47 protein-coding genes and 1 pseudogene (2 of these 48 cut by a window edge) are annotated in these 57,671 nt (G+C 64.9%); 20 read left to right on the forward strand and 28 right to left on the reverse strand.

From position 1 onward, the window contains the following. Both PCA20602_RS05500 and PCA20602_RS05505 read left to right on the forward strand, forming a co-directional pair. Positions 1-385, forward strand: the end of a protein-coding gene (locus tag PCA20602_RS05500; protein WP_150720329.1) for a LysR family transcriptional regulator. The gene continues 545 nt to the left of window position 1, outside the view; the window shows 385 of its 930 coding nt (coding positions 546-930); the start codon falls outside the window, past its left edge; it ends in the stop codon at positions 383-385. Between the two features lie 197 nt (positions 386-582). Continuing rightward, on the forward strand, positions 583-1,782 hold the full coding sequence (locus PCA20602_RS05505) for a YbfB/YjiJ family MFS transporter (RefSeq protein ID WP_150720330.1): 1,200 nt from the start codon (positions 583-585) through the stop codon (positions 1,780-1,782). A 25-nt stretch (positions 1,783-1,807) separates the two neighbouring features. Here the strand turns inward: PCA20602_RS05505 and PCA20602_RS05510 are convergent, their stop codons facing one another. Further along, on the reverse strand, positions 1,808-2,644 hold the full coding sequence (locus PCA20602_RS05510; protein ID WP_150720567.1) for an MBL fold metallo-hydrolase: 837 nt from the start codon (positions 2,642-2,644) through the stop codon (positions 1,808-1,810). 16 nt (positions 2,645-2,660) lie between these two features. Then, on the reverse strand, positions 2,661-3,215 hold the full coding sequence (locus tag PCA20602_RS05515) for a sugar ABC transporter (RefSeq protein ID WP_150720331.1): 555 nt from the start codon (positions 3,213-3,215) through the stop codon (positions 2,661-2,663). A 168-nt stretch (positions 3,216-3,383) separates the two neighbouring features. Here PCA20602_RS05515 and PCA20602_RS05520 point away from each other — a divergent pair, with 168 nt between their 5' ends. Next, positions 3,384-4,280, forward strand: a complete 897-nt coding sequence (locus PCA20602_RS05520) for a LysR substrate-binding domain-containing protein (protein ID WP_150720332.1) — start codon at positions 3,384-3,386, stop codon at positions 4,278-4,280. Between the two features lie 41 nt (positions 4,281-4,321). Here the strand turns inward: PCA20602_RS05520 and PCA20602_RS05525 are convergent, their stop codons facing one another. Beyond that, positions 4,322-5,074 (reverse strand): sulfite exporter TauE/SafE family protein, encoded by a 753-nt coding sequence (locus tag PCA20602_RS05525; RefSeq protein WP_246182044.1) that lies wholly within the window; start codon positions 5,072-5,074, stop codon positions 4,322-4,324. Between the two features lie 240 nt (positions 5,075-5,314). On the opposite strand from PCA20602_RS05525, the gene PCA20602_RS05530 reads away from it, so the two are divergent. Further along, positions 5,315-6,304: a LysR substrate-binding domain-containing protein gene (locus PCA20602_RS05530; RefSeq protein ID WP_150720333.1), complete on the forward strand. Its 990-nt coding sequence runs from the start codon at positions 5,315-5,317 to the stop codon at positions 6,302-6,304. On the opposite strand, the gene PCA20602_RS05535 is transcribed toward PCA20602_RS05530, so the two are convergent. The 6 genes from PCA20602_RS05535 to PCA20602_RS05560 form a co-directional block, all read right to left on the reverse strand. Beyond that, positions 6,237-7,157 carry a helix-turn-helix transcriptional regulator gene (locus PCA20602_RS05535; protein ID WP_150720334.1) on the reverse strand — a complete coding sequence of 307 codons (921 nt, stop codon included), beginning with the start codon at positions 7,155-7,157 and terminating at the stop codon, positions 6,237-6,239. The two genes, PCA20602_RS05530 and PCA20602_RS05535, sit on opposite strands and share 68 nt — an antisense overlap. 68 nt (positions 7,158-7,225) lie before the next feature. Beyond that, positions 7,226-7,906 carry a Fe2+-dependent dioxygenase gene (locus PCA20602_RS05540; protein WP_150720335.1) on the reverse strand — a complete coding sequence of 227 codons (681 nt, stop codon included), beginning with the start codon at positions 7,904-7,906 and terminating at the stop codon, positions 7,226-7,228. Positions 7,907-7,935: 29 nt separating this feature from the next. After that, positions 7,936-10,470: a TonB-dependent receptor gene (locus PCA20602_RS05545; protein WP_150720336.1), complete on the reverse strand. Its 2,535-nt coding sequence runs from the start codon at positions 10,468-10,470 to the stop codon at positions 7,936-7,938. Between the two features lie 193 nt (positions 10,471-10,663). After that, positions 10,664-11,500 (reverse strand): ABC transporter ATP-binding protein, encoded by an 837-nt coding sequence (locus tag PCA20602_RS05550; RefSeq protein WP_246182045.1) that lies wholly within the window; start codon positions 11,498-11,500, stop codon positions 10,664-10,666. Continuing rightward, on the reverse strand, positions 11,497-12,579 hold the full coding sequence (locus PCA20602_RS05555) for a FecCD family ABC transporter permease (RefSeq protein ID WP_425495638.1): 1,083 nt from the start codon (positions 12,577-12,579) through the stop codon (positions 11,497-11,499). Before PCA20602_RS05555 ends, PCA20602_RS05550 begins: the two co-directional genes overlap by 4 nt. Before the next feature lie 56 nt (positions 12,580-12,635). Beyond that, complete coding sequence (locus PCA20602_RS05560) at positions 12,636-13,799, reverse strand: ABC transporter substrate-binding protein (protein WP_150720337.1); 1,164 nt, start codon at positions 13,797-13,799, stop codon at positions 12,636-12,638. A 237-nt stretch (positions 13,800-14,036) separates the two neighbouring features. Between PCA20602_RS05560 and PCA20602_RS25940 the strand changes: the two genes are divergently transcribed. The 3 genes from PCA20602_RS25940 to PCA20602_RS05580 all read left to right on the forward strand — a co-directional run bounded on the left by PCA20602_RS25940 (position 14,037) and on the right by PCA20602_RS05580 (position 18,012). Then, positions 14,037-14,927, forward strand: coding sequence for a response regulator (locus PCA20602_RS25940; RefSeq protein ID WP_246182046.1), 891 nt, complete (start codon positions 14,037-14,039; stop codon positions 14,925-14,927). Beyond that, positions 14,920-16,467, forward strand: a complete 1,548-nt coding sequence (locus tag PCA20602_RS05575) for an ATP-binding protein (RefSeq protein ID WP_150720338.1) — start codon at positions 14,920-14,922, stop codon at positions 16,465-16,467. The genes PCA20602_RS25940 and PCA20602_RS05575 overlap by 8 nt, the downstream gene beginning before the upstream one ends. Positions 16,468-16,578: 111 nt before the next feature. Further along, complete coding sequence (locus PCA20602_RS05580) at positions 16,579-18,012, forward strand: chloride channel protein (protein WP_150720339.1); 1,434 nt, start codon at positions 16,579-16,581, stop codon at positions 18,010-18,012. Here PCA20602_RS05580 and tam read toward each other — a convergent pair. From tam to PCA20602_RS05615, 7 genes and pseudogenes are all read right to left on the reverse strand, one after another. Then, entirely contained in the window at positions 17,943-18,755 is an 813-nt protein-coding gene (gene tam / locus PCA20602_RS05585; RefSeq protein WP_246182047.1) for a trans-aconitate 2-methyltransferase, read from the reverse strand. The two genes, PCA20602_RS05580 and tam, sit on opposite strands and share 70 nt — an antisense overlap. A gap of 43 nt (positions 18,756-18,798) precedes the next feature. Then, entirely contained in the window at positions 18,799-19,683 is an 885-nt protein-coding gene (locus PCA20602_RS25945; protein WP_246182048.1) for an anti-sigma factor family protein, read from the reverse strand. Continuing rightward, positions 19,676-20,380: an RNA polymerase sigma factor gene (locus PCA20602_RS05595; RefSeq protein WP_174980824.1), complete on the reverse strand. Its 705-nt coding sequence runs from the start codon at positions 20,378-20,380 to the stop codon at positions 19,676-19,678. The genes PCA20602_RS25945 and PCA20602_RS05595 overlap by 8 nt, the downstream gene beginning before the upstream one ends. Before the next feature lie 121 nt (positions 20,381-20,501). Further along, positions 20,502-20,774, reverse strand: a complete 273-nt coding sequence (locus PCA20602_RS05600; RefSeq protein ID WP_343032010.1) for a cupredoxin domain-containing protein — start codon at positions 20,772-20,774, stop codon at positions 20,502-20,504. 210 nt (positions 20,775-20,984) lie between these two features. After that, positions 20,985-21,860 (reverse strand): M23 family metallopeptidase, encoded by an 876-nt coding sequence (locus tag PCA20602_RS05605; RefSeq protein WP_174980826.1) that lies wholly within the window; start codon positions 21,858-21,860, stop codon positions 20,985-20,987. A 282-nt stretch (positions 21,861-22,142) separates the two neighbouring features. Next, positions 22,143-23,011, reverse strand: a pseudogene (locus PCA20602_RS05610) (GAF domain-containing protein). Positions 23,012-23,135: 124 nt separating this feature from the next. Further along, positions 23,136-24,296: an acyltransferase family protein gene (locus PCA20602_RS05615; protein WP_150720343.1), complete on the reverse strand. Its 1,161-nt coding sequence runs from the start codon at positions 24,294-24,296 to the stop codon at positions 23,136-23,138. A gap of 257 nt (positions 24,297-24,553) precedes the next feature. Between PCA20602_RS05615 and PCA20602_RS05620 the strand changes: the two genes are divergently transcribed. Continuing rightward, positions 24,554-25,234, forward strand: a complete 681-nt coding sequence (locus PCA20602_RS05620) for a phosphatase PAP2 family protein (RefSeq protein WP_150720344.1) — start codon at positions 24,554-24,556, stop codon at positions 25,232-25,234. A gap of 427 nt (positions 25,235-25,661) precedes the next feature. Then, positions 25,662-27,353 carry a PHA/PHB synthase family protein gene (locus tag PCA20602_RS05625; RefSeq protein WP_150720345.1) on the forward strand — a complete coding sequence of 564 codons (1,692 nt, stop codon included), beginning with the start codon at positions 25,662-25,664 and terminating at the stop codon, positions 27,351-27,353. Here PCA20602_RS05625 and PCA20602_RS05630 read toward each other — a convergent pair. Continuing rightward, positions 27,335-27,934 carry a hypothetical protein gene (locus PCA20602_RS05630; RefSeq protein ID WP_150720346.1) on the reverse strand — a complete coding sequence of 200 codons (600 nt, stop codon included), beginning with the start codon at positions 27,932-27,934 and terminating at the stop codon, positions 27,335-27,337. The genes PCA20602_RS05625 and PCA20602_RS05630 overlap by 19 nt on opposite strands. A gap of 41 nt (positions 27,935-27,975) precedes the next feature. After that, positions 27,976-28,719: an acetoacetyl-CoA reductase gene (phbB, locus tag PCA20602_RS05635; protein WP_150720347.1), complete on the reverse strand. Its 744-nt coding sequence runs from the start codon at positions 28,717-28,719 to the stop codon at positions 27,976-27,978. Positions 28,720-29,441: 722 nt separating this feature from the next. On the opposite strand from phbB, the gene PCA20602_RS05640 reads away from it, so the two are divergent. Genes PCA20602_RS05640 through PCA20602_RS05655 form a run of 4 tightly spaced genes read left to right on the forward strand, consistent with a single transcriptional unit; the run spans position 29,442 to position 36,077 of the window. Next, positions 29,442-30,656, forward strand: coding sequence for an efflux RND transporter periplasmic adaptor subunit (locus PCA20602_RS05640; RefSeq protein ID WP_150720348.1), 1,215 nt, complete (start codon positions 29,442-29,444; stop codon positions 30,654-30,656). After that, positions 30,653-33,853 (forward strand): efflux RND transporter permease subunit, encoded by a 3,201-nt coding sequence (locus tag PCA20602_RS05645; RefSeq protein ID WP_281354626.1) that lies wholly within the window; start codon positions 30,653-30,655, stop codon positions 33,851-33,853. Before PCA20602_RS05640 ends, PCA20602_RS05645 begins: the two co-directional genes overlap by 4 nt. Continuing rightward, positions 33,850-35,430 (forward strand): efflux transporter outer membrane subunit, encoded by a 1,581-nt coding sequence (locus PCA20602_RS05650; protein WP_150720349.1) that lies wholly within the window; start codon positions 33,850-33,852, stop codon positions 35,428-35,430. Before PCA20602_RS05645 ends, PCA20602_RS05650 begins: the two co-directional genes overlap by 4 nt. Next, the gene (locus PCA20602_RS05655; RefSeq protein ID WP_150720350.1) at positions 35,427-36,077 is read left to right on the forward strand and encodes a TetR/AcrR family transcriptional regulator; all 651 of its coding nucleotides are present in this window, start codon (positions 35,427-35,429) and stop codon (positions 36,075-36,077) included. The genes PCA20602_RS05650 and PCA20602_RS05655 overlap by 4 nt, the downstream gene beginning before the upstream one ends. A gap of 51 nt (positions 36,078-36,128) precedes the next feature. Here PCA20602_RS05655 and PCA20602_RS05660 read toward each other — a convergent pair whose 3' ends face one another. The 3 genes from PCA20602_RS05660 to PCA20602_RS05670 are packed head-to-tail and all read right to left on the reverse strand — an operon-like array spanning position 36,129 to position 38,580. After that, positions 36,129-36,803 carry a DUF1028 domain-containing protein gene (locus PCA20602_RS05660; RefSeq protein WP_150720351.1) on the reverse strand — a complete coding sequence of 225 codons (675 nt, stop codon included), beginning with the start codon at positions 36,801-36,803 and terminating at the stop codon, positions 36,129-36,131. A gap of 27 nt (positions 36,804-36,830) precedes the next feature. Further along, positions 36,831-37,277: a RidA family protein gene (locus tag PCA20602_RS05665; protein WP_150720352.1), complete on the reverse strand. Its 447-nt coding sequence runs from the start codon at positions 37,275-37,277 to the stop codon at positions 36,831-36,833. A gap of 28 nt (positions 37,278-37,305) precedes the next feature. Then, positions 37,306-38,580: a flavin-containing monooxygenase gene (locus PCA20602_RS05670; RefSeq protein ID WP_150720353.1), complete on the reverse strand. Its 1,275-nt coding sequence runs from the start codon at positions 38,578-38,580 to the stop codon at positions 37,306-37,308. Between the two features lie 227 nt (positions 38,581-38,807). Between PCA20602_RS05670 and PCA20602_RS05675 the strand changes: the two genes are divergently transcribed. The 6 genes from PCA20602_RS05675 to PCA20602_RS05700 all read left to right on the forward strand — a co-directional run bounded on the left by PCA20602_RS05675 (position 38,808) and on the right by PCA20602_RS05700 (position 45,618). Beyond that, positions 38,808-39,737 (forward strand): LysR family transcriptional regulator, encoded by a 930-nt coding sequence (locus PCA20602_RS05675; RefSeq protein ID WP_150720354.1) that lies wholly within the window; start codon positions 38,808-38,810, stop codon positions 39,735-39,737. A gap of 206 nt (positions 39,738-39,943) precedes the next feature. Next, positions 39,944-41,092: an aromatic ring-hydroxylating oxygenase subunit alpha gene (locus tag PCA20602_RS05680; protein WP_150720355.1), complete on the forward strand. Its 1,149-nt coding sequence runs from the start codon at positions 39,944-39,946 to the stop codon at positions 41,090-41,092. A 56-nt stretch (positions 41,093-41,148) separates the two neighbouring features. Then, positions 41,149-42,360 carry an ABC transporter ATP-binding protein gene (locus PCA20602_RS05685; RefSeq protein ID WP_150720356.1) on the forward strand — a complete coding sequence of 404 codons (1,212 nt, stop codon included), beginning with the start codon at positions 41,149-41,151 and terminating at the stop codon, positions 42,358-42,360. 1 nt (position 42,361) lies between these two features. Beyond that, positions 42,362-43,417 carry an ABC transporter substrate-binding protein gene (locus PCA20602_RS05690; protein WP_069343172.1) on the forward strand — a complete coding sequence of 352 codons (1,056 nt, stop codon included), beginning with the start codon at positions 42,362-42,364 and terminating at the stop codon, positions 43,415-43,417. A 64-nt stretch (positions 43,418-43,481) separates the two neighbouring features. Continuing rightward, a complete protein-coding gene (locus PCA20602_RS05695; RefSeq protein WP_150720357.1) occupies positions 43,482-44,753 on the forward strand; it encodes an ABC transporter permease in 1,272 nt (423 codons plus the stop codon). Positions 44,754-44,790: 37 nt separating this feature from the next. Further along, entirely contained in the window at positions 44,791-45,618 is an 828-nt protein-coding gene (locus tag PCA20602_RS05700) for an ABC transporter permease (RefSeq protein WP_069343170.1), read from the forward strand. Positions 45,619-45,664: 46 nt separating this feature from the next. Here PCA20602_RS05700 and PCA20602_RS05705 read toward each other — a convergent pair whose 3' ends face one another. Next, entirely contained in the window at positions 45,665-46,921 is a 1,257-nt protein-coding gene (locus PCA20602_RS05705) for an MFS transporter (protein WP_150720358.1), read from the reverse strand. 336 nt (positions 46,922-47,257) lie between these two features. Here PCA20602_RS05705 and PCA20602_RS05710 point away from each other — a divergent pair, with 336 nt between their 5' ends. Then, on the forward strand, positions 47,258-48,508 hold the full coding sequence (locus PCA20602_RS05710) for an NAD(P)/FAD-dependent oxidoreductase (protein WP_150720359.1): 1,251 nt from the start codon (positions 47,258-47,260) through the stop codon (positions 48,506-48,508). A gap of 80 nt (positions 48,509-48,588) precedes the next feature. On the opposite strand, the gene PCA20602_RS05715 is transcribed toward PCA20602_RS05710, so the two are convergent. The 6 genes from PCA20602_RS05715 to PCA20602_RS05740 all read right to left on the reverse strand — a co-directional run. Further along, positions 48,589-49,524: a universal stress protein gene (locus PCA20602_RS05715; protein WP_174980827.1), complete on the reverse strand. Its 936-nt coding sequence runs from the start codon at positions 49,522-49,524 to the stop codon at positions 48,589-48,591. A gap of 256 nt (positions 49,525-49,780) precedes the next feature. Further along, positions 49,781-50,779, reverse strand: a complete 999-nt coding sequence (locus PCA20602_RS05720; protein WP_150720361.1) for an aldo/keto reductase — start codon at positions 50,777-50,779, stop codon at positions 49,781-49,783. Positions 50,780-50,994: 215 nt separating this feature from the next. Continuing rightward, complete coding sequence (gene bcsG / locus PCA20602_RS05725) at positions 50,995-52,638, reverse strand: cellulose biosynthesis protein BcsG (protein WP_150720362.1); 1,644 nt, start codon at positions 52,636-52,638, stop codon at positions 50,995-50,997. 134 nt (positions 52,639-52,772) lie between these two features. Further along, positions 52,773-55,430, reverse strand: coding sequence for a UDP-forming cellulose synthase catalytic subunit (bcsA, locus tag PCA20602_RS05730; RefSeq protein ID WP_150720363.1), 2,658 nt, complete (start codon positions 55,428-55,430; stop codon positions 52,773-52,775). After that, positions 55,427-56,221, reverse strand: coding sequence for a cellulose synthase operon protein YhjQ/BcsQ (locus PCA20602_RS05735; RefSeq protein ID WP_150720364.1), 795 nt, complete (start codon positions 56,219-56,221; stop codon positions 55,427-55,429). The genes bcsA and PCA20602_RS05735 overlap by 4 nt, the downstream gene beginning before the upstream one ends. 3 nt (positions 56,222-56,224) lie before the next feature. Further along, positions 56,225-57,671: the 3' portion of a cellulose synthase subunit BcsC-related outer membrane protein gene (locus PCA20602_RS05740; protein WP_150720365.1), read on the reverse strand. It continues 2,426 nt past the right edge of the window; the window shows 1,447 of its 3,873 coding nt (coding positions 2,427-3,873); its start codon lies off the right edge, out of view — the gene reads right to left on this strand; it ends in the stop codon at positions 56,225-56,227.

Below are 57,671 nucleotides of genomic sequence, written 5' to 3' on the forward strand. Positions count from 1 at the left end.
CGACCTGTCGAAGCATCGCATCGTCTCCATGACGTATTTCGGCATCGACTCCTGGCGTTTTCCGCCCACGGGTCGCAGCGCCGTGCCGCAGATCGTTCAGTTCACGCCACGGCTGATCGTCAACTCGATTCGTGCCGCGATCGCCTCCGTGGTCGCGGGACACGGCGTGGCACGCATGCTGACGTACCACATCGTCAAAGAACTGGAAGACGGTACGTTGACGATTCTCTTGCAGAACTACGAACATCCACCCATGCCGGTGCACATCATCACCCCGCAGGGACGACTGTCCGTACCCAAGGTACGCGCGTTCGTGGACTTTGCCGTGCCGCGTCTGCGCAAGCATTTCTCGCACGTACACAAGCTCGCAGCGGGCAAGGCCTGACGGCGACGCGCGAGGTTACGCGGCACGCAGGGCATGTCTGCGCGAGCGCAAGCCGCCGTCATTCGTACGCGACGCGGAAGAATGACTTCCGGCACACGCCCTTTTTCCGGCCCGTTGCCGCGACCTACACTGGCTCCATCGCTTTTGCGCGCCGTACCGGCCAAAGCCGAGGACGGCGCAGCGTCCCCGGAGTCAACATGTCCAATGCAGTACTCGGCGGCACCACGACCGCCCCCTTCAACGCCTGGCGCGCCACGCTGTCAGCCGCGTGCGCCAGCCTCATCGGCATCGGTTTTGCCCGCTTCGCCTACACCGCCCTGCTGCCTGCCATCATCGGCGCGCACTGGTTCGCGCCTGCAACCGCGGCCTATCTCGGTGCCGCCAACCTCGGGGGTTATCTCGCCGGGGCGTTGGGCGCACGGGTGCTGGCGCGCCATGCGCCGAACGTCATCGTGCTGCGCGCCATGATGCTGCTCGCCGCGCTGGCGTTCTTCGCCTGTGCGTGGCCTATCTCGTTTCTCTGGTTCTTCGCGTGGCGCTTTGCGTCGGGATTCGCGGGCGGGGTGCTGATGGTCATGGCGGCGCCCTCAGTGCTGGCCCACGTCGCGCCGTCGCGACGCGGCATCGTGAGCGGCGCGATCTTCGCGGGGTTGGGGCTCGGGATCGCCGCCTCCGGCACGCTCGTGCCGCTGCTGTTGCGTCAGGGACTGGCGCAGACATGGATCGGGTTGGGGGTGCTCTCGCTGCTGCTCACGGCAGTGGCGTGGCGCGGCTGGCCCGACGGCGCACCGGCCACGACCGCCACGGCGCATCCGAAGCACCGTGCAGTCGCACCGCTCACGCTGCGCTCGCTTTACGTCGAATACGCGCTGAACGCCGTCGCGTTGGTGCCGCACATGATCTTCCTCGTCGACTACGTCGCACGGGGTCTTGGCAAAGGCCTCGATGCAGGCGCGAATTACTGGGTGCTGTACGGCCTCGGGGCCATCGTCGGCCCGATATTCGTCGGCCACCTCGCTGACCGCATCGGCTTCGCGCGCGCCTTGCGAGTCGCTTACGTCGCGCAGATGTGTGCCGTCATGTTGCCCGTGCTGGGGCTCGGACTACCCGCCCTGATCGTCTCTAGTTTCGTGATGGGGGCGTTCACACCCGGTATCGTGCCGCTCGTGCTCGGTCGTGTGAACGAACTGCTCGCGCACCATCCTGCGTCGCAAAAGGCCGCGTGGAGCACCGCGACGACCAGCTTCGCCACCTTGCAGGCCGGTGCGGCCTACGGATTGTCGTTCCTGTTCGCGGCGACTTCCGGCAACTACTCGCTGCTGTTTCTCGTCGGTGGCGTGGCCATGGCTACCAGTCTGGTCGTGAACATCGTTGCCGGGCGCATGGCGCGCGCCTGACGCGCAGAGGTCGTCGCCGCAGGGGTCAGGCTTCGTATTCGATGCCGTAAGCGCCCTTCTGTTGCCGGATGCTTGCGAAGCCGAGTTCGCCCAGGTGCATCCCGGCGATCAGGAGCCGGTCTGCACTGACCCGGTCGAGCAGCCTCGTTCGCGTGGCCGCGGCCAGCGATGTGTCCTGATCGAAGGCAATCGATACGTCCGGGCGCTGAATCTGGATGTGCGGGAAGTGCACGATATCGCCCCAGACGAGCAAGCCAGCGTCGCGAGACTCGACGAGATACCCCGTATGCCCCTCGGTGTGTCCCGGCAACGACATCGCGCGGATGCCGGGAAGCACCTCACCGGCGTCAAACATGCGAAGCCGCTCGCGATAGCCATCGAAGACCTGTCGCGCGATCCGGAAGTTGCCCTGTGCCCGCTCGCTGGCGCGGGCCAGATTGGCGTCGTCCTCCCAGAATGCCACCTCGCGCCGGTCGACAACCAGTTCCGCATTCGGAAAGGCGACCTCACCCTCCGTCATCAGTCCGCCGACATGATCGGGATGTGCATGCGTGAGGAGCACCGTATCGATGTCGGCAGGCTCGATCCCGGCGAGCAACAGATTGCCCTTGAGATGACCGCCCCACTGCTTGATGCCACCGGCGCCGCCGTCGATGAGCACCGTGCGGCCGCCCCCTTGCACGACATAGCAGTTGATGTGGATGGCGGCCGGCGCCTGCTGTCCGGCCTCGCCCTGGATACGCGCGGCCTCGGAAGCGTCGATGTTCGAAAGAAAGTCGAGACTCGCGGTGAGATAACCGTCGCTGATCGCCGTGACGGTGAAGTCGCCGACTTGCTGGCTGGGGAAGGTGTGAGTGGGCACCATTGGGCTCCTGAGATCAGTTTCGTTCACGCTTGTCTTCCGGCGCGCGCCGGCGAGCGCTCGTCAGTTGGTCGCCCATCGGTGCATAGAGATCCACGCCCTCCGGGCGATGCGCGAACTGCCGCGCGTCATGCGTCGGCAATACCGCGAGCCAGCGAGACGTCGGACACTTGTCCAGCGCCACCGCATGCATGGCGAGCGGCTTGAGCCCCATGTCGATCAACGGCGCCGGGCCGAGCGAACACAGCGCCAGCCGCTCGCCCGTCTGCACCGCCGGGGCCGGACCGATATCGCTGTACAGGTTTCGGTGCCAGTCGGTGATGTGCTGCTGCCATCGCGCAAAATTGCCACCGCCTTTACGGCGATACTCGTCGCCGGTCAGCACATCCAGTCCGTAGACGGTATGGATGGCAAGGTAAGCCGGACACCCGCCAGTCATCGCCCTGAAGCGTTGCGACGTGTGAAAACCCGTCACGGAAATGAGGGCGGGCAGCTTTTCAAGGCTGTAGAAGGCGTTCCATTCCGCCTCGCTCGCCGCATCGGCGAAGTTGCATTCCACGGTGTAGATCATGAGGTGTCGTCGTTCCCTGAAGGCGCGCATCCGTTGGTGAATCGCGCGTTCTCATTGCATTAACGTAATGCTAATCTTGCATTTTACTTAGTCATAGCGACCAAACGTCAGGCTTCATTGATGTTTAATCAAGCTAAAGTCATACACTCACCCAGCGGGACGATTTCCATGCGACGCAAGATTCCGAGCCATTCCGCCCTTCTCGCGTTCGAGGCGGCGGCCAGACACGGCAGTTTCGCGCGAGCCGCCGACGAACTGGCTCGTACGGAAGGTGCCATCAGCCGACAGATCGGCCGACTGGAGGAATTTCTGGGGGTGACGCTGTTCGAGCGGATCGGCAATCGGGTCCGTCTGTTACCCAACGGGACGCGATATGCGGCGCAGGTCGGCGAGATTCTGGATCGACTGGAGCGAGACAGTCTGTATCTGATGGGCCAGCCGGCCCAGGGGGCGAGCATCGATATCGCTGCCACGCCGACGTTCGCCACGCGCTGGCTGATCCCGCGACTCGGGCGCTTCACGCAGTTGCATCCGAACATTACGGTGCACATCGCAGAATGCATGGCGCCCTTTCTGCTGGCGGGCAGCGGGTTCGATGCCGCCGTCCATTTCGATCATCCGGCATGGTCGGGCATGCATGTGCATCACCTGCTCGAAGAGGTGCTGATTCCGGTATGCAGTCCGGCACTGCTGGCGCGGGCCGGTGAACCTGTGTCGCTGGACAGCTTGCCTCGCCTTCACCGACGGCAGCATCCGGACGCCTGGCAAACCTACGCACAGGCTGTCGACATTCCGCTGTCCAATTCCGCCATCGGCGCGCGCTACGATCTTCATTCCATGTTGATCGAAGCCGCCATCGCCGGGTTGGGCGTCGCCCTGGTGCCGCACCTTTACGTTGGCGCAGAGTTGGAGCAAGGTCGACTGGTCGCACCCTGGCCGAAGGACAAGGCCGTATCGAAGCATTTTTGCCTCGTGCTGCCCGAGCCGATTGCACTGAGTCAGGGGCCGGTGCAGGCGTTTGCCCACTGGCTGCTCGACGAGGCGCGTGAGACGCGCTCGTGCTGACGCGCCCACGGCAAACCGCACGTCATGCCACTCGCCACGCCCTACCGCCAGGCCGCGCTCAGCATCACACCACCGGAGACGATCAGCATCGTATCGAGCAACCGCTGAAACACCGACGGCGAGATGCCGAGGACAAAACGCTTGCCGAGCATCGTCCCGAGCATCAAGGTCATGCCGACGATCAGGCCGTTGATCCACGCGGCGGCAGGTAACGCGCCGAGTCCTGAGAACATCAGCACTTTTGCCACGTAGATGAAGACGGAACTGGCCGACTCCGCGCCGAGGAAGGCGCCGCCCGACAGGCCGTAGGCCGCAAACGCCGGAACGCTGAGCGGTCCGGTCGAGAGCACGATACCGGTGAGGAACCCGATGACGGCACCCACGACAGCGAGTTGCCAGAGCGACAACCGCCACTGACGCCGTTGCAGGTAGTGGCGCGTCGGTACCATCGCGATGAAGAACAGCCCCAGCGTGATGTCGACGACGGTCGATGGCAGAATCCATAACGTCTTCGCGCCGAGCGCCGCGGCCGGAGCACCCGGCACCGAGTAGGCGCAGACCGCACGCCAGTCGATCTCACGCCACCACGCCAGTACCTTCGAGATGTTGCCGATGACAGCCGCGACCGCCATGATCGGCACCGCCTGTTTCGGGCCATACGTGTAGACCAGCACCGGCAACAGCATCATCGACGAGCCCGTGCCGACCACCCCACTCACCACGCCGGCCGCCGTCCCCACGATGGCGATCATCGCCATGCCCCACGCGTGCCCCGCCAAAAATCCTTCCAGCATTCATGCCTCGCCGTTTTTCGCTGCTGATGTTTCGCTGCTGATTACTGCCTACTGCCCTTGGTCTACTCTTGCCACGTCGTTTCGCGTGGTAACCCGCGCGCTTCACTGGCACGTGTGGCCAGAGCCGCCACAATAAAGCATGATCATCGCTCACACTATCGATAAAATCGTCGCTCTTCCGTGATAAAAAATCACAGATCGACGATTGGGTCGCATCAAGTCGCATTAGGAGAATTCGGGATGTCGCGTCAGCTACCGCCGCTACACGCGTTACGCGTGTTCGAGACAGCCGCCCGTGCGCAGAGCCTGAGCGCTGCGGCACAGGAACTGTCGATCACCCACGGGGCCGTGAGTCGTCAGATCGCGCTGCTCGAAGCGTGGCTCGGCCAGACGTTGTTCGTGCGTCAGGGCCAGCGCAACGTCGCAACGGACCATGCGCGCGCGTTCGCCGCCGAGATCAGCGCGGCGTTCGACCGCATCGGCGACGCCGCGCTGCGCTTCGGGAAGGCGCCGCGCACGCGGGTGGTCCGCGTCAACGCCCAGACCACGCTCGCCATGCATTGGCTGATCGCCCGTCTGCCGGCGTTTCATGCCGCGCAACCCGACGTACAGGTCGTCGTCACCACATCAAGCAGCGGCGACGCGGCGTTTCGTGGCGGGTTCGATGTCGCGCTGCGCCGCGATCCGCCGCCCCGTCCCGAGTGGGAAACGTATGAGAGGACCGTGCTGTTCACCGAACGCGCGACCGTCGTCGCGGCCCCTTCGTTGCTGGCGGCGTCGCCTTTGCGTCGTTTGAAAGACCTTGCGAAGCACAACTTCGTCGCCACGCAAACACGCGTGGGCGCATGGGAGGAGTGGCTGAGTGCGGCGGGCGTGCCCGCACTGCGTCCCGTGCGATTCCATCGTTTCGATCACTATCACGTGAGCTTGCAGGCGGTCGTGGATGGTTTGGGCGTGGGGATCGGCTGCCTGCCGACACTGAATCGCGAACTCGCCGCCGGACGTCTGGCCATGCCATTCCCGGACATTCAGGTCGACGGCGCGACCTACGTCACGCTCGTGCCGCGCGACGCCGACAAGTCCAGACCATTACGGGATTTCCTCGCATGGGTGCATGCCGCAGCCAGCACGCCTGTCGGGGACGTCGGCACCGAAGCAAAGACTACGCGCCCGGCCCGACGCTCCACTTCCCGGGCGACACGCCAAATGCGCGGCGGAAGTACCGGGTGAAGTGCGAGAGATCGTTGAAACCTTGCGCCAGCGCGACATCCGTTGCCGATGCCCCGGCACGCAACGCGGGCAATGCGCGGACCAGTCGCAACTGATTGCGCCAGGCATGGGGCGCCAGCCCCGTCTCGCGGGAGAAAAGACGTGCGGCGTGGAAAGGAGAAAGCTCGACCGCCTCGGCCAGCGCCGTGAGCGACAACGACTCGGTGAGATCGGCGGACAGGCGCGCCTTCATCGTCTCGACGCGTACCGCGTCGCGATGCGTCGCCAACGCCGGCACCCCGGCCTGCGCGTGCCGCACCAGCATCATCGACACCGCCTCGATCAGCACGCTTTCCGCCAGTAGCGGATCTGCGCCGAGCTGAAGCAGTCGATGCGCCTCTAGCAGCCGGTACATCGCCTGAGCGTCGTAGATGACGTTCTCGCCGAACCACGGCATGGCCTCGCCAATGCTGTCGTGGCCGCCATTGCCGCCCTGCGCGGTTGACACCGCAATCGGCCCGGCCAGCGGATTGGCGAGCTGCCGATGCACGCCCTGCACGAAGCCGACGGGCAGATAGAACACCCGATATCGCCAGCCGAAGTCGGTCTCGCGCGCGCCCGTGTGCACCTCGCCGGGATGGATGATGGCGACCGAGCCCGCATCGGCCACATGCTCGCCACCCCGATAGGCGTAGCGTTCGGCGCCCGCCACGATGCAGGCGAACGTGTACGCATCGTGCCAATGCGGCGCGAACGTGTGGTCGTTGTATTCGGCCGTGAGCATGTCGCCCCCGGGAACGAGCGACGAGCGCCAGTACAAAGGGGCGTTGCGGAACGGCTGAAAGGGCTGAAGGGGCTGAAATACGGCATCCATGGCCGTCACTTTACACCGGGCGACGCACGACCGCCCGCCGCCCGATACCGTTGGGATATCCGACGGTCTTACACGTCCGCCCACATGCGCAACAGGTTGTGATAGCTCCCCGTCAGCTGCACCAGCGACGCATCGTCCGCGCCGTGCTGCGTGAGACGCTGAATCGCCACGTCCATGTCGAACAGCACGCTGCGTTGCGCATCGTCACGAATCAGGCTCTCGATCCAGAAGAACGACGCGAGTCGCACGCCCCGCGTGACCGGATTGACCTTGTGCACGCTCGTGCCCGGATACAGCACCATGTGACCGGCCGGCAGCTTGACGGCACGCTCGCCGAAGCTGTCGCGCACCACCAGTTCGCCGCCGTCGTAGCTGTCGGGGTCCGACAGGAACAGCGTGGCGGACAAGTCCGTACGCACCCGCTCGCGCACGCCCTTGATGCCCCGCACCGCATTGTCCACGTGATAGCCGAATGCCTCACCGCCTTCGTATCGATTGAAGAGCGGCGGGTAGATCCGGCGCGGCAACGCCGCCGACATGAACACGGCATCCTGCGACAGGCGCCGCAGGATCTCCTCGCCCAGACGCTGCCCCCAGGGGTCGTCCTCGGCCAGTTGCCGGTTTTCCTTGGCCTGCGCCGACTGCATGCCTGCCGTCGCCTTGCCGTCGACCCACGTCTGCGCCAGCAATTGCTCGCACAGCGCTCGCGCTTCGTCGCGGCTGAAGACGGCGGGGATCTCGATCATCATGATGCTGTCTCCTCAGACTCGGAACGCGCTCAGAACGCGATGTCCGCGCTGACGGTCACGGTACGCCCGGCACCCGGCACGCCGTACAGCTGGAAGCCGTCGAGCGAGGCGCCGATCTGCGCGTAGTAGAACTTGTTGAACACGTTGTTCAGGTTCAGGTTGACGTGCACGTGACGGTTCACGCGGTAGCGCGCCGCAATGTTATGCACCCAGTAGCTTGGCGCCTTCTCGTTGTCCTGCGTGTAGATCGGGTTCACGCCCGACGGGCCCGACGCGTTGCTGCTGTTGTTGTTCTGACCGCCGACGTAAAGGTTGTCGGTGTAACGACGGTGCCCCACGTACTGCACGCCGTAGCTCAGTGCGAGGTCCGGCGTAACCTTGTACGACGTCCAGATCGAACCGCTCCAGTCCGGCACGTTGGCTGCCTCGGCGCCTTCGTTCGCGCCCTTGGTGATGCGGCTCTTCATGCGCGAGACGCCGGCGAAGATCGACCACTTGTCGGTGATGTTGCCTTGCAGGCCGAGTTCGACACCGTCGACACGCTTGGCGGGCAACGCGCGCACCGGCGACGTATCGTCGCTCGTGTACTGCCACGAGTTGCTGAGCTCCGTGCGGAAGATCGCAGCGGTGAGGCCGAGCGCGCCACCGGCGAGATCCCACTTGGTCCCCATCTCATACGTCTGCGACGTGGCCGGGTCGTACTTGGCGGTCGACGCCGTGCCGAAGATCAGGTTGTTCGTGCTCGCGCCGATGGCGGTCGGCTGCGTGGCGCGGCTGTACGAGACGTAGATGCTGCCCGGCTCGACCGGCTTGTAGACAAGACCCGCACGCCCGCTCCACGCGCCATCCGTGCTCGACGTGATCGAGGCGCCGCTCGGCGCGTTCGTCTCCGCGCGCCAGCGGTCATAGCGCAGCGACGCCAACACTTGCCAGTGCGGCGACAGCGTGATCGTGTCGCTCGCAAAAATGGCCGCGTCGTTGACCGTCGAGCTGGACTGGTTGTTGCCTTCCATCGACCAGGTGCCCGCGAACGAATTCGACGGGTTCGCCATGTTGAAGAACATGTCGCCCGCCGGCACGTAGGCCGCGCGCGGGTTGCCGCCGTAGGTCTCGCGGTACAGCTCGAAACCGGTCACGACGTCGTGCTTGAACGGTCCCGTGTTCACCGAGAAACGCAGGTCCGTCTGGTTATCGAGGATCTGATAGCGCGTGGAATTGCCGAAGTTGCTGCCGCGCAGAATGCCGTACGGCGCTGACGTCAGCCCGTAGTCGGAGTACGAGTTCACCCCGCCGATGTTCGTCAACGGCCCGATGCCCGTGTAACCCAGCGTCGCACAGCGGGTGCCCGTGCAAATCTTGCTGCCGTTGGCATTCGCTGCAAAGAATCGCGCGGGCGACAGTACCGAGAAGTTGTCCGTCTGCTGCCAGCGCAACTGGCTGCGAATGCGGGTGGTGTCGTTGAAGTCGTGCTCGACGCGCCCCGACAGCGACGTGCTCTCGGTCTGCTGCGTGTAGATGCCTGCCGCGCCGTACCAGTTGCTCTGCTGCACGCCCGGCATCAGTTGACCGCCCGTGCCGCGCTGGATCGGCAGGCCCGTGTCGGGCACGTTGTTGTCCTTCTGATGGAAGACGTCGAAGATCACACGCGTGCTCGTGCCCAGACCGAGGCCGAGCGACGCGGCAATGCCGTAGCGATCGTTCTTCACCTCATCGCGCCCTGCTACCCCATTGTGATGCGACATGAGATTCAGACGCAGGGCTGTGGAATCGCCGAGTTGCTGATTGAGGTCGGCCGTCATGCGACGGTAGTTGTCGCTGCCCAGTCCGAACGACGAGCGGTAGAAGCTGCCAAGCTCGGCTTCCTTGGACACGAGATTGACCGATCCGCCCAGGGCTGCCACCCCCGATTCGATCGTGCCGGTACCCTTGTACACTTCGACGCGATCGAGGTCGAAGGTGTCGTTGCGACTCGACAGCCCTGCGTCGCGCACGCCGTCGATGGTGATGCTCTGCTCGGCGGAAAAGCCGCGAATCGAGAACAGATCGCCCCAGCCCAGATTGCCCTCGCCCGACATGAACGTGATGCCTGGCACGTTCTTCAGAATGTCCTGCAACGACTGGGCATTCTGCTCTTCGAGCACCTTCTTCGGCACGACGGTGATGCTCTGCGGGATGTCGCGCAGCGGTGCCGTGTATCTGGACGACGACACCGTTTCGGCTTTGTACGGTGCATCGACCGTAGCCGTGACCGACGTGGCCGGTAATGCCACGGCATCCGCCGACGCGGCCGTGGCCTGCGCGGGTGCGGCGGTACTGCCGGGTGCAGGCGCGGGCGTCACCGCCGTCGCGAGCGCGGTCTGCGCAGCCGCATGCAGCGATGCGGCCGCCAGCGCGGCGGCCACTGTCACGCGAGTCTTCAGTCGCGCACGGGTGTGGCGTGAGTTTGCCGAGGTTGTGGTGACGGCCGTGACAGTCGTGACACCCGTCACACCGGGCGCCGCCCCCGGCGACACGGCGAATGGCGCGAGCGAGGCGTCGGCTTCCAACGAATTCAAGTGCTTCATCTGGTGTTATGCGTTATGAGATGAACAGACAAAAGGCGTCCTCGCGCGCCGGGGTGTGCGCGACACCGCCGGAGCGTTCGGACTGACTCGGACAACAAGGAAAAAACGACGCGGCCGGCGTGGCGATGTGGCTTGGCGCGCCGGTGCAGAAACTACGAGGACCGGCGGGCCGCGTCGGGAGAGCGAACGGCGTCTAGACGGGTGTCACGACGTCGTCCACGATCAGTTGCGGCAGGCCGCGCGAGCACCGCTCGACGCGGGCCTGCACGTCGAATACCCGGGCGATGGCGTCGGCCGTCACGACCTCGTCGACACCGCCCGCCGCGACCACACGACCATCGCGCAGCATCACGGCGGCATCAGCATGGCGCATGGCGATCGACAGATCGTGCATGACCACGACGGTGATCATCTGACGCGCCACCGTCTCGCGCGCGATCAGACGCATCACCTGAAACTGATGATGCAGATCGAGCGCGGAGAGCGGTTCATCCAGCAGCAGAATGCGCGGCGCACGGATCAGCGCCTGCGCCAGACCGACCAGTTGACGCTGACCGCCGGAGAGTTCGTCGAGAAAACGCATGGCGAGCGCTTCGATGCCCAACTGAGTGAGCAGCGCCATGACGATGGCCGGCGTGGGCACCATCGCACTGACCGACTCGCGCGACGCGTGCCGCGCGCCATGTCCCGCGGCCAGCACCGATTCGAGTACGCGCAGATGCACGCCCGCGGGCAGCGCCTGCGGCAGATAAACGACATCACGCGCCGGCGCGCGGCCGGTACACCGATGCAGGGTCTCGTGACCGAAGGTCACTTCGCCGCGCCCCGACACGAGTCCGGCGAGCGTGCGCAACAAGGTGGACTTGCCCGAACCGTTCGGTCCGAGCAGCGCCGTCACAGTGCCGGCAGGCAGCGTGGGCAGCGATACCGCGTGCAGAATATGGCGACGCCCGAGCGTCACGTCGATGCCCGTCGCGCCCAGCGCGAGCGTGCTTGCCGGGGATTTTGCAGAGCTGGCCGGTACCGTCACAGCGACCTCCCGCTTGAGCGCACGACAATGACCAGGAAGAATGGAATGCCGACGAGCGCCGTCACGATCCCGACCGGGATGATGACGCCGGGCAGCAGCGTCTTCGATGCAATCGAAGCGAGTGACATGACCAGCGCGCCCACGATGAGACAGCCCGGCAGATAGAAGCGATGGTCTTCGCCGAAGATGCCTCGCGCGATGTGCGGCGCGACCAGGCCGACGAAGCCGATCGTGCCGACGAACGACACCGTCAGCGCAGACAGCAGCGACACGCGCATGAGCGTGACGAGACGCAACCGCGCGACACGGATGCCGAAGCTTGCCGCACGGTCTTCGCCGAGCCGCAGCGCCGTCATCGCCCACGATTGACGCCAGGCGAACACCGCCATGATCGCGAGCACGGCGCCGAGCACCCGCACCTGCGTCCAGTCGCTGCGCGTGAGGCTGCCCAGCGTCCAGAAGACGAGTCCCTGCAACGCGTCTTCGGTCGCCACGAACTGCATCAGCGAGACGAGCGCGTGAAACACGAACACCAGCGCAATGCCCATGAGCACCACCCCCGAGGTCGGCAGTCCGCGCCAGCGGGCCACGCCGTCGAGTACGAGCGCCGAGATGAGCGCGAAGATAAAGGCGTTGACGGGCACGATCCACACATCGGGCACGCCCGGCACATGCAGATTCAGCACGATGGCAAGCGCCGCGCCGAACGCCGCTGCCGCCGATACACCCAGCGTGTAGGGGCTGGCGAGCGGGTTATCGAGGATCGTCTGCATCTCGCCCCCGGCCAGTCCGAGCGCGCCGCCGACGAGCACCGCCATCAGCGCATACGGCAGGCGGATCTGCCAGACGATGACCTGCGCATCGGGGCTCGCGGTGCCCGGCGACACCAGCGTACGCCAAAGGTCGCGCCAGCCCAGCGCCGACGGTCCGTGCGTGAAGTCCAGCGCCAGTGCCAACACGATGAGCGCCGCCAGCGCAACAAGCCATACCGCACGGCGCAGATTCAACTGGCGATAGCCGCTCGCCACGCCCGCATGCAACACGTCTTCTTCAGCCAGTCGAGCCGAGGAGTCGCTCAATGAAGGTTGCGGGGGCTGGGAGGGTTGCGACGGATGAGACATTTCTCCCGCAAGACTCACGGCTTGTCTCCGTCAGTCCAGTACGTACCGCCGTACGGCACGGCGAGAAAACGCTGGTGAATCTCGGTGAACGTGGCGTTCGCGTCGATCTGCCTGAAGCGTCCCGGATAGAACCAGCCCAGCATCGCTTCGACGGCGACGATGTTGTACGGCGAGTCGTAGAAGTTGTGCCACAACCCGTGCGTGCGCCCCTCGCGCACCGCCTTGATCGAAGCAATGCCCGGCGACTTCACGAAGGCGTCGAGCGACGCACGCGCGTCGCTGGCCGACGTTTCCGCGCCGACGTGGATGCGCAACTGGTTGGCATTGCCGCGCGTGCCGGTCGCAATATAGACGTCCGGTTGCGACGCAATCACGTGCTCGATGTTCAGATCGCCGATCACGCCCGGCAGCAAGTCGCGGGCGATGTTCACCCCGCCCGCCGCATCGACGAATTCGCCGATGTTGCCGTTGCCGACCGTATGACAGCATCCGGGCCAGACGCCCGCGAGCATTTGCACGAACACCTTCGGACGCTGGTTCGACGGAATCGTCGCCACGGCGTCGCGCACGGCCTTCAGATGCGATTCATAGAGGGAGATGTAAGCGTCGGCCTGCGCTTCGCGATGCATCGCGCGCCCCATCAGGCGAAGGCTCGGCACCGTGTCTTCGAGCGGCTTCTGACGGAAGTCGACGAAGATCACCGGCACGCCGGCGGCGGCGAATTCCTTGACGAGCGCATTGTGACGTCCCGGGCCATGGCCGCCGATGCTGAAGATCGCCAGATCCGGCTTGAGCGCGAGCGCCTTCTCGGCGCTGACCGTGGCTTCCGAGGACTGACCGATCTTCGGAATGGTGTCGATCTGCGGGAAGACCTTCTCGTACTGCTGCCACGTCTGCGGGTCGAGCGACTGCAACTCGCCCTGCCAGCCGACAATGCGTTTGAGCGGCTGCTTGCCTTCGAGCAACGCCACCGCATACAGGAGTCGCCCCTCACCCAGCAGAATCCGGTCGACGTGATCGGGCAATGTCACTTGCCGGCCCGCCATGTCGGTGACGACTTCACCGGCATGCGCCGGCATCACCGCGCCGAGCGCCACCGACGCGACGACGCTTGCCACGCACGCCGCTTGTCTGGCAACGTTAGCCAGTGACGTGCGACGCGAAAAGAAATTCAGCATAACGATGACATCCCACATTGAATCAAGAACCATTCTCATTTCTATTAGAATGTAGCGTTGCGTTATGTTGGCTTCGTGTTGACGGAATTTCGGTATGTATTGGTTTGTATTGGCGTGTATCGGCATATGGGCGACGGGCGCAACGCGTGTGCTCGCCGGTAGACTCCCGGTCTTCGGAATGTCGTCGTGATGTCTGCCGGCGCTGCATTCCCTTCGTTCTCCTCGTCCTCTTCATCGATGACTTCTTCGCCCCCTTCGCCCACTTCGCCCGCCCATGCCCGCCTGCTGATCGTCGACGACGATCCGCAAATCCGCGATCTCCTCTCGGACTATTTACGGGAGTCGGGCTTCGATGTCGCAACGGCCGCCGATGGCGTTCAGATGTGGGCGCAGTTGGCTGCACGTCCGGCCGATGTGGTCGTGCTCGACCTGATGCTGCCCGGTGAGGACGGGTTGTCGCTGTGCCGTCAGTTGCACGCGCGCGGTGATGTCTGTGTCGTGATGCTCACCTCGCGCAGCACCTTGCTCGACCGCATCGTCGGTCTCGAAGTGGGTGCGGACGATTACCTGCCCAAGCCGTTCGATCCGCGTGAGCTGCTCGCGCGCGTGAAGGCGGTGCTGCGCCGTGGCCCGCGTCTGCCGCCGGGCAGCGCGCAAGCCGCGGCGACGTCGGCGATGGGCAGCGCGCCGCCGGGGGCACCTTCTGCATCGTCGGCGCCCGGGGGGCCGAGCGCTCCCGTGCCGCACGCACGCGCGTTCTCGTCGACGCCGCCCATCGCACCGCACACGTTGCCGTCGCAGGCCGCGTTCTTCGATTTCGACGGCTGGCGTCTCGACACGCTCGCCCGTCAGCTCATTTCGCCCGAGGGGCGTGTCATCACGCTTGGCGGCTCCGACTACCGGACGTTGCAGGCGCTGGTCATGCACCCGCATCGCCCGCTATCGCGAGACTTCCTGCTCGATTGCGCCTTCGGTCGTCATGGCGCGGCCAACGACCGGGCCATCGATGTATGCGTGAGCCGTCTGCGCGCGCATCTCGATATGCGCGCGCGCCCGTCTCCTTTGATTCGCACCGTGCGTAACGAGGGCTACATGCTCGCGGCCGACGTGGTGGCCTCCAGTGTCTGACGCTTCCCGCACGACGTCCGCACGTCAGGAAGTCAGCCAGTCGTTCGCGGCCCGCTGGCTTCGCAACGCACGGCGCTACGTCGGCTGGCCCCGCACCCTCTCCGGTCGGCTCGCGCTGATTCTCGTGATCGGCATGCTCGCCACGCAACTCGTCACGGGCACGGTGTGGTTCGACGCGCGCTATGGCCGCGTGGCGGAAGTGCCGGTGCGCTCGGGCGGCGCCCGCATCGCCGACGCCGTGAAGCTGTTCGATGTCGTCCCGCCGGCAGAGCGCGCTGCACTCATGCAGCGTCTGCGGGCGACCGGTGTGGAGGTGCGCGAGATCGATACGCCCGCGCATGAGCAAAGCATGTCGCACTTCTCGGACGATCTGTTCGACAGCGTGCTGACGTCGCAACTCGGCCCCGCGCATCCGTTCGTCGCCCATCCCGTCGTGCTTTACGACGACACCGGCGAACCGCTGGCGCTCGCCACCCTGCTGCGCGCACATGCACCGACGGCACACCTGGCGGCCGACGTTCGCCTGCAAGACGGGCAGTGGTTGTCGCTGGCAGTCGTGGCCGGTCAGGCGGGACTGGACCTGCGCCCCGGCGCCGCGTTTGCCGACTACTTCGTACGCATCTATCTGGCGCGCATTTTCGCGGTCATTCTGATTGCGGTCATTGCCGTGCGAATCGCGCTGCGTCCACTGGCCCGAATGTCGGCGGCTGCCGACCGGCTCGGTCGCGACATTCACAGCCCGCCGCTCGATGAGAGCGGGCCGGTGGAGGTGCGCCGCGCCGCGCAGACGTTCAATGCCATGCAGCATCGCCTCATCGAAGCGATGCAGGCCCGCACTGCGTTCCTGGCCGCCGTCTCCCACGATCTGCGCTCGCCGCTCACCCGCTTGCGCTTGCGCGCCGAAACGTTGAGCGATCCGGTGCAGCGCGAGCGCTTTCGTCAGGACCTGATGGAGATGGAAGCGATGATCGCGGCGTCGCTCGATCACGTACGTGGCGTACCCAGCGGCGAGGCCCTGCGCGACGTCGATATCGACGCCCTGCTGCACGCCGTGGCCGAAGACGCCCGCGAGACCGGCGGAGATGTGCGCGTGCGTGAGCAGAGCGTGAGCGGCACCGTGCGGGGCTATCCGCGAACGCTGCGTCGCTGCGTTCAGAATCTTGTCGACAATGCACTGCGCTATGCAGGCGGATGCCGCCTGTCGGCACATCTGTCGGCGCAGGGGACGCATCTCGAGATCATCGTGGAAGATCGCGGTCCGGGCATTCCGGACGCGGAGCTGTCAGCAGCAGTGGAACCCTTCGTCCGGACGGGCGTGCATCGGCGGTCGTCGAGTCAGTCGTCGAATCAGGCGCAGGGCGCTTTCGCTGCCGGACCGGACGGCGCCGGTCTTGGCCTTGCCATCGCCCGCACCATCGCACAGGCCCACGACGGCTCGCTCATCCTCTCCAATCGCCCGGGCGGCGGCCTGCGCGCCGAACTGCATCTGCCTGTCGCGGGTCCGGACATCACCCTCGACACACATACGAAATACTCATAAATTACAACAGAACATTCATTTCTCTTATGCTGCGACGCGCCATAAAATCCGGGTATTCCCTTATCCACCCGGTCAGGACGTCGGCCCCGACGTCAACCAGGACGCAGCAAAATGAATACCACGCAGGTCACGCAAGACACCCTTCCTACGATTCCCACGACAGGCCGCGCGCTGGCGGCTCCAGCAACGAACGGCCGTGAACCGGCGGCGACGAGTACTAGCGACGTTCGGGCGACGCCGCTCGTTACGCTGGCCATCGTCACGGTACTCACCGGCGTGGGTGCGGGTATCGGCGGGACCTTGCTCGCCGCCCTGCTCCACATCGTGCAGCATCTCGCCTTCGGTTACGCGCAGGATCAGGTCTTCGGTGCACAGAGTTTCCTCACCGGCGTGACAGCCGCCTCTGCCGAACGTCGGTTCGCCGTATTGACGTTATGCGGCGTGGTCGCCGGGCTCGGCTGGTACGCCGTGCATCGCTACGGCGCGAAGCTTGTCTCCATCAAGGAAGCCGTGGGTCGCGCCCGCCCCATGCCGGTGGGCAGCACGCTTGCGCACGCCCTGCTGCAAATCGTGACGGTCGCGCTCGGCTCGCCGCTGGGACGTGAAGTCGCCCCCCGGGAAATCGGAGCATTGGTGGCCGACCAGCTCGCGCGTCGCGCGGGACTGTCGACGGAGCATTGCCGCCTGCTGGTCGCCTGCGGCGCGGGCGCCGGACTGGCGGCCGTGTACAACGTGCCGCTCGGTGGCGCGATCTTCGTGCTCGAAGTGTTGCTCGGCACCTTCGCCTGGCGTGCCGTGCTGCCCGCGTTCGCCACCTCGGCAATTGCCGCCGCCGTCGCGTGGATCGGCATGGGCGCGGAGCAGCAGTACACGATCCCCACGTTCGACGTGACGGCACCGCTGGTCGGCTGGTCGCTCGTGTGCGGCCCGCTCGTCGGCGTGGCGGCCTGGGCGTATGCGCGTCTGACGGAAAGCGCGCGCGCCAACGCACCGCGTGACTGGCGCGCGCCGGTCTTCGCACTCGCCAACTTCATGGTGTTGGGGCTGATCATCGCGTGGTACCCGCAGTTGCCGGGCAACGGCAAAGGACCGGCATCGCTCGCATTCAACGGTGAGCTGGTGACAGCGCTGGCCTTCGTGTTGCTCGTGCTGCGCGTTGCCTTCACGTGGAGCAGTCTGCGTGCCGGTGCGGCCGGAGGATTGCTCACACCGGGGCTGGCCAACGGGGCGTTGCTCGCCGTCGTGCTTGCGGGTGTGTGGAACGGCGCGCTGCCGCAGGGATGGGAGATGAGCGTGGCGCTCGGCGCGGCAGCCCTCATCGGGGCCACCGCATTCCTTGCCGTGTCGATGCGCATGCCGATCACGGCCGTCGTGCTGGCGCTGGAATTCACGCACGTGAATCAGGACTTCCTCGCGCCGATGTTGCTCGCTGTCGCCGGTGCCGCCTGCACCGCGCGCTGGCTCGATCAGCGTGTTCAGCGTGTTGCGACGACGAAGAGTCGCGGGAACGGCAGCAGCACCGTGCCGTCGGCCAACGCCGGATAAGCCTTCGCAATTTCCTCGGTGTAACAATTCAGGAAGGCTTCACGCGAAGCGTCGTCGAGTTTCGCGAGGAACGGACGCAACGCGCTGCCCTTGAACCATTCGACCACCGCCGGAGCGCCGCCCGCGAGCGGGTGATAGTACGTCGTGCGCCAGATGTCGACGCGCGAGCACAGCGCGCGCAGCATCGGGTAATAGAACGTGGCGCCATGACGCGCGGTGCGCTCGGTCCCCTTGAGCGTATCGGCCCAACGCGGATCGGCGGCGACTTCGCGCATCAGCTGGTGAGCGGGTTCATCGAGGTTGTCGGGTGTCTGCACGGCCAGCGATCCGCCCGGCGACAGACAATCGATCAGACGCGGATACAACGTCTCGTGATCGGGCAGCCATTGGAGCACGGCGTTCGCGAGAATCGCGTCGAACGGACCGTCTTTCCATTTCCCGATATCGGCAACGTCGAAATGAAACTGCGGCAGACGCTTGCGCGCCGCGTCGACCATATCCTGCGAACTGTCCAGACCATGCACCTGTGCCTGCGCGTAACGCGCGGCCAGCACTTCGGTCGAGTTGCCGGGACCGCAACCGATATCCACCACACGTGTCGCCTCACGCCCGGGAAGTTCGGGAATGGCGGCCACGAGATCACGCACGGGACGCGTGCGCTCGTCTTCGAACTTGACGTACTGAGACGCCTGCCACGCCGGGTTGGTGGGACCAGTGGCGGGGAACATCGTGTTTTGCGGCATGAATCGCTCCATCGGGGGCTGTCGATCGATAGCCGTCACGATATCAGGTCGCCGCCTGCAATGCCTCCACAAAAACGCGCAGGTGCGAGGGTTCTGCGTCGGTGATCGCCCAGTACGTCATCCCGTTTCGCCGCCAGCGCGCGATCGCATAGCCGTCAGCGCCCGAGATCATGGGCGCGGCGGACGCCTTGTCACGTGCCGGATACACGTAAAGATCGATCGGATGTTTATCCGTGTGATAGATGAGAACGGCCACCGTGCGCTGGCCGACGTAGTCGAGCCTGCCCCCCGCCAGCGGGAACCCCTTGGCCGACAGATCGACCACCGGCGGCGCGTAATCGAGACGTCCGTTGAACCACGGTTTGACGGTGTGCTGATCGGTCGAGACGACATCGATAGGATGCTGCGACAACAGGGCGCGCACGTGACTCGATACGATTTCCTGCGGTTGCAGTCCGGTCGGCGTTTGCGGATCGGGCGTCGGCGCGGGGACCGGCGGACGCCCGACGAGCAGCGCCATCGCCACGGCAAGGCCGCCGAGAATCGCGCCGCCCGCGCCACCGAACAACCACGGCGCCAGGCTCGATCCCCATGCGAGGTCGACGGGCTTGCCGGAGGGCTTCGGCACGTTCGGCGCATTTGACGTAGTCGACGAATGCGATGGCTTGGGTTCGGATTTCGGTTCAGGCTTCGGTGTGGACACCGCATCGGCCGATGACGCCGCCGTGTCCTGCGCTGACGTCGCACGACGTTCGGCTTGCGTCAACTCGTCGCGCAGACGCTCGCGCAACGCCTGCGGCGCCTTGTAATGCAACGAACCGTCGCGCAGCATCTTGCCCAGCGTCGTGTCCTCGTTGCGAGCGGTTGCCGATCCCGCATCGTCGGACGACGTCGCGGCAGCGTCTCTGGGATCGTCGGGCTTATTCATCGCGTCCTCCCCGGTGAGTGCCGTCGAGCGGCAGACGTGTGTGACGAGCGAGCGGCGTCACCTGGGCAGATGTCGACCTCGCATCTCCCGGCGTTGGCGTTTCTTGCCTGCCTTGCGCGGCACGTGCGGCACGTGCGGCACGTGCGACAAGCACTGCCGCAGCGAGCATCTGCCGGCCGCGCGCCAGACGCGACATGACCGTGCCCGCCGGCACCCCCACGATCGTCTCGATCTCCCGGTAGCTCATATCTTCCATCTCTCGCAAGACCAGCACTTCGCGATACACGACCGGCAACGTGGCCAGCGCATCACGCACGAGCGCACACTCGTCGCGGCGCACCGCCAGCATCTCCGGATCGCCGGGCGCAGCATCGTCCCAGCCGGGTAAATGCCCTTCGCCATGCAAGCCATGGGTGGATTCGTCGAACGGGGTGCCGTCGGCACCATCGGAGCGGCGACGCCACTCGGTCAGCCACGTATTGCGCACGATCGCGAGCAGCCATGCGCGAGCGTTCTCGCCGCGAAAGCCATCGAAGAACCGCAATGCACGCAGATAGGCCTCCTGCACGATATCGTCCGCATCGCTGGCACTGCCCGACAGCCAGCGCGCAAGGTTGTATGCCGCATCGAGATGCGGCAAGGCCAGTGCTTCGAATCGTCCTGACTCCGCAGCGCCGGATGGATCAGCGTCGGTCACCGGGATCTCCCGAATGAGGGCAGCGCAGTGCCCGGGTGAGCGTACGAGTCTGACCGACGCTGCATGACTATGCGAAACAACGTCGATGAGCGCATTGAATCACATCTGCACCGCGAGGCGATCATTTCACGACGATCACGCCCGTCATGTGCGGGTGGATTGCACAGAAGTACGGGTACGTTCCCGGCTTGTCGAAGGTAAAGGCGTAAGTGTCGTCAGTGTCGAGTGCGCCCGACGCAAACACGCGCGGCGTGGCGGTACTCGTGACCGTGTGCGGTTCGTCGTCGCGGTTGGTCCACGTAACGGTCGCGCCCGCTTTGACCGTGAGTGTCGCGGGCGAGAACGTGAAGTTGTCGATGTGCACCGCGTCGTTCACGAGCGCGACGAAATGCACGCCGCGCTGATCGAAGCTGTACCAGCCCTTGCCTTGGGCATCGCTGCGAATGCGCTCGATGGCCGACGCAAGCGTGGCGGCCGGATCGGGATTCGGCGCCTTGTTGAAGCCGATGTGACCAGAGGTCGCAAGCGCCGTTACCTGAATTACCGGTGCAAGTGCCGTTTTATTCCCGAAGGCAGGAAAGCGATGTGTCGGGCAGCGATAACGTCACATCGGCGCGAAGTTCCAGCGCGCGCCGCCGACACGCCCGCTCGTGCCGATCGACGTCGCCGGTCCGTGGGGTTGCCAGTGGACTTGCCATGCCGGCGCGGCCGGCGCGACGCTCTGACAATCGTCCTTACCCGACGCCTGGCCCGCGGACCTGCCGCCGCCAATGGCCTTGATCGTCCCCCGGGTCAACAAAGGCTTCGGATCGACCGGATTGCCGTTACGCCGCAGTTCGAAATGCAGATGCGGCCCGGTCGCCATGCCGGTCTGCCCCACGGCACCGATGTGGTCGCCCGCCTTGACCACATCGCCCACACGCAGATCGCGCGCCGTGGCGGACAAATGCGCATAGAGGGTCTCGCTGTCATACCGGTGCGCGATCACGATGTAATTACCGAAGCCGCGGCGCTGGGCGCCAATGAATGTCACCTTGCCATCGGCTGCGGCCACGACCGGCGTGCCCTTCGGCGCGGCAAAATCGATGCCGTCGTGGCGATGCGACACGCGTCGGATAGGGTGGCGACGCGCCCCGAAGTTCGAGCTCATGCGCGCCCCTTCGACCGGCATGACAAACGACTTGGACGTTCGCGATTGCGCCGTGCCGGTCACGCGTTTCGTGGTCGGGAACCATACGCTCTGCCCCGGCGCGGCGAAAACCGGGAGAGATGCGACTGGCGAGAACTCACCGCAGAGACGTCCTTGCAGGCGGGTGTGCGCCGTCGGGAGGAGCGGCGATAGTGCAGCAGGCAGCGGCGCGACCGATTGCATCGATGACGTCGTCAGACGTGAATGCAGCGGCAATGCGCCCCCCTCCGCCAGCGCGGGCAACGGTGCCGCAAGACATAACCAGACCCACGCACCGGGCAAAAGAGACAAGGATGCGCCCTGCTTGACTGAGCGTCGCGCATGGTCGTCCGGCACGGTGTCGATACACGGGGCGGAAGGGTTGGAAGACGCGCAGGAAGCAGAAGACGGCGGACTTGAAAAAGGCATCGCTCGATAGACTAAATCAGAATCGACGCAGTCTACGGGCCACAGGAGCGCAAATTGATGGGAAAAGACCCAAACGACACGCAACTAGCGGCCAAAACACCGAAAATTGGGACTTAGCACACCGCAATGAGCGTGATCGAGAGGTCTGAGGCAAGCGTCAACGACTCAGCGCCGGACACCAGGCCGCGTACGTTTGACGGCATACATCGCCTCGTCGGCATGGTCCATCAGCTCGATCATGTCGGTACCGTCGTCCGGCAGCATCGCAATGCCGACGCTCACGCCCAGTTCCAGCGTCTTCCCCTCGAACTCGAACGGTGCGCCGACCTCCTGCGCGAGCCGTTCGCTGTGCGCCACGGCGTCGGCACGCGAGTGGATGCCACACAGGATCATGCCGAATTCGTCGCCGCCCACCCGCGCGATCGTGTCGGAACGTCACGCCGTGGCGTTCATGCGTTTGGCGGCAGCACGAATGGCGGCATCCCCGGCGCGATGGCCGAATTTGTCGTTGATGGGCTTGAGCCCGTCCATATCGATGTTCAGAATGCCGAGCCGTGACGAGGAACGCAGCGCGAGATGAACCGCCTGACGCAGGCGGTCGTAGAACAGCGCGCGGTTGGGCCATCCCGTGAGCGCATCGTGCGTGGCTTGCAGATACAACTGGCTGGTCTCGAATCGTGCCGCATGAAACATGGCGGCGGCGATGAGTTCGCTCATGAGTTCGAGCGTGCGGACATCGGCATCGGGAAACGCGGACGGTGTCGGCGCAAAAATCTTGAGCACGCCGACGGTCGTGTCCAGATGCTTGAGCGGCGTGACGATCATCGAGCGCAGACCGACCTTGCGGCAAGCGTCGCGATCCACACGCGGGTCGGTTTCCGAGTCGTCGCAACGGAGAATCTCGCCGGTCTTCACGCATTCAGATCCTGAACCCGCTCCGTCACGAAGGACATCACGCCCCCAAGGTCCAGGCCGAGTTTGGCGATTTCGGTCTGCGTCTTCACGATCTCCAAAAGCGTATGACTTTCGGGCATCACACTCACGGCGTTATGGCTCACAACCCATCCTGTTCATCAAAAAGCGTGAACCCGGAATGTGCCATCGCACCTTCGGAATTTCATGCCGGAATAGCAGACGGTGTGGGTCAGTGTCGGCGGCTCACAACGCACCGGCAGGCGTCGCCGCGGTTTGACGCGGCAACAGGCGGCGGGCCGCCGGCGTGCTGACATGCCGGTGCAACGCGCCGCCGAGCAGCGTGCAGACGACCAGCACGGGAAGGTAGACGAGGAACGTCCAGCGCATATCGCCGTTCGCCAGCGAACGATAGGCCGGCGTGACGGCCAGCACCACAAACATGTGGCTCAGATAGATTTCGTAACTCCATCGCCCCATTTGGGTGAGCCAGCCGAAGCCGCGCGGCACCGCACGCGTCGAACCGTGTACCGCCGCCAGCCACAACGCCGCACTCGCGCAGAGCAGCAACATGACGTGGTCGTGCATGAGCGGCCACAAGACATCTCCGTAAAAAACGACGGCAAGCAGTCCGAGCACACCCAGCGCACCGAGGCCACGGGCAACGGCGCGTGGCAACGTCACACGCTGCATGGCCAGCGCCGTCAACACGCCCCATGCAATCGCCGCCATGCCAGGGAGATACGCTTTCTCCTGCCATATCTCGTTGCCCTGGAGCGCAGCGCGCGTCCATGGCAGCGACATCGCGAGCGCCACGAGCGCCAGCACGCGCCACGGCCCGCGCAGCACCAGACAGAGCAGCGGGAACGCAAGATAGAAACACTCTTCGATGGACAGCGACCACAGCACGTCCCATCCGCCGGGCAACCAGTTCGTGCGCCCTTCGTACCAGTTCAGCGTCATGGTCAGCGCTGCGGCCAGCGCGCCGGGCAGCGATTGCCCCGGCTTGTTGATGACGAAGGTCGGCACGTCCAGCAGATGCATGACCGACAGCACTGCCAGCAACAACAGCAATAGCGGGAAGATGCGCACGGCGCGCAACGCGTAGAAATGACGCCAGCGCATGGCGTCGAGCGAACCGTAGCGCTCAAGCGACCGGCGCGTAATCACGAAACCAGAGATGACAAAAAACACGAACACGGCTTCGTAACCGTTGAAACTGATGCCCTTGACGATGCGTTCGGGCAGCACGTCGCCCAGCAGACTCGGGCCGAGCGGCAGACGGAACTTGAGCGCGAGGTGGTGAACGACCACGAAGAGAATGGACAGGCCGCGCAAGAGGTCGATGCCGTCGTTGCGCGCGCGCCGGTGCGCCGCGTGGGGCGCCTGCGCCGAGGGAAAAACCATGAAGACTCCGGGAATGGTGCGCGGGGGGTCACACCGCAGACATCGTACTATGTGGAGGCGCCGACAGCACCCCATCGAATTCGACGGGTCACGCGCCAACGGAAAATCATGGCGGCCGTCGCGAACGATCGGGGCAACGGGTTGTCCGACGCCCTGAGTCCGCGCCGTCATATGACAATTTGTGCCTGTCACGATGGCGCGCGTAAGATATCGCTTTCGCCCGACGCCTTCTGCTGTCGGGCCGTCTTCTGGCAGTCATGTCTAACTTCTGGATCACCATTACCAATTTCGGCAGCGCCGCCGTCACGGTGCCGCTGGCCATCGCCCTCACCCTCTGGTTGCTTTCCGCACGCGCATGGCATGCCGCGTTCGCGTGGGTCGCGCTGTTCGGCGCCGGCTCGTTCGTCGTGGCGGTCTCCAAGGTCATGTTCCTCGGCTGGGGACTTGGGGTGCGCGAGATTGACTTTACGGGCGTGAGCGGCCATACGATGTTTGCCGCTACCGTCTACCCGGTCATTGCATGGTTGTTACTGCGCAATCTGGCATGGCCCTGGCGCGTGCTGGGCACCGTGGCGGCTGCCGCCGGCAGCGTCGCCGTGGGCGTCTCGCGCGTGGCCCTGTCGGCGCATTCGGTGTCGGAATCGATTGCCGGCTGCATCGTCGGGTTCTCGGTGTGCGCGGCGTTCGCATGGGTCACGCGCGGTGACGATGCGCCCAACCTGAAAACATTGCCGATGGCGGCAAGCCTGTTCGTGCTCGTGATGTGGCTGCACGGCGAGCGCGTACCGACACAGCGCTGGATCACGGAAATCGCCCTCATGATGTCGGGCCGCGATCAGCCGTTCAAACGTTATAGCTGGCAGGCGCGCAAACCGGCGCCGATGCCGGTACTGCCGGTATTCCCCTCGTCGACCGGAACCCCCGCGCCCGCGCACTGACGCGGCAAGCCGGGACAAGACAACAGCGCGCAACCGGTCACGGCCGATCGCGCGCAACTTGTCGCAGATCAGAACAGTCATACGTGGCGTGCGTTATATTCACCGAAACGCCCGACCCACGTCGAGCGATCGAACGGAGTTCGCCATGCCTGCTCGCAGTGACAAGACGTCCCGCTCCTTTTCAACGCGACCCGCCAAATCCGGCGCAACGTCGCAGTCACCACCGCCCCTCACCTCTGCCCCCGCCTCGCGGTCTCGCGGCACACCGAAAACCACCCGTCCGCCGACGCGGCGCGCCACCCCTCACGGCGTAACGCCCCCCGATGCTGCTGCCACGACGCCAGCGCCCAATCCGGTATCGAGCCAGCCGTCCACACCACATGCCTCGCCATCGACCTCGTTCACCGATCATCTCGATCGGGCCGCAATGGCGACGACCGCCCGTTTCACCGGCAACGTCTCCCCAGCCGCTGTCGCGCTCGCATGGGCGGATTGGGCCATTCATGCCGCGACCGCACCCGGTCATCAGTTGAACGTCTTCAAGGCGTTCGCCGCCATCGACAAGCCGGGCACAGCGCAGACAACCGACGCCAGCCCGCCCCCCGGGATGGATCGACGCTTTCGCGATCCGTCATGGGATCAGCCGCCCTTCTCGTGGCTGCGCGAGCGATTCTTGCGCACGCAACACTTCGTCGACGAAATGACGGGCGAGATCCCCGGGGTCGATCCGCATCACCGTGACGTGGTGCGCTTCATGGCGCGCCAAGCGCTCGACGTCTTCTCGCCGAGCAATCAGTGGTGGGCAAATCCCGAAGTGCTTTGCGCCATTCGCGAGACGCAGGGCCAGAACCTCGTGCAAGGCGTACAACGCTGGTGGTCGGACCTGAAGGACATGGCGGCCGGCAACGCGCCCGGTGCCGGCCCCGAGGCGTGCCGGGCGTTCCGCGTCGGTCACGAGATTGCCGCGACACCGGGCAAAGTCGTCTATCGCAACGCCTATTTCGAGCTACTGCAATACGCGCCGACGCAGGCGCAAACGTGGCGCGAGCCGGTGCTGATCGTGCCCTCCTGGCTGCTGAAGTACTACATTCTCGATCTGCAAGCGCAACACTCGCTCGTGCGCTATCTGGTCTCGCAGGGCCATAGCGTCTTCATGATCTCGTGGCATAACCCCGGGCCGCAGGATCGCGACCGGGGGCTCGACGACTATCTCGAATCGGGTTTGCTGAGCGCGCTGCGCGAGGTCCGGCGTCTGACGGGCAACGTGCCGGTGCATGCGTGCGGCTATTGCCTCGGTGGCACATTGCTCGCCATCGCGGCCGCGACGCTCGCGCGTCGAAACGGGACCCAGCGCGGACGTCAGACAGGAGACGACGCAAACGCGCTCGCCAGCGTCACACTGCTGGCCGCGCAGACGGACTTCAGCGAGCCGGGCGAACTCGGCCTGTTCATCGACGCCAGTCAGGTCGCGTATCTCGAAGCGATGATGTGGCGTCAAGGCTTCATCAGCGGCGAACAGCTCGCAGGCACGTTCCAGTTACTCAATTCGCGTGACCTGATCTGGTCACGGCTCATGCGCGACTATCTGCTCGGCACCCCGGCGCAGACCACCGATTTCACTGTCTGGAATGCGGATACGACGCGCATTCCAGCGCGATTACACAGCCAATGTCTGCGCGAGCTTTATCTGAACAATGCGCTGGCCACGGGCACGCTGAAGGTCGGCGGGCAACCGGTCGCGCTATCGGATATCCTCGTGCCGATGTTCGTCGTAGCGACCGAGCGCGACCATATCTCGCCCTGGCGCTCCGTCTACAAGATGCATCGGCTCTACAACGGAGATCTGACATTCGCTCTCGTCTCGGGCGGTCACAACGTGGGCGTGGTGTGTGAGCCGGGACATGCGCGCAGTCATCACCGGGTGGCCACACGCGTGGCGGGCTCGGCGTATCGCGATCCGGATGCATGGTTTGGCGCCACACCGGCCATGCAAAGTTCATGGTGGCCGGCCTGGCAGGCGTGGCTGCTGGCGCAGAGCAGCGGCAAATCCATTGCCGCGCCCTGGCCGCCTGAGAAGGCGCTACACGACGCGCCGGGGACTTACGTGCTGGAGCGATGAGCGTGGCTGCCGCCGCGCTTGGGCGGCACACGTCCATTGAGCGGCGACTGCTGCGCAGCGTTCGAGACAGCGGCCTCGGTCGCCTGAGCGGCCTCCGTGGACATACGACGCCACGCGTCCATCGTGCCCTGCGTGGCCTCGTTAAATGCCTGGAACCACTTCTGCAACGGCGCTTCGGCCGCTTGCGTGGCAGCGCCCGCTGCGGTGCCGGCACCGATCAGGTCGGGCAACGTCATCGCCCCGGCCATGCCGTGCTGAAGTTCTTCGCCCGTCTTGCGGCAATGCTCGGCCCAGAGCAACTGGTTGTTCGCGCAGACCGCGAGCCATTCGCGCCAGAACTCGTTTTGCTGCGCCAACTGCCCATTGAGCAATTGCAGATGGGCGGTCACCAGACCATTGAAGTCCTTCGCGCCGCCAAGCGACTTGGCCGCTTCGGAATGCGCCTTGAGCAGTTCGGTATCGCGTTCGACTTGCAGTTGGTGCGTGCGTTGCGCGGCTTCCAGCAAAATTCCATAGGCGCCCAGTGCGCTGGCGGTACCGAGCTTGACCAACGCCAGTGCCGGGTTCGTTTCCTTTGACATCGTGACTCTCCTAAGTAAGTAGTTAGCTGCGTCGCTACGCGTCACTCCATATGCATGCCGCCGTTGATGGCGAGGTTGCTGCCGGTGATGAAACCTGCGTCGTCGGACACGAGGAAGGCGATGAGCGCCGCGACCTCGTCGGGGCGCCCCAGACGTCCGACCGGAATCTGCGGAAGAATGCGCGATTCGAGCACTTCCTGTGGCACGGCCGTGACCATCTTCGTGGCGAGATACCCCGGAGAAATGGTGTTGACGGTCACGCCGGATTTGGCGACTTCGAGCGCCAGCGCCTTGGTGAAGCCGTGCATCCCGGCTTTCGCCGCCGCGTAGTTGGCTTGACCGAACGCCCCGCGACTGCCGTTGACCGACGAGACATTGACGATGCGCCCCCAGCCGCGCGCGACCATGCCGCCGAAAATGGGCCGCGTCATGTTGAAAACGCTATCCAGATCCGTACGCAATACCGACTGCCAGTCCTCGGCCGTCATCTTGCGCATGGTGGCGTCGCGCGTGATCCCCGCGTTATTGATGAGAATGTCCACCGGACCGCTGTCCGATTCGACGGCTTTCGCACAAGCCTCGCATGACGCGAAGTCGGCAACGTCGACACGATAGGCCGCGAACTCCCGGCCCGTCGCGCGCATGCGCTCGACCCAGCCTTCGCAATCGTGATTGTTGGGAGAACAGGTGACCGCGACGCGGTACCCGGCATCAGCAAGACGCAGGCTGATCGCTTCGCCCAAACCGCCCATGCCTCCTGTAACCAATGCTGTTCGTTTTGTCATGGCTATCCGTCTCTGGTGAGAGTCAGTCGTTAAACTTCGGATACATCCAGCATAGTCGCGAACGGCCGACTTGCTGTGGCAATCGACATCCCCGCATGTCCTTCGCTTGACCTCAGTCAAGCCGTAGCGCCGACGTTGCACTGTCTGCACCAAAAAGCCCGCCGCCGGCATCGATGTTCTGCGCCGCTCGCGTCGTGAACTGCCGGGTGTCTTCGCTACGATGTCGCCAGTCGTTGCAACTGGCCCGAGTGCGACTCGATGCGCGTGACAACGTTCCTCGGTTGTGACAATTTGTCCCGGTGAACAGCCATTCCGTGAGGCATTCGTCGACGTCCAATCGTCATATTGTTCATTGCATGCAATCTGACGTGATATTCATGTCGAGCGATCCGCTCACCCGTGCTCGCGAAAACGCGCGAGAACGTGACAGGCATCGTACTCCAAAATAATTTGTTGGTTGGCGATTCGCCCCCTGTCGACAACAATCCAATGACCCGCCCCTATCGATAGTCATAGGGGGGTCCAACGAACGTCGTTCACCCCGTTGCAGGGCGTGGGCAATCCATATATCATCGCCCGTAGATTTTTCCCGGATCACGCCGCTTTTGCTGACCGTCGCCTTGTCGCGCGCCAGCGCCCGCGTGGGAAATCCGGTTGTCACAAGCGTCGCAACTCGTTGTTTTTCCTACCGGATTCCTCATTTTGTGGGTCACGAGCGCATGATGTCCTTTCTGCCCGCCGTATTGTCAGACACCGCTGCGCGCCGCCGGCTTGCGCTGACGGTCGCTACCACCGCCATTGCGGCCGCCACCCTGGCCGCCTGTTCGCGCAAAGCGCCGCCGGAGCCGCCGCCGCGACCGGTCGTTGCGGTCGCCGCTCAGGTCGCCGAGCAAACCCCCATCGCGTCGTTGCCCGCACAGATCGAAGCGCGTTACACCACGCCGCTGTCGTTCCGCGTGGCCGGCAAGATCGTCGATCGCTCGGTACGTCTGGGCGATGCCGTCAAGGCGGGTCAGGTCGTCGCGAGGCTCGATCCGGCCGACCTCGCCAAGAGTGCCGCCAGTGCCAGTGCGCAACTCGACGCGGCGCAGCACCAGCTCGAATATGCAACGCAGACCGTGACGCGCGACCGCGCGCAGGCCCGCGAAAACCTGATTGCACCGGCGCAACTCGAACAATCCGAAAATGCTTACGCCAGCGCGCTGGCCCAGCGCAATCAGGCGAGTCAGCAAGCCGCGCTGGCTGGCAATCAACTGAGCTACGGCAATCTGAAGGCGGACCGCGACGGTGTCATTACTGCCGAGCAGGCCGATACCGGGCAGAACGTCAGCGCCGGACAACCCGTCTATCAACTGGCATGGACGGGCGACGTCGACGTTATCGCCGACGTGCCCGAAGTCGCGCTCGGCGCGTTCCGCATCGGGCAGACGGCGAGCGTCTCCCTGCCCGCCATTCCGGGCAAGACCTGGCAAGCGCGCGTGCGTGAAATCTCGCCGGCGGCCGATCCGATGAGCCGCACCTACCGCGCAAAGCTCTCCCTGCTCTCGCCAGGACCGGACGTGAAGCTCGGTATGACGGCCAACGTGGCCTTCGCACAGCCGCTCACGGCCCCGGTCGCGACGGCGGCAGCGGGAGCATCGGCACCGGCGGCGGCATCCGCGCCGTCAGCAGGCGCCGCTGCCGACGCTCACCCGATCACCCTGCCGTCCACCGCACTCTTCCATCAAGGCAATCAACCCGCCGTGTGGGTCGTCAAGCAAGACGACACGCTCGTGCTGCGACGCGTAACGATCGTGCGCTACGGCGAGCGCACCGTGACGGTTGCGGGCGGCATTCAGCCCGGCGAGCGCATCGTCTGGCAAGGCGTTCACACGGTCACCGCCGGTGAGAAAGTGCGCGTGATCGCGCCGCTGCATCCGGAGGACTTCGCGTCATGAGCACGCTCGACGGGAAACCGCCCGCGCCCCACGATCCGCAAGCCGCACCGAGCGACGAACCGAAGGATTACAGCCACGAAGAGGGACGCTTCAACCTCTCCGCGTGGGCCTTGCGCCATCGCTCGCTGATGATCTTCCTGATCGCGATGGCGACGATCTTCGGCATTCTGGCTTACTCGCGTCTCGCCCAATCGGAAGACCCGCCCTTCACGTTCCGCGTGATGGTGATCCGCACGTTCTGGCCGGGCGCCACGGCCAAGCAGGTGCAGGAACAGGTCACCGACCGCATCGCACGCAAGCTTCAGGAAATGCCCAGCATCGACTTCCAGCGCAGCTATTCGCGCCCGGGCGAGTCGCTGCTGTTCTTCTCGATGAAGGACTCCGCGCCCGCGAGCGAAGTGCCCGAGGAGTGGTATCAGGTGCGCAAGAAGGTCGGCGACATTGCCTACACGCTGCCGCCCGGCGTTCAGGGCCCCTTCTTCAACGACGAGTTCGGCGACGTCTACACGCACATCTTCACCCTCGAAGGCGACGGCTTCGGCCCTGCCCAGTTGCGCGACTACGCCGACGCCCTACGCACCGTGCTGCTGCGCGTGCCGGGTGTGGCGAAGGTCGATTACTTCGGCGATCAGGATCAACGTATCTACGTCGAGATCAGCAACACGCAGCTCACGCGGCTGGGCATCTCCCCGAACCAGATCGCGCAGGCTGTGAACGGCCAGAACGCCGTCTCGCCGGCGGGCACCATCGAAGCGCCGAACGATCGTGTCGTGGTGCGTCCGAGCGGCCAGTTCCGCAATGTCGACGAACTCGCCGACACGCTCATCCGGGTGAACAACCGCACGTTCCGTCTGGGCGACATCGCCACGATCAAGCGCGGCTATGTCGATCCGCCCGTCTCGGAAATGCGCTTCGGCGGCAAGCCCGTGCTCGGCATCGGCATCACCATGCAAAAGGGGCAGGACGTCGTTCACCTCGGCAAGGCGCTCGAGAGCACGATGGGCAACCTGCGCGCGCAACTGCCTGCCGGGCTAAAGCTCACCGAAGTCGCGAGCATGTCGCAGTCCGTGTCGCACTCGGTCGACGACTTCCTCGAAGCCGTGGCCGAGGCCGTGGCCATCGTGCTCGTCGTGAGTCTCGTCTCGCTGGGATTCCGCACCGGCATGGTCGTGGTGATTTCGATTCCGGTGGTGCTCGCCGTCACGTCGCTGTTCATGTACATCTTCGACATCGGGCTGCACAAGGTCTCGCTCGGCACGCTGATTCTGGCGCTCGGTCTGCTGGTGGACGATGCGATCATCGCCGTCGAAATGATGGCCGTGAAGCTCGCGCAAGGCTGGAACCGCAAGCGTGCCGCCGCCTTCGCCTACACCAGCACGGCGTTTCCGATGCTCACCGGCACGCTCGTCACCGTCTCCGGCTTCCTGCCGATCGCGCTGGCGAAATCGAGCACCGGCGAATACACGCGCTCGATCTTCGAAGTCTCGGCCATCGCATTGCTGGCGTCTTGGCTCGCAGCGGTCGTGCTCATTCCGTTGCTCGGCTACAAGCTGCTGCCGGAGCGTCCGCGCGAAGCGCATCATGGCGACGATCACGAGCACGAGGTCTACGACACCAGGTTCTACAACCGCCTGCGCGGCTGGCTGACGTGGTGCATCGAGCGCAAGATCATCGTGCTCGCCATTACCGTCGTGCTGTTCCTCATCGCCATGGCCGGGTTCTCGCTCGTGCCGCAGCAGTTCTTCCCCAGCTCCGACCGTCCTGAGTTGATGGTGGACCTGCGCTTGCAGGAAGGCGCGTCGTATCAGGCGACGTTGCGCGAAACGCAGCGCCTCGAAAAACTGCTCGAAGGCCGTAAGGAAATCGACCACACGGTGAGCTTTGTCGGCACTGGCGCACCGCGCTTCTATCTGCCGCTCGACCAGCAACTGCCGACGCCTAACTTTGCGCAGCTCGTGATTACCGCCAAGTCGGTGGAAGAACGCGAAGCACTGGCGCAGTGGCTCGAACCGAAGCTGCGCGAGGCCATGCCCGGCGTGCGCACGCGTTTGTCGCGTCTGGAAAACGGACCGCCGGTCGGCTTCCCCGTGCAGTTCCGCGTGAGCGGCGACGACATCGGCACCGTGCGCAAGATCTCCGAGCAGGTGGCGGACGTGATGCGCAACAACGGTGACACGGTGGATGTGCAATTCGACTGGGACGAGCCCTCGCAGCGCTCGGTGCGCTTCGAAGTCGATCAGCAGAAGGCGCGTGCGCTGGGCGTGAGTTCGACGGACATTGCGAACTTCATTGCCATGACGCTCACGGGGTACGACATCAGCCAGTATCGCGAGCGCGACAAGCTCATCTCGATCACGCTGCGCTCGCCCAAGGCTGAGCGTGTCGATCCGGCCAGGCTGGCCACGCTCGCCATGCCCACGCCGAACGGCCCGGTGCCGCTCGCCACGCTCGGACGCGTGGTCGACGAACTGGAATACGGCGTGATCTGGGAACGTGACCGTCAGCCGACGATCACCGTGCGCTCTGACGTCCGCGCAGGCAAACAAGGCATCGATGTGACCGAAGCCGTCTACAAAAAGCTCAGCGACATTCGCCGCGCGCTGCCTGTCGGTTATCGCATCGAGATCGGCGGCTCCGTCGAGGAGTCGGGCAAGGGTCAGGCGTCGATCAACGCGCAAATGCCGATCATGATCATCGCCGTGCTCACGCTGCTCATGATCCAGTTGCAGAGCTTCGCGCGCACCATGCTGGTGGTGCTCACCGCACCGCTGGGCATGATCGGGGTCGTGGCGACGCTGCTGCTGTTCGGCAAGCCATTTGGTTTCGTGGCGATGCTCGGGGTGATCGCGATGTTCGGGATCATCATGCGTAACTCGGTGATTCTCGTGGATCAGATCGAGCAGGACGTCGCGGCCGGGCATCCACGCTTCGACGCCATCGTGAGCGCCACGGTGCGACGCTTCCGTCCGATTACCCTGACGGCCGCCGCCGCCGTGCTCGCACTGATCCCGCTGTTGCGCAGCAACTTCTTCGGCCCGATGGCGACCGCGCTGATGGGCGGGATCACCAGCGCCACCATCCTGACCGTGTTTTTCCTGCCGGCGTTGTACGCGACGGCCTTCCGCGTGCGTCACGACGAACGCGCGTCGCATGCGGGCCATACGGCGTCCGCCAGCCCGCAAGGAGATCGCTCATGACCTCGCGCTTCGTTTTGCGCTCGCTGACGCAACCGGTTTCACGCCGGGTGCGCCGCCCCGCCCTGCTCGTGCCCATCGTGTCGATTCTGCCGCTCTGGCTCGGCGCCTGCTCGTTCACCCCGGGCGACAAGCCGCCGGCCATGCCCGCGCCGTCGCACTACGGCGTGAACGCCCTGCCCACGCAGACGGTCACGGCGCAGGGCGCGTCGCAACGGTTCGACGTCGGTGCGCCGCCGGTCAAGGCGTGGTGGCAGGCCTATCAGTCCGACACGCTGAACGCGCTGGTCGACGAAGGCCTGCGCAACAGCCCGAACCTGTCGTCGGCGGATCATGCCTTGCAGGCCGCGCGTGAGCAGTTGAAGGCACAGATCGGCTCGTCGCTGTTCCCGTCCATCGACATCGGCGGCGAAGCCGCACGTGAACGCAACCTGGGCATCCCGAACCTGCGACCGCCGACGGCCCTGTACAACATGTTCGTCGGCCAGATTCAGGCGCGCTACACCTTCGACTTCTTCGGCGCCTCGCGTTTCGCCAACGCCTCGCTCGCCGCGCAGGTCGACCAGCAGGCGTTCCAGCTCGAATCGGCACGTCAGGCGCTGGCGGCGAACATCGTCTCGGGCGCGATCAGCGCGTCGGTGCTCGGCGCGCAGGTCAAGGCGACCGAGCGTCTCGTCGATCTTGCACAGGCAGACGCCACCGATATGGCGCGCCGCGAAGCGCTCGGCGCCGTGTCGCGCGCCGACGCCCTCGCTTCCGCCCAGAACGCCGAGTCACTTGCGGCGTCGCTGCCGGGACTCCGGGCGCAATGGCAGTCCACTCGCCACGCGCTCGCCGTCCTGCTCGGCCGCACGCCGGATCAGGCGCCGGAGGATCTGGCGCTCGGGGAACTGAAGGTGCCGGGCACGGTGCCGGTCGTGGTACCGTCGACGTTGCTCCAGTCGCGACCCGATATTCAGGCGGCGGAAATGGCACTCAAGGCGGCTTCGGCCGAAGTCGGCGTGGCAACGGCGCAGATGTTCCCGAGCCTGTCGCTCACGGCATCGATGGGCAAAGGCGGCTTCAACTGGCCGACGGTCATGTCCAACGCCGGTTCGCTGTGGAGCATTGCCGCGTCGATCTCGCAACCGATCTTCCACGGCGGCGCGTTGCTCGCCCAGCGTCGGGCAGCACAGGCCACGTATGAAGCGGCCGTCGATCAGTACAAGCAGACGGTGCTGACGGCGTTCAAGAACGTCGCGGACACCCTGGCATCGCTCGAAGCGGACAATACGTCGCTGCTGCATGCCGACACCGCGAGTGCCGCGGCGGAGCAGATCTATCGCGACACCGCAGCGCGGGTGCGTCTGGGGGCCTTGCCGGTGTCGTCGGCGCGAGGCCGTGAGCAGCAGTACTGGAATGCCTATCTGACGACGGTGCGTGCAACCGGCGCGCGTTTGTCGGATACTGCGCTACTGTTTTACGCGATGGGGGTGCCGCCCGAGCCATCGGCCGATGCGGCAGCACCGGCCAGCGGGGCGGCAGCGACCGCACCGGCCGACGCACAGTCGCTCCCGTCGCAAGACGTAGCCAGACGATGACCGCCACACCCATTACGCGGGGCCGACGCCCCAAACACTTGCCCGATGGCCGCGCAGCCCTGCTGAACGCGGCCATCGACGCCTTCTCGCATCTCGGCTATGACGGCGCCAACCTGCGCGGTATCGCCGCTGCGGCAAAAGTCGACGCCAGCCTCGTGCGCGTGCACTTCGGCTCGAAGGAGCAACTCTGGCGCGCCTGCGTCGATACGCTCGAGGCCGCGCTCACGGCCCCCGTCGACAATCTGAAAGCGATCGCGGACGACACCGCCCGCCCGGTACGCGACCGGCTGCGCGACGCCATTGCACTCATTGCGGCCTACGCCGTGCAGCATCCCGAGCACAAACGCTTCATTTCCCTGCACGCCACGGAGACCGGCGAGCGTGGTGCGGTGCTGTACCGCCATCTGCTCGAACCGGTCTACAACTGCATGGAGAAGCTCATCGTGGAGGGGATGGCCGCCGGCGTGGTGCGCGCCGAGCACCCGGCCATGTATTTCTGCGTGCTCGCTCACGCGCTGCACCCGCCGCCCGGCTCACCGGTGCTGATGCAGGTGATTGCGCCGGAAGTCGGCGGCGAGGCCTTCGGTCCCGCCCTGCTCAAGCAGGTCGAGATGGTCTTTTTCACGCCGCCGGACACCGAAGGCTGAAATCGTCAGACGCCGGAACGTCGAAATTCCAGCCAGGCACGGCTCGAAACCTCATTCATCGCCCGGCACGCCATAGCTCGGCGCGGCCGTGGGATTCAGGGCGCGCGTCACATAATCCTGCATCTGCGGCGCGTAGGCGCGCCAGAGGCCGTGGAGCTGGCCGATGGGATCGTCGTCCGCCCAGTCCACCCGCAGATCGACGATGGGCCAGACCAGATCGCCCACGATCTTCATCGCCGCCGAATGCACCGGTCCGGCTTCGCCGCCAGCGGCGATCGCCGCGTGCATGGCCGCGAGCAGACGGTCTGCCAGCGGGCCTGTGGTCTGCTCGAACGCGGGCACCATCGACTCAATGACGCCAAGACTCGACAGCATGTTGCCCGCTGCCACGCACTGCCGCCCGGCCACCGCGTGATAGGTCCCGAGCGCCTGATAGCCACTGAAGTGCGCGGTGCGCCCCTGCGCGTCGACCACCGTCACTTGCCGGTATTCGCTCCACTGGCGCTCGGTCAGCGCGTCGCGCAAGGCGGTCTGCGGGTCCGCGCCCCCGGCGAGACGGTCGAGAATGTCCGGTCCGAGTGCAGGCAGCGTGACGTTCTGTGTCGCCACCGCGCCAACGTTCGCGCGCAGCCACGGACACCGTGCACCCACGGCAATGCTCGACGAGCTGATGGCGATACCGAGTTGTCCGGTCTGCTCACAGCGTCCGACAATGGAGAAAGTCATATGCGCTCCTTATGCGAGTGAGGCACGTCAGGCACGTTGGGAATCCTGCGGCGTCCAGCCTTCGGGAATCACCGCGATCACGTCGATTTCCATCAGCCACTCGGGTTGTCCGAGCGCGACGACCGTCAGCCCGGTGGAGATGGGAAACACGCCCTTGAGCCACTTGCCCACTTCGCGATAGACCGGCTCGCGATAACGCACGTCCGTCAGATAGGTCGTGGTCTTCACCACATGCGAAAGGTCGCTGCCCGCCTCTTCGAGCAACTGCTTGACGTTCTTCATCGCCTGCTCGGCCTGCGCGCGCGGATCGCCGAGACCGACGAGATTGCCCGCGAAATCGGTGCCGATCTGGCCACGCACGTACACGGTGTTCCCCGCGCGCACCGCCTGACAGAGATCGTTGTCGAGCGACTGATTCGGATACGTGTCCTTCGTGTTGAACATGCGGATACGGGTATGGGTCGGTTGGGTCATGGAAGGCTCCTCGGATCGTGATCGTGACTCAGTTCGCGACATTCGTCGGCGCGTCGTAGTAAGCGAGATATTTGCGTTGCGTCGCGATGTGCTCGGCGACATGTCGTGCGTCGTGCCACACGCCCCAGATGAAGGACGAGCCACGACGCGACAGCCACGGCAAGCCGAGGAAATAGACCCCCGGCTCCTTCGATACGCCACGCTGATGTTTGGGCTTGCCGCTATCGTCGAACGCATCGACTTGCAGCCACTGGAAGTCATGGACGTAGCCGGTCGCCCAGAGAATCGTGGTGACCCCGGCGTTCACCAGGTCCAACTCACCGAGCGGATGCGTCAGGCATTCGGGGTCGGCGGGAATGACACGGGCCTCGGGTTCTGCTGGAAGTTCGAGGCCATTGCGCGCCGCGTAGGCGTCGGCAGCGTCGAGCATCGACAGGTAGTTTTCGTCCCCTCGCGCGATGTTCTCGGCCAGATCGGGTGCAAAGCGCACCACGCCGCCATCGAACGATTGCGTGAGGCCCGTGAGCGTCACCCCCTGATGCGCCAGACGGCGAAAGTCCACCGTATGGCCACCGCGCGCGCCGCTCACGGCAATCGTCACATGCGCCTTGCCGGGCCGCATGACCTCGGCATCCCATTCGCCCAGCACCCCGAGCCACCAGCAGAAGTCGCGCCCGCGATAGCCGCGCGGCGGTCGGTCGTGCGGGCCGACCGACAAGTAGACCTGACGTCCTGAGCGCTGCAACTCGTCGGCAATCTGTACACCCGACGACCCGGCGCCGACAACCAGCACGTTGCCCGGGGGCAACTGCTCCGGATTGCGGTAATCGGCCGAATGCAACTGCGTCAGACGCTCGTCGCGGGGCGCGATGCCGGGAATCACCGGTCGCTGGAATGGCCCCGTCGCCACCACCACGCGAAGCGCCTCGTACCGGCCATCCGACGTCTCGACAGTGAAGCCCGGCCGCCCGACGTTCCTCACGACCTTCGTCACTTCCACGCCCGTGCGGATCGGCGCTTCGATCTTGCGCGCGTAATCCACGAAATAGTCCGCCACCTGCTCTTTCGATGCGAAACCATCCGGGTCGACGTCGGCAAACGTCATGCCGGGAAACCGGTCATGCCACGCGGGACCATTGGCGACGAGCGAATCCCAGCGTCCGGTGCGCCAACGCTCCGCAATGCGCGCGCGTTCCAGCACGAGATGCGGCACACCGAGCTTGCTCAGGTGCTCGCTCATCGCCACGCCGGCCTGACCGGCACCGACGACGAGCGTATCGATTGACGGGGTTTGCACTGTCATGGCTTGCGTCCTTCAGAAGGCAGAGAGTTGGCGAACCACCCGGGGGATGGGTCATTCGGGGCAATCTACGCGTGCGGACAGCATCCGAAAAATACATTTAAAAAATGCAGGGCATCGGATTTGACTATGCAGACTTTTTTTTCGGTTTCACAATGCCGTCGAATCATGCCGCCCGCGATTTGCCGCCCGATATGCCGCCTTATTTACCGCCTGATGGAGCGATGCCGATGGACAATCAGCCACTGCGCTACTCGCTGCGCCAACTGCGCTATTTCGTGGTCACCGCCGAGGTGCTGTCGTTCACTGCGGCGGCCAGACGGCTGCACATCTCACAACCATCCATCTCTACCGCGCTTGCGGATCTTGAAGTCTCGTTCGGCGTGCAGTTGTTCATCCGGCATCACGCGAGCGGGCTGTCGCTCACGCAAGCCGGGCGCGATCTGCTCGGGCAGGCGCGCAACCTGCTCAAGACGGCGGAAGAGTTACAGATGGCGGCCAAGGAGATGGATAGCGGCATGACCGGTGCGATTGCGCTGGGATGTCTGGCGTCACTCGCGCCGCCGCTGATGCCGGGCCTGATCAGCCGCTTCACGCAAGAGCACGCCGGTATTTCGTTTCGCACCGTCGAAGCGCATCAGGACGGCCTGCTACGCGGCCTGCACGACGGCTCGCTCGATCTCGTGCTCACCTACAGCCTCGATCTGAGCGAGGACATCGCGTTCACCCCGCTGCTGTCGCTGCCGCCGTACGCGATCCTGCCGCGCACACACCGGCTCGCCCGGGCACGCAAAGTGTCGCTGGCCGACTTGCAGTCTGAGCCCTACGTGATGCTCGATCTGCCGCACAGCCGCGAGTATTTCGCGGCGCTGTTCGATGCGGTCGGCACCCGGCCCGTGCCGGCCTTCCGCTCGTCGCAACCCGAGGTCGTGCGCGGCATGGTAGCGAACGGTCTGGGCTACAGCCTGCTGAATTTCCCACTCAAATCGACGCGCACGGTGGACGGCGAGGAATTCGTCATCAAGCGCTTCAAGGACAACGTCAACGCGCTCACGCTGGGCGTAGCCCAATCCCGCACGATGAAGCCGCGCCGGGTGGTCGAGCGCTTCGCGTCGTTCTGCGAGAACCACATCCGGCGACTCCATCTCACGCCGCAATGACTCGCCTGCTGCCTGATTCGCATCATCAGCATCGCGCATAGGTCCCCCCGGCATTTCAACGCTGCATAGGGAAAACCTTTGCCCTGTATCCGAAAACAATATTTTGGCTGGCAATTTGGCTTGATAGATTGATGTTCATGTTGAGCGCCGAACGCAAGGGACAGCAGCATGCCCCGAGGCGAAGCGGCGAATGAACGGAGGGCTTCATGGCTGACCAGACAGGGACGATCGCAGGGCAAACGCTCATCGACGCACTGCGTGCCGGTGGCGAACGCTCATTCGACGATGCACGGGCAATGCCGCCCGGCGTGTATACGTCGCCCGACTTTCTCGCTCGCGAGCAACACGGCATCTTTGCCAGAGAGTGGCAATGCGTGGGGCGGGCCAGCGTGCTCGCTGCGCCGGGCGATTACCTCACGGCCCAGATCGGCGATCAGCCCGTCGTGGTCGTGCGTGACGAGCAGGGTCAACTGGCGGCGATGTCCAACGTCTGCCTGCATCGCATGTCCGTGCTGCTCGAAGGACGCGGCAACATCCGTCGCATCGTCTGCCCTTACCACGCGTGGAACTACGGCCTCGACGGTCAGTTGAAAGGCGCGCCGATGATGGACGAGCAAGCGGGCTTCTGCAAGGAAAGCTACCGGCTGCCCGCGATTCGTTGCGAGCAGTGGCAAGGCTGGATCTACGTCACGCTCGATCCGCATGCGCCGCCCGTCGCCCGGCAACTGAGCGAACTCACCGAGCTGATCGCGCCTTACGGCATGACCGACTACATCGAAACTTTCTATGAAGAGCATGTCTGGGATACGAACTGGAAGATCCTTGCCGAGAACTTCATGGAGAGCTATCACCTGCCGATGCTGCATCGCGCCACGGTAGGGCCGCATTCGAAGCTCGAAGAGATGGAATGCCCGCCGGGTCTCGCGGCGTTCAACTATCACTGGATCACCAAGGAAGCGAGCCTGCCGATCGGCAACGCGCACCCTGACAACACCCGTCTCGAAGGCCACTGGCGCAAGACGACGGCGCTGCTGGCGATCTACCCGACGCATCTCGTCACGCTCACCCCCGGGTACTTCTGGTACCTCGTGCTCCAGCCGCGAGGCGTGGGACGTGTGCATATCCGCTTTGGCGGCGGGCTGGCGCCCGAGTTCGTCGCGGACCCACAGGCGCAAACTTACATGGCGTCGCTCAAGACACTGCTCGACGAAGTCAACGCCGAAGACCGGCGTGGCGTGGAAGCCGTGTTCCGTGGCGTACACGCACCGCTGGCGAAGCCGGGCCATCTGAGCCGACTGGAGCGCCCCAATTACGATTTCGCGCGCTATCTCGCCGCGAAGCTGGCTCAGCCCTGAGTGCCGGACCCGGTCTCACATCCGGCGCCGCACTCCGAAGACAGGACACCATCACGATGTCGAACCCTTCCTTCATTTCGTTCTCGAGCGTGAGCAAGTCGTATGACGGCGTGAATCACGTCGTCGACGACCTGAACCTCGATGTACGCCGCGGAGAGTTCCTGTCCCTGCTCGGCCCGTCGGGTTCGGGCAAGACGACCACGCTCATGATGCTCGCGGGTTTCGAGTCCCCCACGCACGGCGAAATTCGTCTTGACGGCCAGCGTCTCGACGACAAGCCCCCGCATCAGCGCGACATCGGCATGGTGTTCCAGAACTACGCGCTGTTCCCGCATCTCACGATTGCGCAGAACGTGGCCTTCCCGCTGTCGGTGCGACGCGTCGGACGCACCGAGCAGAATGCCCGCGTCAAGCGCGCGCTGGAGATGATCGAGCTGTCGCACCTGGCCAACCGGCGCCCCGCCCAACTCTCCGGCGGTCAGCAGCAGCGCGTGGCGCTGGCCCGTGCGCTGGTGTTCGAGCCGAGCGTGGTGCTGATGGACGAGCCGCTGGGCGCGCTCGACAAACGGCTGCGCGAGACGATGCAGTACGAGATCATGCGCCTGCATCGCGAGCTGTCGCTGACGATTGTCTACGTGACGCACGATCAGGCCGAAGCGTTGACGATGTCGGATCGCGTTGCCGTGTTTTCGGACGGGCGCATTCAGCAGGCGGCGTCGCCGACCGAACTCTACGAGAACGCGCAGAACGCCTTCGTCGCGAATTTCGTCGGCGAGAACAACGGATTGACCGGACGCGTCGTGCGCGCCGCCGACGGCTGGGCGACCCTCGCACTGTCCGACGGCAGCCTCATTCGCGGGCGCTGCAATGTCGAGGCCACCACTGACGCAACGACCGATTCGGGGTTGCGTACCGGCGACGCCGCCATGCTCGCGCTGCGTCCCGAGCGCGCGCACATTCCCGGCCCGGACGGCGTGCACGCCCCGGAAGAACACAACGTCGTGCGAGCGCGCGTCGACGAACTCGTATACTGCGGCGACCATCATCGCGTGCACCTCACGCTCGGCTCGCGCGATGCCATCGTCGTCAAGGTCCCCAACACGCAGCGTCATGCCCTGCCCTGCACGGGCGACACCATCGATGTCGCATGGCGTCACGACGACTGCAAGATTCTTGCCGCAAGCGCGCCACGTGCCACGCCGGCCCCGGTTTCTCCCGACGCACCTTCCCCATCCCTGATCCTGACTGCACCTGCCGGAGCCAACTGATATGCGCACCTCTCTCAAAACGCACTGCGCCGCCCTCGCCGTCCTGGCCTTCGCCACCACGGCCACGACGACCACCTACGCCGCCGAAACCCTCAACGTGGTGACCTTTGGCGGCGCCTTCGAGGCAGCGGCCAAGAAAGCCTGGTTCGAGCCGTTCACGCAGGCCACGGGCGTCACGTTCGCGACCGAGTCTTATGACGGCGGTCTCGCCAAACTCTCCGCCATGGAGCAGGCGAAGAACACCACGTGGGACCTGATCGACATGGAAACCAACGACGCGATCACGGCCTGCGACGAGGGACTGCTCAAGAAGTTCGACAAGAAGACCCTCGGCAAGACCAGCGACTTCATTCCCGGCTCGATCAGCGAGTGCGCCGTCGCGAGCATGGTCTGGTCGACGATCTACGCCTTCGATGCGAGCAAGCTGAAAACCGCACCCACGACGGTCAACGACTTCTTCGATTTGCAGAAATTCCCCGGCAAGCGCGGGCTGCGCAAGTCGCCGAAGGTCACGATGGAATGGGCGCTGATCGCTGACGGCGTCGATCCGAAGGATGTCTACAAGGTGCTCGCCACGCCCGCCGGCGTCGACCGCGCGTTCAAGAAGCTCGACACCATCAAGAAGAGCATCGTCTGGTGGGAGTCCGGTGCACAGGCGCCGCAGTTGCTCGCCGACGGCGCTGTCGTCATGGTGCAGGCTTACAACGGCCGGATCGACGACGCTGCGAAGAAGGACAAGAAGCCGTTCAAGGCCGTGTGGGACGCACAGGTCTACGACTTCGAATGGTGGGGCGTGCCCGCCGGCGCCAAGCATGCCGATGCGGCCGCCAAGTTCATCGTCTCCCAGTCGCAACCGAAGGCGTCTGCCGATCTGTCGAAATACATCGCCTACGCGCCGCCGCGCAAGGACGCGATTCAGTACGTCGACAAGCAACGTCTGGCCGATATGCCGACCGCGCCGGAGAACTTCAAGCGCGCCGTGCAGATCAACGCGAACTTCTGGGCCGATAACGCCGACGCCATCAACAAGCGCTTCCAGGTGTGGCTCACGCAATGACGTGTAGCGCTCCTGATATTCGCGACATTCGAGACCAATCGGCGCACTGTACGAGATAACGCCCATGCCCGCATCGACCCACGCCACGCCTCCCGGTGCCCGACCGAGCACCGATGGCCCCGTCGTCCCGGAGGCGCTTGCCGCGTACCGCCGGGTGCAACGGCACGCGTCGATGCGGGCGCTGTTGCTTGCCTTGCCGCTGATCGTGTTTCTGCTCTCGACGTTCATCGCGCCGATTGCCATGCTGCTCGCCCGCAGCGTGCAGAACCACGAGGTCACCGAGGGCATGCCGCAACTCGCCCGCGCCCTGAACGCATGGGACGGTCACGATGTCCCCGGTGAAGCGACCTTCGCGGTACTGGCCGCCGACCTGAAGCAAGCCCGCGAGAGCGGTCAGCTCGGCACCATCGCACGACGGATGAACTTCGCGCAGCCGGAGTTTCGCAGCCTGCTCATGCGTACGGCGCGCGCGGTCGGCGACGAAGCGCCGCCCGCGTGGAAGCCTGCGTTGATCGAACTCGACGCGCGCTGGAATGCGCCTGAGACGTGGCGTCTGCTCAAACGCGCCGCCACATCGCCCACGCCCGACTACCTGCTCGCGGGTATGGACATGCAGGTCACACCGCAAGGCGCTGTCGCGTCGGTGCCGGAGAATGCGTCGGTGTACCGCGAGGCGTTCGTGCGCACGGTCTCGATCAGCGCGACCGTGACCGTGCTTTGCCTCATTCTCGGCTATCCGGTCGCATGGCTGCTCGCGAATCTGCCCGATAAGCAGAGCAACCGCCTGATGCTGTTCGTCATCGTGCCGTTCTGGACGTCGCTACTCGTGCGCACGACTGCATGGTATGTGCTGCTGCAACCCGGCGGCGTCATCAATAGCCTGCTGTCGATGCTCGGTCTCACCTCGCATCCGGTCGCCCTGATCTTCAACCGGACCGGCGTGCTGATCGGCATGACGCACGTGCTGCTGCCTTACATGATCCTGGCGATCTACTCGGTGATGAAGAGCGTCTCGCCCGTCTATATGCGCGCGGCGAAGTCGCTCGGCGCACACCCGTTCACGGCGTTCGTGCGGATCTACATCCCGCAGACGTTCCCCGGCGTGGGCGCGGGCTGTTTCCTCGTATTCGTGCTGGCGCTCGGTTACTACATCACGCCTTCGCTGCTGGGAGGGGCCGGTGACGAGATGATCAGCCAGCTCATCGCCATGCAGACCAACACGCAGCTCAACTGGGGCCTTGCCGGGGCACTCTCGGCTTATCTGGTGATTTTCACGGCGGTCTTCTACTTCATCTTCAACCGCATCGTCGGCATCGATCGTCTGCGCTTCGGCTGACCCCGGACGCAGCGCGAGCCACGCAGGAGAGACGACCATGCAGGACAAACGCAATACGGTGTTGGCAGAGCGGGTGGCGTGGCGCTGGGTGCGTCTGCATACGGCGCTCACGCTCGGCTTTCTGATCGCGCCGATTCTTGCGATCATTCCGCTGTCGTTCAACGCGGGTTCGTATTTCTCGTACCCGATGACAGGCTTCTCGATGCGCTGGTACGAACAGGCGCTCACGAGTCCGGACTGGCAGCGCGCGCTGCTCAACAGCCTCGGGATCGGCGCGGCGTCGACGCTGATCGCCACCTGTCTGGGAACGCTGGCCGCATTGGGCCTCTCGCGCTCGCAGTTTCCGCTGCGCTCGGTCATCATGCCGATCATCGTCTCGCCGATGATCGTGCCCATCGTCGTGGTAGCCGCGGGCTTCTATTTGATCTTCGCGCCGCTCGGGCTCGTCAATTCGTACCCGGGCGTGATTCTGGCGCACGCCGCCCTGGGCACGCCCTTCGTCGTGATTACGGTGACGGCCTCGCTGCTCTCGTTCGATCAAAGTCTGCTGCGCGCCGCCTCGGGTCTTGGTGCCGCGCCGTGGGTCACGTTCCGGCGCGTGACGCTACCGCTCATCACCCCCGCAGTGGCGACTGGCAGCGTGTTCGCCTTCGCGACGTCGTTCGACGAGGTAATCGTGATCCTGTTCATCGGCGGACCAGACCAGAAGACGGTGCCGCGTCAGATGTGGAGCGGCATTCGCGATTCGATCGATCCGTCGATTCTGGCGGTCGCCACGATGCTCATCATCTTTGCCGTGCTGCTGTTCGCGAGCATCAACTGGCTGCGCGCACGCGCCGCAGCGGCCAGTCGGGCGATGGGCTGAGCGCAGGACGGTCCGTGTCGCCCCACACCTGCTCAGCCCATCCACGTCAATGCGACATCGACGCACCCGGCGGCAGCGCCCCCTGTCTCGGCGCCTCGGCACCGGTGCCCAACACCACACCGCGACGTTCACGTCCGAAGTAGATCATCACGGCGATCACCACTGCGACAGTACCGGCAACCAACGCCATCGCCAGTCCGAAGTTGCCGTCATGCGCCTTGGCAATCCAGGCCTGCAAGTTACCGTTGACCGACGCGAACAGATTCCCCAACTGATAGACCAGTCCCGGGAAGGTCGCGCGAATCTCGTCGGGCGAGAGTTCGTTCAGATGCGCCGGAATCACGCCCCACGCCCCCTGCACCGAGATCTGCATCAGGAATGCCCCGATGGCGAGCAACACCGCGCCGCTCGAGAACGCCCACAACGGCAGCACGGGCAAGGCGATCAGCGAGGCGATGATGATGGCGCGGCGGCGTCCGATCTTCTCCGAGATCGCACCGAAGAACAGCCCGCCGATGATGGCGCCGATGTTGTACGTGATCGCAATCCAGCTCACGGTGTGCGTGTCGAACTTGTGCTGCACTTGCAGGAACGTCGGGTACAGATCCTGCGTGCCGTGCGAGAAGAAGTTGAACGCGGTCATCAGCACGATGGCGTACAGCGCCAGCTTCCAGTCGCGGGAGAGCACCTGAACGAAGTTGGCCCGTGGTGCGGCGCTCGTCGACTCCCCTTTTTGCCACGCGGGCGATTCGGGCACATGACGTCGGATGTAGAACACCAGCAAGGCCGGCAGCACGCCGACGAAGAACATGCCGCGCCAGCCGATGCTGTCGTAGAACAGCCCGTAGACGACCGACGCGAGCAGATAGCCGCTCGGATAGCCCGCCTGCAACAGACCGGAGACGATGCCGCGCGAATGGGTGGGCACGCTCTCCATCGTAAGCGCCGCCCCGACCCCCCACTCGCCGCCCATCGCGATACCGAAGAGCGCGCGCAGAATCAGCAGGACGGTGAGGCTCGGCGCGAAGCCGGAGGCCAGTTCGAGCAACGCGTAAAGGAGCACGCTCGCCATCATGGCCGGGCGTCGTCCGAACTTGTCGCCGAGGCGGCCGAAGAGGAACGCGCCGACCGGACGCATCGCCAGTGTGAGCAGCAGCGCGAAGGTCACGCTGCCCAGCTCGGTATTGAACTCCTTCGCAATGTCCTTGAGTACGAACACCATCAGGAAGAAATCGAACGCGTCCAGCGTCCACCCAAGATAGCTTGCCGTTACCACATGCTTCTGTTCTTTAGTCCAGGCCATGGTGTCTCCTCCATCGGCGGCAATGTTGCGCGACGAATTCACTCTACGCCCGAAAACCGCGCACCATGCAAACGTGGGGGAAAACGCCTCGAAACCCGCATGAATACTGAGGGATGCCTTATACGACGGGGGTTTTGCCTGTCCAAACCACTCTTCGGGGATGGACGTCGATATCTGCCGCGCATCGCGACGGAGGCAGGCGAAGCGAGCCAATTCGCGGCGTGCAGAAGCCATCCGGCGGTATCCGGGACGCCGTAGGCACGCCGATGCATTACACTGACGCCCAAATTCACCTGACTTCCTCCTGCTTCCTTCGCCTCCTTGGCACTTATCTCCATGTCCGAAGCCACCTCCACCACCCTCATCCTCGGTGCCGGTCAAGCCGGCGGCGAAACCGCACTCGCGCTTCGTCAACTCGGCTACACCGGCCGCATCGTGCTCGCCGGCAGCGAAACCCATCTGCCGTATCGCCGTCCGCCGCTCTCGAAGGCGTTCCTCGCCGGACAGGCCGATGAAGCCAGCCTGCTGATCCGTCCGGCCGATGGCTGGGAAAAGGCCGACATCGACGTGCGCCTCGGCGTCACCGCGACGGCCATCGACCGTGCCGCACGGACCGTGTCGTTCGACGATGGCCAAACCGTAAGCTACGACCATCTCGTGCTCGCGCTCGGCGGGCGCGTGCGTCCGCTGCCGATTCCCGGCGGCGATGCCCCCAACGTCTACTATTTGCGCAACATCGCCGATGCCCAGCGCCTGCGCGAAGCCCTCGCACCGGGCAAGCGCGTGGTGGTGGTCGGTGGCGGGTACATTGGCCTGGAAGTGGCGGCGAGCGCCGTCAAGGCCGGGGCCTCGGTAACGGTGCTCGAAGCTGCGCCGCGCCTGCTGGCGCGCGTGGCAGAGGCCGATCTGGCCGGGTTCTTCGCCACGCTGCATCGCGAGAACGGTGTGGACGTGCAGGTCGGCGTCGGTGTGACGGCGCTGGAGCAGAATGCCGACGGGCAGGTCGTAGCGGTGGTGGCCGGTGAGAAGCGTCTGGAAGCGGACGTGGTCGTCGTCGGTATCGGTCTGATCCCGAATGCGGAACTGGCACAGGCTGCCGGGCTCGCCGTCGACAACGGTATCGTCGTGGATGAATTTGCCCGCACCAGTGATCCCGCCATTCTGGCCGTCGGCGATTGCGCGCACCACGATCACCCGGTGCTGGGTCGCCGTATCCGTCTGGAATCGGTACCGAGCGCCAGCGAGATGGCCAAGGTAGCCGCGAGCGTGGTGCATGGCGACGCGCCGAAGGCCGTCGCCACCGCCCCGTGGTTCTGGTCGGATCAGTTCAACGCCAAGTTGCAGATGGTCGGTATGACCGACGGTCACGACGCGGTCGTCGAGCGTCGTCTGCCCGACGCACAGGGCGCCGCCGTCTTCATGCTGTTCTATCTGCGTGATGGCGCCGTCGTCGCCGCTGCAAGCATCAACCGCGCGCAGGAATTCATGGCGGCCCGCGAACTCGTCGGACGCCGTGCCGTGGTCGATCCCGCGCGTCTGGCCGACGCCGCAACGCCGCTCAAGACGTTGCTCGCCGAACTCGCCTGATCGACGGGAATGCGCACGTCGATACCCGTTCGACGTGCGCTCAGGACCTGGACCGCCAAGTGCTATCCCCCGCCCTCCGATCAGGACGGCGCTGCGTGTGCAGGTAACAACAGGACCGGACGGCCCGCGTGACGGGCCGTATCTTCGGCCACGCTACCCAGCGTGAAGCGACGGAAGCCACGTCGGCCATGCGTGCCCAGCACGATCACGTCGACGTCGGCGTCCTTGCCGGCCGCAATGATCTGATCGGCCACGCCCTCGCCGACCGGCTGAATCTCCCGCATCTCGATTTCGCCCGGCACCTCCGCCTCACGCAACCGTTTTTCCGCCCAGTGACGCACCTGTTCGCCCACGGCACGCACGGCGTCGAGCAGCGGCTCGGGATCGAACCCTGCGAGGAACGGTCCGGGCAAGTCCAGCACGTGCACCACGCGCATCGATGCGCCGTGCGTTCGCGCCAACGTCAACGCGTATTCGAACGCCTGACGCGACGTCTCGCTGTCGTCCATCGCAACGAGAATCCGTTCGTAATGCCCGCCCGAGCGAAGCGGCAAATGCGGCCGGGCTTCCCCCGCCACGAGCATCACCGGCACTTCGGCGCCGCGCAGAATCTGTTCGGCGACGCTGCCGAGCATCGCCCGGCGCACGCCGCTACGCCCGTGCGTGCCGACGATGATGATGTCCGCGCCCCACTCGATCGCCTCTCGCGTCATGGCCTCGGGAACCGTCTCCCCCGTGGTGCGCAGGTCGAGCAGATGCGCCTGCGCGTCGAAGCCTTCCTCACGCAGATACAGCACCGCCCGCGCGAGATGCTCCTCGCCTTCTCGCTGCATATCGCGGCGCACCTGTTCCAGATCGATGAGTTTGCCGAAAGCCGCCGTCAGCAGATTGACGGGGTCTTCCACGGTGTGAATGACGCGGATCACGTCGCCGTTGCGCGCAAAAGCGGCGGCCTCGCGCAACGCACGGCGGGACGACTCGCTACCGTCGGTCGCCAGCAAAATGCGTTTTGTCATGAGCAGCCTCGCGTTGGGAGCCGAAAGGAATGCCATGCATGGCACTCGTCATCGCGTGTTTCGCCTGACGAACACCGCACGACGTTTCTACTATACCGCCCGATCGAGCGCGAAAGCCACCCCATCGCGTGCCCTTTCGGGTGCGAAACGATCTTCCTGCGACCGATCCTTGATGCAACGCAAAACGCCACAGGCCCGCGTGAACGGGCCTGTGGCGTATGACGGAATGCGTCGGTGTGAAGCGAATGTGCGACGCTTAGCGCGCGGCGTCGCCCCAGCGGTAGGCGTGCGAGGCGTCGTCGAGCTTCGCCTTGAGTTCGGGCGGCAGTTCGTAATCGATAGTGCCGAGCGTTTCGGTCAGTTGCTCGACGCGGCTCGCGCCGATGATCGCCGACGTCACGACCGGATTGGCCAGCACCCATGCCAGCGACAGGCGGGTCAGCGACTCACCGGCGTCCTGCGCGATGCCCTTGAGCGTTTCGATGGTCTCGAACTCGCGTTCGTGCCAGTAACGCTGCTGATACATCGCACCGGCCTTGCCGACAGTCGCGGCCGTGAAGCGGCCTTCGGTCGGGGCCGCGTCATGACGATACTTGCCCGTCAGCAAGCCCCCGGCGAGCGGGTTGTAGGGGATGACGGCCAGCCCTTCCTCGCTCGCGAGCGGCAGCAGTTCGCGCTCGATCTGACGAAACAGCAGGTTGTAGCGCGGCTGGACCGACACGAAACGGGCCACGCGCAGCACGTCGGCACGACCCAGCGCGCGGGCGAGACGGTAAGCGAGGTAGTTCGACACGCCGACATAGCGCGCCCTGCCCGACTTCACGATGATGTCCAGCGCTTCGAGCGTCTCGTCGATGGGCGTGTCGGTATCGTCGGAATGAAGTTGGTAGAGATCGACATAGTCGGTGCCGATGCGCGAGAGCGACGCGTCGATGGCGCTCAGCAGGTGCTTGCGCGATGCCCCCTTGTCCCACGGCGACGGTCCCATCTGGCCGCAGGCCTTGGTCGCCACGATGAACTGATCGCGACGGCCTTTCAGCCAGCGGCCGACGACCTCTTCGGTGCGTCCGACGAGCGACGTGTCAGCGCCCAGCGGATAAACGTCGGCGAGATCGATGAAGTTGACGCCCGCCTCGGCCGTGCGATCGAGGATGGCATGGCTGGCGGCTTCTTCGGTTTGCAGACCGAACGTCATGGTGCCGAGGCACAGGCGGGAAACAGTCAGGCCGGTGCGGCCGAATTTCGTATATTGCACGGTAACTCCCGGAGTTTTCGAGGGCACAAACTGCGCTGCCCGCGTGCGCGGGCAAGGTGCACAGTATGCGCGATTCCGGAAAAACGCGTACGAGGTCGCCGCACGCACTCGAACAATGACGATGCCCCGCCGCACCGCCGTCACATCGACGCCAGTCCGGCGTCACGGCCTCGTCAGTTCGTCGTCAGACCACCGTCAGGTGACGGTCATCTTCGCTATTCGAGCGACTTCAGGTCGAGCCAGACACCGTCGGCGCCGCGAATCAGCATCTTGCCGCCGTACTTCATCACGGTCGTCTGTTCGTTGGCCGCCACGAATGCCGTCTGCGGGAGGTCGTTCGCGTATTGCGCCAGATCCGGCGTGCCCGCAAACGGGTTGTTCGCCACCAGATGCGAGATCAGCGTCATCATCGCCAGATAGCTCGTGGGCGTGGATATCGTCACCGGCGATCCGCGCGAGGCCGTTGCACCGTCGCCGAAGCCAACGAGTTTGACGGCCACCGGCACGTGCGTAATTTCCGGCAGCGGAATTTCGCGCATGCCCGATATCTGCAACTTGCTGCCGCGCAGCGCCGCCCCGTGTTCCGGCACGAAGACCACGACCGCCTTGCGGCCCGACTTGGCGATGGTGTCGATGAACTGGCTGAAGTCGTCGAACAGCGCCTTCGCGCGCACCGGATAGCTCTGCACGCTGGTGAGCTTCGAGCCTTCGAGACGATTGCCGTCATGCAGCGAAATGGTGTTGTAGTAGAGCGCTACGCGTTTGTCCGACATGGCCGTGCGCTGCTTCCACCACGCTTGCAGCACATCGCCGTCGGAGCGGATCGGGGTTTCGTCGAACGCTCTCATGGCCACGCGCGCATGCGTGTTGTCGAACGGCGTGACGCCCGGCACGTTGAAGTTCTGCTGCACTTCCTGCATGAAATTGTCGAAGTGCCCGTCGTGGTTCATCGCCAGCGACGGCGTGAAACCGAGGTTCTTCAGGTCGCTCATCACGTAGCACTGCGGCCCGGCCTGATCGTACAGCGCCTTGTGCGTCGGCTGGCCGCAGCCGGCGCGCAGCACACGGATCGCTGCCGGGCCGCTGTAGCTCGCCGCCGAGTTGAAGTTCTTGAACACGAAGTCGAACTTTGAGAGCAACGGCTGATTGTCGAGGTTGTCGACGTCGAGATCGTCCTGCGCGAGCGAGCAGATATGCAGGAAGATGATGTCGAAGTCCGGACCCGCCCCCGCCTGTGCGGGTAATGAGACCGAGCGCGTGAGTTCGCGCGAATAGAAACTGTTGAGCGCGGCGTTCGGATTCGCATCGAGCGGCACTTCGCCGTCGCCCGTCAGGAATGTGCTGCCGCCGCCTGCGCCCGCCGAGGCATTGCCAGCCCCTTCGCCCGCCCCCGCCGCGAGCGCCGTGGTGTCGCCCTGCGCGGCGACCACCGGCGAGACGGAGACCAGCGTCCCGACACGCAGCACGCCCGGCACGATCAGCAGGGCAAGCAGCACGAAGGTGGTCACGCGCACCCAGCGGTTCACGATCCAGTACGCCAGCACCATGATGGCGAGCAACAGCCAGTCGCGCGCGGGCACGAAACGTCCGAGCAATTCGATGATGTACGAGAAGCGGAACTGCATCAGCGCCGGCAATTGCTCGATGAAGCGGGCGAACGGCGGCAGATTCGAGTCGTAATAAAGCAGCGCCGCGCCCAACGGAATGGCGATCACCTGCCGCGCGATGCGTGCCCAGCGCGGACGCAGCCGCACCACGAGAAACAACGCGAAGATAAAGTTCGGCAGCACGTGAAAGCCGATGATGCCTGCCCACAGCAGCAACAGCTTCAGGATGAAATAGAGGTTCCAGATGCCCATCGTATGGTTCCCTTGGGTCGCCGCGCCATTGACGGCTCACGTTCTGCCGATGTCTCGTTGTCTCGCCTGATGCGTCGGATCGTCGCCGCACGCATCGGGCCTGTTGTGCCGTCTTACGTCTTCGGTCTTGAATCTTACGTCTGCCGTGCGCCGCGCAGGCGGTTCTGCCAGCGCGTCACCAGTTTGCCCAGCAAGTAGTTGGCGAGCACCTGATAGCCGCGCAGGCCCATCGCCAGCATTTCGAACAGCGCCTTGATCGGTTCGTCGCGCGTGCGCTCGGCGTCCCAGTCCCGCCATGCGTCGGCGCGCCCGAACGTGAACTGCACGAGATGCTTGTCCTGCTCGGCCGTGAGCGGCAGGAACGACAGGAACAGATCGTGACCGCGCGCACCCACCACACTCACCGGAAAGCCGTATTCGGTCGCGCCCCGCGCGAGTGCTACGTGCGCCTCGGTGCCCACCGCCGGATCGATCGCCACCGGCAGCACCAGCGCCAGCCCGCCGCCGGAGAAGTCGCGCGTGTGGCAAGCCATTGTCCGGCCATCGGGCAGATACAGCGTCGCGGGCATGCGCATCGACACGCGGTGCGTGCGCCGCACTTGCTTGACTTCCGTCGCCACCGCCACGGCCGCGCCCAGCACCGCGAGGTTGAACGTCACCCACAACAGGTTGAAGACCAACGCGCCGGATTCGTGCGCCGGGCCATAGAAGTAACGCAGGATCCCCGCGAGAAAGCCCGCCACGTTGAAGCCGAGCAGCACCAGATACGGCTTCGAAATGCTCCAGTCGAAGAAGCTCTGTTCGATCAGACCGCCCTTGGCCGTGACGTTGAACTTGCCGTAGCGCGGGTTGATGAACGCGACGGTCGTCGGTAGCGCGACGTACCACGCCAGCACGGCTTCGTAGACGTCCGACCAGAACGAGTGGCGGTACTTGCCCTGAATCCGCGAGTTCGCAATGTTCGCGTGCGCGATGTGCGGCAGCACGTAGGCACAGATGCTCAGCGCCGCCGCCTGCACGATATGCAGCCCGAAGAACAGATAGCAGATGGGCGCGAGCAGGAAGATGATGCGCGGAATGCCGTAGAAGAAGTGCAGCATGCCGTTCGCGTAGCAAATCCGCTGCCCGAGTTTCAGGCCACGCCCGAACAGCGGATTGTCGACGCGGAAGATCTGCGCCATGCCGCGCGCCCATCGAATGCGCTGGCCCACGTGACCGGAGAGCGACTCGGTTGCCAGACCGGCGGCCTGCACCACCTTCAGATACACCGTGTTCCAGCCGCGACGGTGCATCTTGAGCGCCGTGTGCGCGTCTTCCGTCACTGTCTCGACGGCAACCCCACCGACTTCGTCGAGCGCGGTGCGACGCAGCACCGCACATGAGCCACAGAAGAACGATGCGTTCCAGAAGTCGTTCCCATCCTGCACGATCCCGTAGAACAGACGCCCTTCGTTCGGCACCGCGCCACGCGTGGCCAGATTGCGCTCGAACGGGTCATCGGAGAAGAAGTGGTGCGGCGTCTGCACGAGCGAGCATCGATCGTCCTTGAGGAACGAGCCCATCGTCGTTTGCAGGAACGAGCGCACGGGGATGTGATCGCAGTCGAAGATCGCGATGAACTCGCCTTGCGTCTTGCCGAGCGCGTGGTTGATGTTGCCCGCCTTCGCGTGGCGATTGTCGGGGCGTGTCATGTAATGCACGCCGGCGGCTGCCGCGAATTCACGCATCTCCTGACGACGTCCGTCGTCGAGCAGATAGATGTTGAGCTTCTCCGGCGGCCAGTCGATCCCGCAGGCGGCATAGACGGTCGGGCGCACCACGTCCAGACCTTCGTTGTAAGTCGGGATGTAGACGTCGACACTCGGCCACAGACGGGGATCGGGCGGCAGCGGCGTAATGCGCCGCTGCAACGGCCAGATCGTCTGGATGTATCCAAACAGCAGGATCATCCACGTGTACATCTCGGCGGCCACGAGCGTATAACCGACAGCGGCTTCGGCAGCCGTGTCGAACGCCAGCGATTGCGTGAGACGCCACCACACATAGCGGATCGTCGACGTGAGCGACAGGCCGATGAGCACCAGCACCGAATACTGGCTGTCCAGCCGCCGGAACACCAGCGCCAGCGTCAGCGTGCAGATCGAGAACAGCAGTTGCGAGAAGGGGTCGAACGGGGTCGTCACGATCCAGAACACCCCGATCAGACCGAGCAGCGCGACCACCGTCGACGTCACGCGCCACTGCATCACCTTTTCCAGCTTCTTGTCGAACTTGTGCGCGAGTTCGGCGGGCGTGTCCGGGGGAATACCGAAGAGCGACTGCACCAGCCACAGGCGCAAACGTTCGTTGCCCGAGCGGAACGCGAGCCAGGCGGTGTACGGCGGGAAGGCCGGACGCCTGTCGGGCCGACGCCATATCATCGCTTTGACCAATGACCAGAAGCGCGTATCGGTCGGCACGTCGAGCCGTTGCGTGACACGCTCGTTGAACCACGCGAGCGCCCGGCCCGGATGATCGGGGCGACCGGTACGTGCGGGCTGAAACACGAGGCGCAGCCACCAGTCGCGCCATTCGTCGAGTTGACGGACATCCAGCCGCACTGCCAACCGGGCCACCAGATGATCCGTCATCTGCGAGATCCACAACCGGTGACGCGGCGAGCGCACCGTTGCCGCAAGCAGCCATTGCATGACGCCGGGCGTGCGACCGTCCGGACGATTCGGCAGGACGAGGCGTATCGCGAGAATGTCGCGTCCGAGCCGGTAGAGGGAACCGAGTGCGTCGCTGATCATGCGCGTGTGCCTCCCGGTCCGCTGCCGGTGCCCGGCTTGCCGTCGGAGGCGTCTTCCGTCGCCGTCGCACGTGCCAGCCACGCTTCGAGGTGGACGAAGTCGAGTGCGGCCTGCGAGCCATCGCCAGCCCTGGCAAGCGATCCGCCGTTCGCCGCCGCACGGCCGACGGCGTCATCACGATGGATGCGCAGGGGCACGACCGCATCGCCGCCGCGCGCCTGAATCAGATGGAGCAGATCGTTGTTCAGCGGCGAATTCGATGCCGCCAGATTCGGCACCATCTGCGCCCTTCCCCGACAGGCCGTCATCAGATCGGATTGCGTGACGTAGCCGGTCGTCGTCACCGGCACCACGCCCAGCACCAGATCGGCAGCCGCCACGGCGGCCTGTGCGATAGTGTCCGGCAGGCGCTGCGTGTCGATGAACACGCGGGTGCCCGATGGCCATCCGAGCGCATCGAGCTGACGACGCAGGCCACCCGCATCCCCGCTCAGCCATGCGCCGAAGGCCGTCAGGGTGGCGGCGTCGTTACGTCCAGCGGGCAACAGCGACACGCCTTCGGGCGTCTCGCGCAGTACGGCCCGCCAGCCGTCCGGCGCGACGCCCGGCGACAGTACGCCGGTCTCGCACGTCTCACGCAAGCCCAGCAGCGCACCGATGCTGTTCTGCGCGTCGAGTTCCAGCACGGCCGCCGGATGCCCGACATGCGCGAGCTGTGTGGCGAGATGCGCGGTCACCGTGCTGCGTCCGGCACCGCCGGCACTGGAGACGATAGCGATGAGCGTCAGCATGGGTCAGTAACTCCAGATCGGCCGGACCGGCGACGGCGGCATCGGCACGTCGCCACGACGGGCATCGAAGTGATAACGCATATAGACGAGGAAGCGATTCGGCGCGTAGTAGTCGGAGCGCTCGAACTGCACCTGAGCGCCGATCACCCAATGGCGGTTGACCCAATACTCCGCGCGTCCCGTGACCGAGAAACCCACGCCGAAACCGCCGCCCGAGCCGTACGTCAGATCGCCGCTGGCGGCCTGCAACGCGCCATTGGTCGGGAAGTACGGCATCGCTTTCTCCTGACTTTGCGAGAACGACACCGACCCGCGCAGGTAGTAGGACCAGCGTTGCGTGCGTCCGTACCATTCCAGCGGCAGCGTGAGCGAGACGTAGGTCTGTGGGCTGTAATACCCGCCGTGGCCGTAGGTGTAATACCGCTCGTTCTGCGCGAAGCTGTCGAAGAACAACGTGACCCCCGTGTTCAATCGCATGTCGCGCTTGTAGATCAGCGGCAGGTCGACACCCGCGCGCGCCGACACTTCCGAGTTGTTCAGCACGTTCTCGCCGGTCAGACGCGCGACGCTCGCTTCGCCGAAGATGCCCCACTTCGTGAAATCGCGTGACGCGTGGAACGTGATCGCATCGCGGCGCACGCCGCCCCATTTGCCGTCGCCGAAGATTTCAGGCAGCGGCAGATAAGCGCCCGCATACGACACCATGCTGCCGGTCATCGGCCGACGTGACGCGTCGACCCAGTAGTTGTAACGGCCCAGATTGCCGAACAGACGCACGCCTCCGGTCACGTACGAAATCGGGAAACCGATCGGCGTGTGGCCGATATCGGCGCGAATCCAGTCGTTTTCATATCCCAGCATGAGCGCCTGCCCATGCGCCTTCTGACGCTTGGTGCCGTAGTCGCGCAGCAGGCCGGGGTTGGCCGCACGGAACGCATCCACGTTGAGGAACGGCAGCGTGCCGAACTCCGACGTCCCGTTGAGCGGCAAGTCGCCCGAATCGGCGCTGACGTAATCCGTCTGCGCGAAGACGTGACCGTCGTAGCCCACGGCGTACTGCCCGTACAACGGCACAGCGCGCGCATTGAACATGGAGATGCCGCCGTCGCCCTTCTTCTGATCGATTTCGTAGCCCGCCGCCACGTAGCTGTTACGACGCGACTCCAGCGAATCGATGGCCGACTCGGCGGACGTCATGCCGTCGTATCCCGGCAGTGCGCCCTGCACGATCTCTTCCTTGCGTGCCTGGTCGTACCAGCCTTTGGCCTCGTTGTAGTGCCGCTGCGACTGGGCGATGCGACCCCGCTGTACGGTGACGGCCGACGTGTCGGGAAACTGGGTTCGCAGCCGGTCGTTCAGGGCGATGGCCTCGTCGTAGCGCTCCATCGCGGTGAGACGTCGCACGGCGGCGAGTTGCGTCCAGACGTCGTCGGGCGCGGCCTCGGCCAGC

The sequence above is a fragment of the Pandoraea capi genome (assembly GCF_902459735.1).
GTDB lineage: Bacteria > Pseudomonadota > Gammaproteobacteria > Burkholderiales > Burkholderiaceae > Pandoraea > Pandoraea capi.

Bases quoted from the DNA above. Each gene is read 5' to 3' on its own strand.
- bcsA (WP_150720363.1), bottom strand. From the start codon at position 55,430: ATGATCAGCGACGCACTCGGTTCCCTCTACCGGCTCGGACGCGACATT.
- PCA20602_RS05705 (WP_150720358.1), bottom strand. From the start codon at position 46,921: ATGGCCTGGACTAAAGAACAGAAGCATGTGGTAACGGCAAGCTATCTT.
- PCA20602_RS05680 (WP_150720355.1), top strand. From the start codon at position 39,944: ATGGCTGACCAGACAGGGACGATCGCAGGGCAAACGCTCATCGACGCA.
- PCA20602_RS25945 (WP_246182048.1), bottom strand. From the start codon at position 19,683: ATGAATAAGCCCGACGATCCCAGAGACGCTGCCGCGACGTCGTCCGAC.
- PCA20602_RS05645 (WP_281354626.1), top strand. From the start codon at position 30,653: ATGAGCACGCTCGACGGGAAACCGCCCGCGCCCCACGATCCGCAAGCC.
- PCA20602_RS05620 (WP_150720344.1), top strand. From the start codon at position 24,554: ATGTCTAACTTCTGGATCACCATTACCAATTTCGGCAGCGCCGCCGTC.
- PCA20602_RS05520 (WP_150720332.1), top strand. From the start codon at position 3,384: ATGCGACGCAAGATTCCGAGCCATTCCGCCCTTCTCGCGTTCGAGGCG.
- PCA20602_RS05615 (WP_150720343.1), bottom strand. From the start codon at position 24,296: ATGGTTTTTCCCTCGGCGCAGGCGCCCCACGCGGCGCACCGGCGCGCG.
- phbB (WP_150720347.1), bottom strand. From the start codon at position 28,719: ATGACAAAACGAACAGCATTGGTTACAGGAGGCATGGGCGGTTTGGGC.
- PCA20602_RS05685 (WP_150720356.1), top strand. From the start codon at position 41,149: ATGTCGAACCCTTCCTTCATTTCGTTCTCGAGCGTGAGCAAGTCGTAT.
- PCA20602_RS05710 (WP_150720359.1), top strand. From the start codon at position 47,258: ATGTCCGAAGCCACCTCCACCACCCTCATCCTCGGTGCCGGTCAAGCC.
- PCA20602_RS05660 (WP_150720351.1), bottom strand. From the start codon at position 36,803: ATGACTTTCTCCATTGTCGGACGCTGTGAGCAGACCGGACAACTCGGT.
- PCA20602_RS05525 (WP_246182044.1), bottom strand. From the start codon at position 5,074: ATGCTGGAAGGATTTTTGGCGGGGCACGCGTGGGGCATGGCGATGATC.
- PCA20602_RS05715 (WP_174980827.1), bottom strand. From the start codon at position 49,524: ATGACAAAACGCATTTTGCTGGCGACCGACGGTAGCGAGTCGTCCCGC.
- PCA20602_RS05515 (WP_150720331.1), bottom strand. From the start codon at position 3,215: ATGATCTACACCGTGGAATGCAACTTCGCCGATGCGGCGAGCGAGGCG.
- bcsG (WP_150720362.1), bottom strand. From the start codon at position 52,638: ATGGGCATCTGGAACCTCTATTTCATCCTGAAGCTGTTGCTGCTGTGG.
- PCA20602_RS05670 (WP_150720353.1), bottom strand. From the start codon at position 38,580: ATGACAGTGCAAACCCCGTCAATCGATACGCTCGTCGTCGGTGCCGGT.
- PCA20602_RS05545 (WP_150720336.1), bottom strand. From the start codon at position 10,470: ATGAAGCACTTGAATTCGTTGGAAGCCGACGCCTCGCTCGCGCCATTC.
- PCA20602_RS05650 (WP_150720349.1), top strand. From the start codon at position 33,850: ATGACCTCGCGCTTCGTTTTGCGCTCGCTGACGCAACCGGTTTCACGC.
- PCA20602_RS05640 (WP_150720348.1), top strand. From the start codon at position 29,442: ATGTCCTTTCTGCCCGCCGTATTGTCAGACACCGCTGCGCGCCGCCGG.
- PCA20602_RS05530 (WP_150720333.1), top strand. From the start codon at position 5,315: ATGTCGCGTCAGCTACCGCCGCTACACGCGTTACGCGTGTTCGAGACA.
- PCA20602_RS05580 (WP_150720339.1), top strand. From the start codon at position 16,579: ATGAATACCACGCAGGTCACGCAAGACACCCTTCCTACGATTCCCACG.
- PCA20602_RS05735 (WP_150720364.1), bottom strand. From the start codon at position 56,221: ATGCTGACGCTCATCGCTATCGTCTCCAGTGCCGGCGGTGCCGGACGC.
- PCA20602_RS05690 (WP_069343172.1), top strand. From the start codon at position 42,362: ATGCGCACCTCTCTCAAAACGCACTGCGCCGCCCTCGCCGTCCTGGCC.
- tam (WP_246182047.1), bottom strand. From the start codon at position 18,755: ATGCCGCAAAACACGATGTTCCCCGCCACTGGTCCCACCAACCCGGCG.
- PCA20602_RS05540 (WP_150720335.1), bottom strand. From the start codon at position 7,906: ATGATGATCGAGATCCCCGCCGTCTTCAGCCGCGACGAAGCGCGAGCG.
- PCA20602_RS05535 (WP_150720334.1), bottom strand. From the start codon at position 7,157: ATGGATGCCGTATTTCAGCCCCTTCAGCCCTTTCAGCCGTTCCGCAAC.
- PCA20602_RS05700 (WP_069343170.1), top strand. From the start codon at position 44,791: ATGCAGGACAAACGCAATACGGTGTTGGCAGAGCGGGTGGCGTGGCGC.
- PCA20602_RS05665 (WP_150720352.1), bottom strand. From the start codon at position 37,277: ATGACCCAACCGACCCATACCCGTATCCGCATGTTCAACACGAAGGAC.
- PCA20602_RS05675 (WP_150720354.1), top strand. From the start codon at position 38,808: ATGGACAATCAGCCACTGCGCTACTCGCTGCGCCAACTGCGCTATTTC.
- PCA20602_RS05695 (WP_150720357.1), top strand. From the start codon at position 43,482: ATGCCCGCATCGACCCACGCCACGCCTCCCGGTGCCCGACCGAGCACC.
- PCA20602_RS25940 (WP_246182046.1), top strand. From the start codon at position 14,037: ATGACTTCTTCGCCCCCTTCGCCCACTTCGCCCGCCCATGCCCGCCTG.
- PCA20602_RS05560 (WP_150720337.1), bottom strand. From the start codon at position 13,799: ATGCTGAATTTCTTTTCGCGTCGCACGTCACTGGCTAACGTTGCCAGA.
- PCA20602_RS05505 (WP_150720330.1), top strand. From the start codon at position 583: ATGTCCAATGCAGTACTCGGCGGCACCACGACCGCCCCCTTCAACGCC.
- PCA20602_RS05655 (WP_150720350.1), top strand. From the start codon at position 35,427: ATGACCGCCACACCCATTACGCGGGGCCGACGCCCCAAACACTTGCCC.
- PCA20602_RS05625 (WP_150720345.1), top strand. From the start codon at position 25,662: ATGGCGACGACCGCCCGTTTCACCGGCAACGTCTCCCCAGCCGCTGTC.
- PCA20602_RS05630 (WP_150720346.1), bottom strand. From the start codon at position 27,934: ATGTCAAAGGAAACGAACCCGGCACTGGCGTTGGTCAAGCTCGGTACC.